Annotated in this window: 52 protein-coding genes (1 of these 52 cut by a window edge); 34 read left to right on the forward strand and 18 right to left on the reverse strand. The window is 45.9% G+C overall.

The genetic code is table 11. The annotated features are described in order from the left end of the window. Window positions 1–573 precede the first annotated feature (573 nt). Together edd and R7F07_RS13290 are read right to left on the reverse strand one after the other, a co-directional pair. Window positions 574–2,370 (reverse strand): phosphogluconate dehydratase, encoded by a 1,797-nt coding sequence (edd, locus tag R7F07_RS13285; RefSeq protein ID WP_171343023.1) that lies wholly within the window; start codon window positions 2,368–2,370, stop codon window positions 574–576. Next, window positions 2,370–2,894, reverse strand: coding sequence for a gluconokinase (locus R7F07_RS13290; RefSeq protein ID WP_005379140.1), 525 nt, complete (start codon window positions 2,892–2,894; stop codon window positions 2,370–2,372). Before R7F07_RS13290 ends, edd begins: the two co-directional genes overlap by 1 nt. Before the next feature lie 153 nt (window positions 2,895–3,047). Between R7F07_RS13290 and R7F07_RS13295 the strand changes: the two genes are divergently transcribed. Beyond that, on the forward strand, window positions 3,048–4,424 hold the full coding sequence (locus R7F07_RS13295) for a GntP family permease (protein ID WP_012841240.1): 1,377 nt from the start codon (window positions 3,048–3,050) through the stop codon (window positions 4,422–4,424). Window positions 4,425–4,433: 9 nt separating this feature from the next. Then, entirely contained in the window at window positions 4,434–5,045 is a 612-nt protein-coding gene (locus R7F07_RS13300) for a bifunctional 4-hydroxy-2-oxoglutarate aldolase/2-dehydro-3-deoxy-phosphogluconate aldolase (protein WP_005394384.1), read from the forward strand. Between the two features lie 104 nt (window positions 5,046–5,149). On the opposite strand, the gene xapA is transcribed toward R7F07_RS13300, so the two are convergent. Further along, the gene (gene xapA / locus R7F07_RS13305) at window positions 5,150–5,974 is read right to left on the reverse strand and encodes a xanthosine phosphorylase (RefSeq protein ID WP_005394385.1); all 825 of its coding nucleotides are present in this window, start codon (window positions 5,972–5,974) and stop codon (window positions 5,150–5,152) included. 121 nt (window positions 5,975–6,095) lie between these two features. Between xapA and R7F07_RS13310 the strand changes: the two genes are divergently transcribed. Further along, entirely contained in the window at window positions 6,096–7,001 is a 906-nt protein-coding gene (locus R7F07_RS13310) for a LysR family transcriptional regulator (protein WP_165439092.1), read from the forward strand. Window positions 7,002–7,082: 81 nt separating this feature from the next. On the opposite strand, the gene gorA is transcribed toward R7F07_RS13310, so the two are convergent. Both gorA and R7F07_RS13320 read right to left on the reverse strand, forming a co-directional pair. Further along, window positions 7,083–8,438 (reverse strand): glutathione-disulfide reductase, encoded by a 1,356-nt coding sequence (gene gorA, locus R7F07_RS13315; RefSeq protein WP_005379157.1) that lies wholly within the window; start codon window positions 8,436–8,438, stop codon window positions 7,083–7,085. A gap of 259 nt (window positions 8,439–8,697) precedes the next feature. Continuing rightward, a complete protein-coding gene (locus tag R7F07_RS13320) occupies window positions 8,698–9,537 on the reverse strand; it encodes a 23S rRNA (adenine(2030)-N(6))-methyltransferase RlmJ (protein WP_005379158.1) in 840 nt (279 codons plus the stop codon). A 399-nt stretch (window positions 9,538–9,936) separates the two neighbouring features. Between R7F07_RS13320 and prlC the strand changes: the two genes are divergently transcribed. Further along, on the forward strand, window positions 9,937–11,979 hold the full coding sequence (prlC, locus tag R7F07_RS13325; protein WP_017635033.1) for an oligopeptidase A: 2,043 nt from the start codon (window positions 9,937–9,939) through the stop codon (window positions 11,977–11,979). Between the two features lie 66 nt (window positions 11,980–12,045). Here the strand turns inward: prlC and asnC are convergent, their stop codons facing one another. Further along, window positions 12,046–12,510: a transcriptional regulator AsnC gene (gene asnC / locus R7F07_RS13330; protein WP_005389595.1), complete on the reverse strand. Its 465-nt coding sequence runs from the start codon at window positions 12,508–12,510 to the stop codon at window positions 12,046–12,048. 113 nt (window positions 12,511–12,623) lie between these two features. On the opposite strand from asnC, the gene R7F07_RS13335 reads away from it, so the two are divergent. The 3 genes from R7F07_RS13335 (at window position 12,624) to R7F07_RS13345 (ending at window position 17,377) form a co-directional block, all read left to right on the forward strand. Further along, window positions 12,624–15,749, forward strand: coding sequence for an EAL domain-containing protein (locus tag R7F07_RS13335; RefSeq protein ID WP_064353510.1), 3,126 nt, complete (start codon window positions 12,624–12,626; stop codon window positions 15,747–15,749). Window positions 15,750–15,838: 89 nt separating this feature from the next. Next, the gene (locus tag R7F07_RS13340; protein ID WP_005379162.1) at window positions 15,839–16,618 is read left to right on the forward strand and encodes a class I SAM-dependent methyltransferase; all 780 of its coding nucleotides are present in this window, start codon (window positions 15,839–15,841) and stop codon (window positions 16,616–16,618) included. A gap of 186 nt (window positions 16,619–16,804) precedes the next feature. Continuing rightward, window positions 16,805–17,377 (forward strand): hypothetical protein, encoded by a 573-nt coding sequence (locus tag R7F07_RS13345; protein WP_318110521.1) that lies wholly within the window; start codon window positions 16,805–16,807, stop codon window positions 17,375–17,377. Window positions 17,378–17,446: 69 nt separating this feature from the next. Here R7F07_RS13345 and R7F07_RS13350 read toward each other — a convergent pair whose 3' ends face one another. After that, window positions 17,447–18,325: a carboxylate/amino acid/amine transporter gene (locus R7F07_RS13350; protein WP_017635030.1), complete on the reverse strand. Its 879-nt coding sequence runs from the start codon at window positions 18,323–18,325 to the stop codon at window positions 17,447–17,449. Window positions 18,326–18,389: 64 nt separating this feature from the next. Next, complete coding sequence (gene uspA / locus R7F07_RS13355; RefSeq protein WP_005379165.1) at window positions 18,390–18,815, reverse strand: universal stress protein UspA; 426 nt, start codon at window positions 18,813–18,815, stop codon at window positions 18,390–18,392. Between the two features lie 282 nt (window positions 18,816–19,097). Between uspA and ftnA the strand changes: the two genes are divergently transcribed. From ftnA to R7F07_RS13370, 3 genes are all read left to right on the forward strand, one after another. Then, complete coding sequence (ftnA, locus tag R7F07_RS13360; RefSeq protein ID WP_005379167.1) at window positions 19,098–19,625, forward strand: non-heme ferritin; 528 nt, start codon at window positions 19,098–19,100, stop codon at window positions 19,623–19,625. A gap of 91 nt (window positions 19,626–19,716) precedes the next feature. Continuing rightward, window positions 19,717–20,040 carry a universal stress protein UspB gene (uspB, locus tag R7F07_RS13365; protein WP_005379169.1) on the forward strand — a complete coding sequence of 108 codons (324 nt, stop codon included), beginning with the start codon at window positions 19,717–19,719 and terminating at the stop codon, window positions 20,038–20,040. 179 nt (window positions 20,041–20,219) lie between these two features. After that, a complete protein-coding gene (locus R7F07_RS13370; RefSeq protein WP_318110522.1) occupies window positions 20,220–21,413 on the forward strand; it encodes an NAD(P)/FAD-dependent oxidoreductase in 1,194 nt (397 codons plus the stop codon). Window positions 21,414–21,506: 93 nt separating this feature from the next. Here the strand turns inward: R7F07_RS13370 and R7F07_RS13375 are convergent, their stop codons facing one another. Continuing rightward, entirely contained in the window at window positions 21,507–22,850 is a 1,344-nt protein-coding gene (locus R7F07_RS13375; protein WP_005382945.1) for a sigma-54 interaction domain-containing protein, read from the reverse strand. Between the two features lie 436 nt (window positions 22,851–23,286). Between R7F07_RS13375 and R7F07_RS13380 the strand changes: the two genes are divergently transcribed. The 5 genes from R7F07_RS13380 (at window position 23,287) to R7F07_RS13400 (ending at window position 26,612) form a co-directional block, all read left to right on the forward strand. Further along, a complete protein-coding gene (locus tag R7F07_RS13380; RefSeq protein ID WP_047103707.1) occupies window positions 23,287–23,838 on the forward strand; it encodes a BON domain-containing protein in 552 nt (183 codons plus the stop codon). 45 nt (window positions 23,839–23,883) lie between these two features. Beyond that, a complete protein-coding gene (locus R7F07_RS13385) occupies window positions 23,884–24,057 on the forward strand; it encodes a DUF1328 family protein (RefSeq protein ID WP_213877217.1) in 174 nt (57 codons plus the stop codon). A 12-nt stretch (window positions 24,058–24,069) separates the two neighbouring features. Continuing rightward, entirely contained in the window at window positions 24,070–24,267 is a 198-nt protein-coding gene (locus tag R7F07_RS13390) for a hypothetical protein (protein ID WP_005379178.1), read from the forward strand. Window positions 24,268–24,371: 104 nt separating this feature from the next. Further along, the gene (locus R7F07_RS13395) at window positions 24,372–24,803 is read left to right on the forward strand and encodes a hemerythrin domain-containing protein (protein WP_005379185.1); all 432 of its coding nucleotides are present in this window, start codon (window positions 24,372–24,374) and stop codon (window positions 24,801–24,803) included. A gap of 144 nt (window positions 24,804–24,947) precedes the next feature. Next, window positions 24,948–26,612, forward strand: a complete 1,665-nt coding sequence (locus R7F07_RS13400; RefSeq protein WP_042522591.1) for a diacylglycerol kinase family protein — start codon at window positions 24,948–24,950, stop codon at window positions 26,610–26,612. Window positions 26,613–26,817: 205 nt separating this feature from the next. On the opposite strand, the gene R7F07_RS13405 is transcribed toward R7F07_RS13400, so the two are convergent. Both R7F07_RS13405 and R7F07_RS13410 read right to left on the reverse strand, forming a co-directional pair. Next, on the reverse strand, window positions 26,818–27,216 hold the full coding sequence (locus R7F07_RS13405; RefSeq protein WP_005379193.1) for a hypothetical protein: 399 nt from the start codon (window positions 27,214–27,216) through the stop codon (window positions 26,818–26,820). A 148-nt stretch (window positions 27,217–27,364) separates the two neighbouring features. Then, entirely contained in the window at window positions 27,365–27,802 is a 438-nt protein-coding gene (locus tag R7F07_RS13410) for a DUF2383 domain-containing protein (protein ID WP_005379194.1), read from the reverse strand. Window positions 27,803–28,162: 360 nt separating this feature from the next. On the opposite strand from R7F07_RS13410, the gene R7F07_RS13415 reads away from it, so the two are divergent. Genes R7F07_RS13415 through R7F07_RS13430 form a run of 4 tightly spaced genes read left to right on the forward strand, consistent with a single transcriptional unit; the run spans window position 28,163 to window position 30,404 of the window. Next, window positions 28,163–28,411: a hypothetical protein gene (locus R7F07_RS13415; RefSeq protein ID WP_005379196.1), complete on the forward strand. Its 249-nt coding sequence runs from the start codon at window positions 28,163–28,165 to the stop codon at window positions 28,409–28,411. 48 nt (window positions 28,412–28,459) lie between these two features. Next, a complete protein-coding gene (locus R7F07_RS13420; RefSeq protein ID WP_047103713.1) occupies window positions 28,460–28,972 on the forward strand; it encodes a phage holin family protein in 513 nt (170 codons plus the stop codon). Continuing rightward, window positions 28,962–29,288, forward strand: a complete 327-nt coding sequence (locus R7F07_RS13425) for a hypothetical protein (protein ID WP_005379200.1) — start codon at window positions 28,962–28,964, stop codon at window positions 29,286–29,288. Before R7F07_RS13420 ends, R7F07_RS13425 begins: the two co-directional genes overlap by 11 nt. 45 nt (window positions 29,289–29,333) lie before the next feature. Next, on the forward strand, window positions 29,334–30,404 hold the full coding sequence (locus tag R7F07_RS13430) for an AI-2E family transporter (protein ID WP_054576814.1): 1,071 nt from the start codon (window positions 29,334–29,336) through the stop codon (window positions 30,402–30,404). 18 nt (window positions 30,405–30,422) lie between these two features. Here the strand turns inward: R7F07_RS13430 and R7F07_RS13435 are convergent, their stop codons facing one another. Together R7F07_RS13435 and R7F07_RS13440 are read right to left on the reverse strand one after the other, a co-directional pair. Continuing rightward, window positions 30,423–32,870, reverse strand: a complete 2,448-nt coding sequence (locus tag R7F07_RS13435; RefSeq protein WP_171343026.1) for an EAL domain-containing protein — start codon at window positions 32,868–32,870, stop codon at window positions 30,423–30,425. A gap of 194 nt (window positions 32,871–33,064) precedes the next feature. Then, a complete protein-coding gene (locus R7F07_RS13440) occupies window positions 33,065–33,970 on the reverse strand; it encodes a DMT family transporter (RefSeq protein ID WP_064368891.1) in 906 nt (301 codons plus the stop codon). Between the two features lie 168 nt (window positions 33,971–34,138). On the opposite strand from R7F07_RS13440, the gene rmuC reads away from it, so the two are divergent. The 7 genes from rmuC to tatC all read left to right on the forward strand — a co-directional run bounded on the left by rmuC (window position 34,139) and on the right by tatC (window position 40,326). After that, on the forward strand, window positions 34,139–35,671 hold the full coding sequence (gene rmuC, locus R7F07_RS13445; protein ID WP_171343027.1) for a DNA recombination protein RmuC: 1,533 nt from the start codon (window positions 34,139–34,141) through the stop codon (window positions 35,669–35,671). A gap of 76 nt (window positions 35,672–35,747) precedes the next feature. Then, window positions 35,748–36,527 (forward strand): bifunctional demethylmenaquinone methyltransferase/2-methoxy-6-polyprenyl-1,4-benzoquinol methylase UbiE, encoded by a 780-nt coding sequence (ubiE, locus tag R7F07_RS13450; RefSeq protein ID WP_171343028.1) that lies wholly within the window; start codon window positions 35,748–35,750, stop codon window positions 36,525–36,527. 11 nt (window positions 36,528–36,538) lie between these two features. Beyond that, a complete protein-coding gene (locus R7F07_RS13455; RefSeq protein ID WP_005379213.1) occupies window positions 36,539–37,174 on the forward strand; it encodes an SCP2 domain-containing protein in 636 nt (211 codons plus the stop codon). Beyond that, entirely contained in the window at window positions 37,171–38,805 is a 1,635-nt protein-coding gene (gene ubiB / locus R7F07_RS13460; protein WP_005379226.1) for a ubiquinone biosynthesis regulatory protein kinase UbiB, read from the forward strand. The genes R7F07_RS13455 and ubiB overlap by 4 nt, the downstream gene beginning before the upstream one ends. A gap of 52 nt (window positions 38,806–38,857) precedes the next feature. Next, window positions 38,858–39,103: a Sec-independent protein translocase subunit TatA gene (gene tatA / locus R7F07_RS13465; protein WP_005382958.1), complete on the forward strand. Its 246-nt coding sequence runs from the start codon at window positions 38,858–38,860 to the stop codon at window positions 39,101–39,103. A 3-nt stretch (window positions 39,104–39,106) separates the two neighbouring features. Further along, the gene (gene tatB / locus R7F07_RS13470) at window positions 39,107–39,505 is read left to right on the forward strand and encodes a Sec-independent protein translocase protein TatB (protein ID WP_017635021.1); all 399 of its coding nucleotides are present in this window, start codon (window positions 39,107–39,109) and stop codon (window positions 39,503–39,505) included. 68 nt (window positions 39,506–39,573) lie between these two features. Next, window positions 39,574–40,326, forward strand: coding sequence for a twin-arginine translocase subunit TatC (tatC, locus tag R7F07_RS13475; protein WP_171343029.1), 753 nt, complete (start codon window positions 39,574–39,576; stop codon window positions 40,324–40,326). A gap of 460 nt (window positions 40,327–40,786) precedes the next feature. On the opposite strand, the gene R7F07_RS13480 is transcribed toward tatC, so the two are convergent. Beyond that, the gene (locus R7F07_RS13480; RefSeq protein WP_318110524.1) at window positions 40,787–41,548 is read right to left on the reverse strand and encodes a TatD family hydrolase; all 762 of its coding nucleotides are present in this window, start codon (window positions 41,546–41,548) and stop codon (window positions 40,787–40,789) included. Between the two features lie 184 nt (window positions 41,549–41,732). On the opposite strand from R7F07_RS13480, the gene hemB reads away from it, so the two are divergent. The 3 genes from hemB to polA all read left to right on the forward strand — a co-directional run bounded on the left by hemB (window position 41,733) and on the right by polA (window position 46,762). Then, the gene (gene hemB / locus R7F07_RS13485) at window positions 41,733–42,794 is read left to right on the forward strand and encodes a porphobilinogen synthase (protein WP_031777176.1); all 1,062 of its coding nucleotides are present in this window, start codon (window positions 41,733–41,735) and stop codon (window positions 42,792–42,794) included. Between the two features lie 127 nt (window positions 42,795–42,921). Continuing rightward, on the forward strand, window positions 42,922–43,356 hold the full coding sequence (locus R7F07_RS13490; protein ID WP_005379245.1) for a GNAT family N-acetyltransferase: 435 nt from the start codon (window positions 42,922–42,924) through the stop codon (window positions 43,354–43,356). 619 nt (window positions 43,357–43,975) lie between these two features. Next, the gene (polA, locus tag R7F07_RS13495) at window positions 43,976–46,762 is read left to right on the forward strand and encodes a DNA polymerase I (RefSeq protein WP_005379246.1); all 2,787 of its coding nucleotides are present in this window, start codon (window positions 43,976–43,978) and stop codon (window positions 46,760–46,762) included. A gap of 747 nt (window positions 46,763–47,509) precedes the next feature. On the opposite strand, the gene yihA is transcribed toward polA, so the two are convergent. Beyond that, window positions 47,510–48,169: a ribosome biogenesis GTP-binding protein YihA/YsxC gene (gene yihA, locus R7F07_RS13500; protein ID WP_064353516.1), complete on the reverse strand. Its 660-nt coding sequence runs from the start codon at window positions 48,167–48,169 to the stop codon at window positions 47,510–47,512. A gap of 159 nt (window positions 48,170–48,328) precedes the next feature. Here yihA and R7F07_RS13505 point away from each other — a divergent pair, with 159 nt between their 5' ends. The 5 genes from R7F07_RS13505 (at window position 48,329) to hemN (ending at window position 53,037) form a co-directional block, all read left to right on the forward strand. Beyond that, a complete protein-coding gene (locus R7F07_RS13505; protein ID WP_005379248.1) occupies window positions 48,329–48,946 on the forward strand; it encodes a c-type cytochrome in 618 nt (205 codons plus the stop codon). Between the two features lie 838 nt (window positions 48,947–49,784). Then, window positions 49,785–50,423 (forward strand): class I SAM-dependent methyltransferase, encoded by a 639-nt coding sequence (locus tag R7F07_RS13510; RefSeq protein WP_005379250.1) that lies wholly within the window; start codon window positions 49,785–49,787, stop codon window positions 50,421–50,423. Continuing rightward, window positions 50,423–50,965, forward strand: a complete 543-nt coding sequence (yihI, locus tag R7F07_RS13515; RefSeq protein ID WP_005379252.1) for a Der GTPase-activating protein YihI — start codon at window positions 50,423–50,425, stop codon at window positions 50,963–50,965. Before R7F07_RS13510 ends, yihI begins: the two co-directional genes overlap by 1 nt. A gap of 7 nt (window positions 50,966–50,972) precedes the next feature. Next, window positions 50,973–51,461 carry a DUF2489 domain-containing protein gene (locus R7F07_RS13520; RefSeq protein ID WP_005379254.1) on the forward strand — a complete coding sequence of 163 codons (489 nt, stop codon included), beginning with the start codon at window positions 50,973–50,975 and terminating at the stop codon, window positions 51,459–51,461. Window positions 51,462–51,645: 184 nt separating this feature from the next. Then, the gene (hemN, locus tag R7F07_RS13525) at window positions 51,646–53,037 is read left to right on the forward strand and encodes an oxygen-independent coproporphyrinogen III oxidase (RefSeq protein WP_017635016.1); all 1,392 of its coding nucleotides are present in this window, start codon (window positions 51,646–51,648) and stop codon (window positions 53,035–53,037) included. Window positions 53,038–53,106: 69 nt separating this feature from the next. Here the strand turns inward: hemN and add are convergent, their stop codons facing one another. The 3 genes from add to glnG form a co-directional block, all read right to left on the reverse strand. Beyond that, window positions 53,107–54,111 carry an adenosine deaminase gene (add, locus tag R7F07_RS13530; RefSeq protein ID WP_005382965.1) on the reverse strand — a complete coding sequence of 335 codons (1,005 nt, stop codon included), beginning with the start codon at window positions 54,109–54,111 and terminating at the stop codon, window positions 53,107–53,109. 147 nt (window positions 54,112–54,258) lie between these two features. Then, the gene (locus tag R7F07_RS13535; RefSeq protein WP_171343031.1) at window positions 54,259–56,805 is read right to left on the reverse strand and encodes an EAL domain-containing protein; all 2,547 of its coding nucleotides are present in this window, start codon (window positions 56,803–56,805) and stop codon (window positions 54,259–54,261) included. A gap of 102 nt (window positions 56,806–56,907) precedes the next feature. After that, window positions 56,908–57,671, reverse strand: the 3' portion of a protein-coding gene (gene glnG, locus R7F07_RS13540; RefSeq protein WP_171343032.1) for a nitrogen regulation protein NR(I). It continues 640 nt past the right edge of the window; 764 of the gene's 1,404 nt are visible here — the last part of the coding sequence; its start codon lies off the right edge, out of view; the stop codon is at window positions 56,908–56,910.

A 57,671-nucleotide genomic window follows, 5' to 3' on the forward strand; every position in this document is an offset into this window, starting at 1 on the left:
CCTAGGCTCGTCGGAATGACGGATTCATTCGTTTTTAGAAATAGCGGTGGCCAATCCCAAAGCTCGTCATTCTGAACTGCGAGGGACGGCGTGATTCAGAATCTACCAACAAAAAGTGCAGTGGCAGAGGAGTTTTCTCTGACGTCATAGCATGTCGATATTAGATTCCTGATCTCGCCTAGGCTCGTCGGAATGACGGATTCATTCGTTTTTAGAAATAGCGGTGGCCAATCCCAAAGCTCGTCATTCTGAACAGCGAGGGACGAGCGTGATTCAGAATCTACCAACAAAAAGTGCAGTGGCAGAGGGGATTTTCTCTGGCTTCACAGCACGTTGAGAGTAGATTCCTGATCTCGCTTAGGCTCGTCGGAATGACAGATTCATTCGTTTTTTAGAAAGAACCGAGGCCAATCCCAACGCTCGTCATTCTGAACTGCGAGGGACGGTCGTGATTCAGAATCTACCAACAAAAAGTGCTGTAGCAGAGGGGTTTTCTCTGGCTTCACAGCACGTTGATATTAGATTCCTGATCTCGCCTAGGCTCGTCGGAATGACGAGGTCTTTCTTCTCGCCTTAAACAATAAAGCTTGCGCCTTCTTCTGCACTCGATACGTTTTGGCGGATCACGCTAAACAAGCCTCGTCCCCAAGTTTGTTGGGTCAATTCGGTATCGAAATGAATCAACTCGCGACCAGTGGTATCGCTTAAGTTGTTCAGTTCGCCCGTTTGGCAATCAAGGCGAATCAAATCACCGTTGCGCACTAAACCAATCGCGCCACCACGAATGGCTTCTGGAGAAACGTGAATCGCAGACGGAATTTTACCGGATGCACCAGATAAACGACCGTCCGTCACTAGCGCGACTTTAAAGCCCGCTTTTTGCACGTTCCCTAAAATTGGCATCAGCTTGTGCAGTTCAGGCATGCCATTTGCCGCTGGGCCGTTGTGTGTGACCACAACGATGCAGTCTTTGTTCAGCTCGCCACGTTTGTACGCGGCCTCCACTTCGTGTTGGCATTGGAATACGGTCGCTGGTGCCACAATCACGCGTTGCTCTTCTTTCACCGCAGACACTTTCACCACGGCTTTGCCCAAGTTACCGTGAAGTACGCGAGTGCCGCCGGTGTTTTGGAAAGTGGCGTCTGGTTTGGCGATCACGTCACCGTCTTGGCTGCCTTGGCACGGCGTCCAAGTCAGTTGGCCATCGACAAGGCTCGGCAGCGTCATTTGGTCTTCAAATTCACCAAACACGGGTTTCACATCGCGATGCAAAAGCTCGGATTGGTTCAAGCGGTGCAATAACGCGGGCACGCCCCCCGCGTCTTGGAACGCGTTCATATCGGCTGGGCCGTTCGGGTAAACGCGAGCTAACAAAGGAACCACATCCGACAGATCGCTGATGTCTTGCCAGGTGAGCAAGATGCCAGCAGCACGCGCCACGGCGATCATATGAATGGTGTGATTGGTGCTGCCGCCAGATGCAAGTAGAGCGATGATGCCGTTGACCAAGCTCTTTTCTGTGACCACCTCGGCCAGCGGACGGAAGTGTGCAGAACCCGCCGTCATTGAGGCGATTTTCAGAGCCGAGTGATTGGTTAACGCTTTACGCAGTTGGGTATGGGGATGAATGAATGCTGAACCTGGCAGCATCAAGCCCATGGCTTCGAACACCAACTGGTTGGTATTGGCGGTGCCGTAAAATGTACACGTACCCGCAGAGTGGTAAGCGCGACACTCCATATCCAGCAGAGCGTCTTTGCCGACTTCTCCCGCTGCGTATTTTTGGCGCACGTCGACTTTCTCTTCGTTGCTGATGCCTGTTGCCATCAGACCCGCTGGCACAAACGCCGTTGGTAGGTGTGCGTAAGACAGCGCGCCCATCAGTTGCCCCGGTGCGATTTTGTCACAGATGCCAAGCAGTAATGTGGCATCAAAGACATTGTGACTCAAAGACAACGCCGTTGATTGCGCAATTAAGTCACGCGAAAACAGTGACATATCCATGCCGGCTTGACCTTGAGTCACCCCATCGCACATCGCTGGCACACAACCTGCGACTTGCGCTGTATGGCCGTAGTCCGCCAGCACTTTTTTGATTTGTGCTGGGTAGTCTTGGTACGGCTGGTGGGCGCTCAACATGTCGTTGTAGGCGCTGATCAGCGCGACATTGGCATGAGTAAAATCGAGAATATTTTTCTTTTCAGAAGAGCAAGAAGCGGCGACTGCATGGGCTAAGTTACCACAAGATAAACCAACGCGGCCTTTGCCCGCTTCGGCTTGCACTTCGGTGCGAGCAAGAAACGCAGCGCGCGCTTCACGGCTGCGCTCGGTCAAACGCTGTGTGACCTCAAGAACAACAGAGTGAGTCATTACGCCACCTCGATCGCTTGCATTTTGATTAGCTCAGCGGCAGAGCGTTCCACCACGTCGCTGATGTCTCCGTCGATACTGACGATCAGAGTTTGAGGCTCGTTGTCTGGGCGCTCTAGCGTCTCGAATTGGCTCTTCACCATGTTTTCTTTCATGAAGTGGCCTTTGCGCATACGCATGCGATTAAGGATCAACTCCCTATCGCCATCAAGGAACAGGAAGGTCACGTTGTTGTTGCCTTCGCGGATCTGATCGCGGTAAATCTTTTTCAGTGCTGAACAGACAATAATGCCGTGTTCGTTTTTGCTTTCTAGGCTGTACGCCGCATCACGAATGCGTTCTAGCCATGGCTTGCGATCATCATCGTTCAGAGGCTGGCCCGATGCCATTTTCTGAATGTTCGCTCGTGGATGAAGATCATCACCATCAATGAATTTACGCCCTAGCTTTTTCGCTAGATGCTCACCAATTGTGCTTTTACCACTAGCACAAACGCCCATAACGATGACACTACTACCAGCCATAACTTATCCTCATAACCAAATTTGCGCGTGATCTCAATTTTTGAATTCACTTTAAAATATGGGTTTATCTTATTCATGTTATCGGTAACATGTTACCGGTAACTGAAATAAATGTGAACCATAACACAAACAATAATTCTTAAAGGTGAACCTATGGAGCAATTAACCCAAGCCCCAGATCCTACGTTCCTACTGACGATTGCAGGCCTTGCCATTGCAGCGTTACTCGTTCTTATCATTAAACTGAAAGTCCATGCTTTTGCTTCCCTTACTATGGTGAGTTTAGGTACGGCAATCGCCACTGGCGTTCCTTCAGAGAAAGTCGTATCGACCATGATGGGTGGGTTCGGCGGTACTCTGGCTTCCGTGGCATTGCTGGTTGGTCTTGGTGCGATGATCGGTAAAATTCTTGAAGTGACTGGCGGTGCGAAAGTGCTGGCAGACACTTTGATTGGTCGCTTTGGTAAAGAGCGCGCACCATTTGCTTTGGGCGTCGCTTCATTACTGTTTGGCTTCCCAATCTTCTTCGATGCTGGCCTTGTAGTGATGATGCCTATCATCCTAAGTGTGGCGGCTCGTTTTGGTGGCTCACCAATTAAATACGCGTTGCCAGCAGCCGGTGCTTTTGCGGTTATGCACGCGTTTGTTCCACCACATCCAGGTCCGGTTGCAGCGGCAGAATTCCTTGGCGCAAATATCGGTCTGTTATTGGTGGTGGGTATTCTGGTGGCTATTCCAACTTGGTACCTTGGCGCTTACCTATTTGGTTTGTACGCGGGCAAAAAATTCGATATCCCACTATCTAAAGCCTTCTTTAATGGCGAAGCGATGGTGGATGAGCGCAACGCACCAAAATTTGGCACGGTTATGACCATCCTTGTGCTGCCAGTCCTGCTAATCTGTTTGGATACGGTATTGAACACACTGGCGGTTGCGGGTGTGATTGATGGCAAAACGGCACTGGTTGAGTTCCTACGCATGCTAGGTAAAACACCAGTTGCGTTGCTGATCACTTTGATTGTCTGTCTGGCTGTGTTTGCCAAAGACTACGGCATGGCAAAACTAGAAAAATTATGTGGTGAGTCATTGGCTCCTATCTGTGGTGTTATCCTAGTAACGGGTGCAGGTGGCATGTTTGGCGGCGTACTGCGCTCAAGCGGTATTGGTGATGCACTGGCTGACGTTCTTACAGACACAGGTATGCCTGTGATTGTGGCGGCGTTTGTGATTTCAACCTGTCTGCGTGTTGCTCAAGGCTCGGCAACCGTAGCGCTAACCACCACGGCGGCTCTTATCGCGCCGGTTGTGGCAGCATCAACAGGTTTGAGTGAACTCGACCTTTGCTTTATCGTAATCGCGATTGCGGGTGGTGCAACGGTACTGTCTCACTTCAATGACTCTGGTTTCTGGTTGGTATCTCGTCTCCTTGAGATGGATGAGAAAACCACATTAAAAACTTGGACGGTAATGGAAACGTTACTTGGCGGTATCGCGTTTATTATCGTCGCAACATTAAGCTTTATTCTTTAGAGGTTCCCCATGACAACACTTGAACAACGATTAAGAGAAATCAAAATCGTCCCAGTTATCGCAATCAACGACGTAGCACACGCTCTGCCACTGGCAAAAGTGTTGGTAGAAAACGGTTTACCATGTGCGGAAGTGACATTCCGCACCGAAGCGGCGGCGGAGTCGATTCGCATCATGCGTGAAGCGTACCCAGAACTGTTGATTGGCGCGGGCACCGTTCTGACCACAGAACAAGTGGATATCGCCATCGAAGCGGGCGTGGACTTTATCGTTAGCCCAGGCTTCAACCCAACCACAGTGAAATACTGTCAGCAACGTGGCGTGACTATCGTACCGGGTGTAAACAACCCAAGCTTGGTTGAGCAAGCGATGGAAATGGGTCTGCGTACGTTGAAGTTCTTCCCTGCTGAGCCATCAGGCGGCGTAAACATGCTGAAAGCGCTCACGGCGGTTTACCCAGTGGAATTCATGCCAACAGGTGGCGTAAGCCCATCCAACGTGGAAGATTACCTAGCGCTGAAATCGGTTGTAGCTTGTGGCGGTACTTGGATGGTGCCAACCGCAATGATGGACAACGGCGATTGGGAAGGCATTGCTGAATTGGTTCGCGCAGTTAAGTAAAACGCACAAACGGCTCCGAAATACCCCGAACGTTAGAAAAAGTGATACGAAAAAGGGTCATCAAGTTACTTGATGACCCTTTTGCTTTTTGGAATGAAACGGCTTTAGAAGTGATGCTTCATAAAGCGCTTAATAAAGTGAATGAAATCTGCTTCGGCTAGCTTCGCGCACTTCAATGTTTGGGCGTGAGACAATTCTACATCTCCCAAGCCTTCTGCCATGTTGGTGATCGCACATACTGCCAATACGGGTAAGCCGCAATGCGCCGCAGAAATCACTTCTGGCACGACCGACATACCCACCACATCACCACCGATGATTTGCATCATGCGGATTTCGGCTGCGGTCTCAAAGTTGGGGCCTGTGTAAGAGACAAACACGCCTTCATTGAGGTGAATACCATTGGCTTTGCCAACTTCAAACGCTTCTGCGCGCAGGTCTTTGTCGTACGCATTGGCGAGGCTGAAGAACCTCGGGCCGTACTCTTCATCATTCGGACCGATCATTGGCGATTCAGGCATGGTGTTGATGTGGTCATGAAATACCACCAGAGAGCCGACATCAATACGCTCAGGGCGAAGTGAGCCTGCCGCGTTGGTGACGAGCAGAAACTCACAGCCCAGCTTTTTAAAGGTTCGTACGGGTGTTGTCATGACCTTCATTGAGCCGTGTTCGTAGTAGTGACCGCGACCTTTCATGCACACTACGTCTACGCCGCCCATGGTGCCAAGTACCAACTCACCAGAGTGGCCTTGCACGGTGCTAACCGGAAAGCCTTCGAGCTCTTCGTATGGAATGACCACTTTGTCTTGTAGCTCGTCTGCCAATACGCCTAAGCCTGAGCCTAAAATAAACGCCGCTTTAGGTTGGAAGTTTGGTTTGCGTTCGCGAATGGTTTGTAGCGCGCCGATTACTGGATCGTGATTCATGTTAGTCACCTTCTGGTTGTGTGTTGATTCCATTGTGTGACTTTCTGCGCTGGTTATCTTTGCTTTATTCGCTACTATCATCCTTAAAAAGAGGATGATGAAATTCGCTAGGACTCAATGCATGAAGTCAGAACCATTTGAGCGCGTGACGCTGAAGATGCTGCGTTACTTTTACGAGGTCGCACAAACCAAGCATTTCACTAAGGCGGCCGAGAACCTTAATATCACCAATTCGCCGTTGAGCAATCGCATCAAAGAGTTGGAAGAGGTGCTTAACGTCAAACTGTTTGAGCGTGATTCAAGAAACGTCATGCTAACGGAGGCCGGACGATTGTTGGAGTCCAAATGCCAACTGATTTTTCAGACCTTGGATGTCTCACTCAATCAAGTGCAGCAAGTGGGTTTGAACCAGAGAAATATCTTGCGAGTTGGTGTGGTAAGTAGTGCATTTTGGGGCGGATTTGATCGTTTGTTACAGCGCTTCCATGCTGAGCATAGCACTTATCACGCCGACATTTTTGACCTTAACCCAGAGACGCAAAAGAAGCATCTGAGTGAGAAGAAAATCGACGTGGGCATTGTACGTTTTGCCGATGCACTCAACATTTATCCGTATCAGTCGGTGTCTTTGGGCAAAGATGTGTTTGTGGTGGCGGTGTCGGAGCAACATGAGTTAGTCAGCAAATCTTTGCTGCGGCTCCAAGATTTAAAGGCGTGTGAGTTTGCGTTTATGAGTTTGGCGAATTCTGCCTCGGCAAACTTCATCATCAATGCCTGTCTGCAAGAAGGCTTTTCCCCCCATATTGGCAAACAAGTGGTGGAGCCAAGCACCTTGATGGCGTATGTGGCAAACAGCAATACCGTGACGTTGGTGCCGTCGACGTTTTCTCAGCATCATTGGCATGGGATTCGTTTTATCAAGCTGAAAGAGTCACTGCGTGCAGACTTGTGTCTGATTCATGATGGTAAGCAGGAGAGTGCTATTAAAGCCGAGTTTATTCGCACGTTATTGGAAAATGCGAGTTAAGCATGGGATAACAAAAAAAGGTCACCCTAAGGTGACCTTTTCAAATGATTCGCTGAAATCAGCAATGCGATTAGCGCGTAATTAACGCATCGTTACGAACTCTTCAGAGCCCGTTGGGTGGATAGCCACAACAGAGTCGAAGTCTGCTTTGGTTGCGCCCATCTTCATTGCTACGCCGAAGCCTTGGATCATTTCATCTACCGTGAAACCGATGCCGTGTAGGCCAACAACCGTTTCTTCTTCGCCCGCACATACAAGCTTCATCTTACATGGTTGACGGTGCTTAGTAACAGCGGTGTACATCGCAGTAAAGCCAGATGTGTAGACTTTGATGTTGTCTTTGCCGTACTTCTCTTCTGCTTCTTGCGTTGTTAGACCGATAGTGCCGATTGGTGGGTGGCTAAATACCACAGTTGGTACCAAATCGTAGTCCATCTTCGCGTTTGGTTTGTTGTTGAAAAGACGCTCAGAAAGTTGACGACCCGCTTTCACTGCTACTGGTGTTAGTTCGATACCGCCTTCCATGATGTCACCCACACAGTAGATGCCTTTCACGTTAGTTTCTTGGTATTCGTCTACCTTGATGTAGCCTTTTTCGTTCGTTGCCACGCCGGTTGACGCTAGGTTGATTGCGTCTGTCGCTGGGTGACGACCGATTGCCCAAATCAATTGGTCAACGTTTTGGCTTTCACCGTTTTCTAGGTGCAGAGTTAGGCTGCCATCGGCTTCTTTTACCACTTCTTTTGGTACAGAGTGGGTGTGCAGTTTTGGACCTTCTGCGTCCATCACTTCAACCAACGTATCGATGATCATTGGATCGAAGCTACGTAGTGGTGACTCTTTACGTACGAACAGGTGCGTTTCTGTACCTAGCGCGTGCAGTACGCCAGCAATTTCAACTGCGATGTAGCCTGCGCCCACAACCGCAACGCGTTTTGGTTGCTCTGCTAGGTCGAAGAAGCCGTTTGAATCGATGCCGTATTCAGCGCCTGGAATGTTTGGAATAGTAGGACGACCACCAACCGCGATCAGGATGTGATCTGCTGTGTAGTGTTCACCGTTTACTTCGACAGTTTTTTCGTCAACAAACTTAGCAAAGCCTTTAATCACGTTTACTTTATTGTTGCCAAGAACGCGATCGTAAGATTGGTGAATACGACCAATGTACGCCTGACGGCTCTCAACCAGTTTGCTCCAGTCGAAACCTTTCACGTCGACATCAAAACCGTAATCTTCTGCGTACAGGTTCATTGCTTCTGCGATTTGCGCGCCATGCCACATTACTTTTTTCGGTACACAACCTACGTTGACACAGGTACCGCCAAGGTCTTGAGCTTCGATTAGCGCAACTTTCGCGCCGTACATCGCCGCACGGTTTGCAGATGCGATGCCGCCACTGCCGCCACCGATACAGATATAGTCAAAATGAGTCGCCATTACTTTCTCCAAGAGCTTATAAATTTTATCTGGTACATAGATAGATTGGGATGACCTTGTCCGAACTCAATGCCACCGTTATCCCACTATCATAAATCGAATTCGACTAATTCCTAAATGGGAAAAAGCGACAATACTTATGACAAATAGCGATGAGAGGCACAAAAAGAAGAATAAGCACGACTGGAGGGAGAAGGTGAGAGCATAAAAAAGCGCAACGAGAATATCGTTGCGCTTGAAGATATCGGTACTGAAGTGCTTACTCTGGCACAATCCAGTCCACTTTCCAGTGGCCAGTTGCTGGTGCGATCGCGTCTTGCAGGAATGGCAGAATCTCTTTCATCTGGCTTTCCAGTTTCCACGGTGGGTTAATCACAATCATGCCGGATGCCGTCATGCCGCGCTCGTTGGTATCTGGTGCAACACCTAACTCGATTTGCAGAATTTTACGAATGCCCAGTGCTTCCAAGCCTTCGATCATATCTTCGATGTCGTGGCGGTTTACCACTGGGTACCAAATCGCGTAGATACCGGTTGCCCAACGTTTATGGCTCTGATGAATCGCTCGCACCACATCGCGGTACTCTTTCGCGAGTTCGTATGGTGGGTCAATCAGCACCAAACCACGACGCTCTTGTGGCGGTAAGCTTGCTTTGAGGCGTTGGAATCCGTCTTCTTTGAAGATGCTCACTTGGCGATCACGATGGAATTCTTGCTCTAACAATGGGTGATCGGCCGGGTGCAACTCGGTCAGCACCATGCGATCTTGTGGGCGGATTTGCGCGCGCGCCACACGTGGTGAGCCTGGGTAGTAACGCAGCTTCTCGCCATTGTTGAGCACTTTAATGGCATCGATGTAGCTTTTGATGTCTTCAGGAATGCTTGGGTTATCCCAAATACGTGCGATGCCTTGTTTGTATTCGCCCGTTTTTTCAGACCATTCGTGAGTCAGATCGTAACGGCCCACACCCGAGTGGGTATCGTGATAAACGAATGGTTTATCTTTTTGTTTCAGCGCATCAAGAATGAGGCTTTGAACGATGTGTTTGACCACGTCGGCATGGTTGCCAGCGTGGAAGCTGTGGCGGTAACTTAACAAATTAAACTCTCGAAACACTCTTTGGCTGAGTGTGGTCTGTGATTTTCACTCTATGGCGGTATTATACTCAAGTAACTTAAAGATGTAGAACTTCCAATCAAATCTGTTCCTCTGATAAGGGGACGCTATTGAAATTTCTTTAAGTCACCCACACTTACTATTGGTAATCGAATTGAACTAGGTGAGTTTCTCGCACTCAAAAGGGTGTGAAATTTCATTTAGGTATAACAAGACTCAAGGACAGAGTAGCGCTGGTTGACTATATGATGGTCATCGCGGCATAGAGAAAGGGAACGGAGCTCCCCCAATCCATGTTGCTGGCTCGTCTGTACATTGAGTTGGCCTATCTACACAAAATAGACAGGCAATCACAGAGTCAAAACACAAAAGGAATTATTCATGTCTAATCCTCTTCTGACGTTTACGGACCTACCTCCGTTTTCTCAAATTAAACCAGAACACATCAAGCCTGCCGTTGAGCAAGCGATTGCTGACTGCCGAGCAAAAATCGATGAAGTTCTACAAGACAACGCTCACCCAACTTGGGACAGTGTGATTGCGCCAATTGAAGAAGCGGATGATCGCTTAAGCCGCATCTGGTCGCCAGTGGGTCACATGAACTCGGTAGTGAACAGCGAAGAGCTACGTGAAGCTTACGAAAGTTGCCTACCAATTTTGTCAGAGTACGGCACTTGGGTTGGTCAGCACAAAGGGTTGTACGAAGCGTACAAAACCATCAAAGCGAGCGAAGAATTTGCAACGTTAACTCGTGCCCAGCAGAAAACCATCACTGATGCACTGCGTGATTTCGAGTTATCAGGCATTGGTTTGCCATCCGATGAGCAGCACCGTTACGGCGAGATCAGCAAACGTATGTCTGAGCTGAGCTCTAAATTCTCTAACAATGTGCTGGATGCCACCATGGGTTGGACCAAGCACATCACAGACGAGAAAGACCTAGCAGGTATGCCAGAATCGGCGCTGGCAGCAGCGAAAGCTGCCGCAGAAGCAAAAGAGTTAGATGGTTACCTCATTACGCTAGATATCCCATCTTACCTACCTGTCATGACGTACTGCGATAACCAAGAGTTGCGTAAAGAAGTGTACGAAGCGTACGTGACGCGCGCTTCTGATCGAGGTCCAAACGCAGGCAAATGGGATAACTCAGAAATCATTACTGAGCAGCTAAAACTGCGCCATGAAATTTCACGTATGCTAGGTTTCAATACTTACAGTGAAAAGTCGTTAGCAACAAAGATGGCTGAAACGCCGGATCAAGTGCTGGGCTTCCTGAATGACCTAGCGACACGAGCGAAACCGCAAGGTGAACGTGAAGTCGAAGAGTTACGTCAGTTTGCGAAAAGTGAGTTTGGTGTTGAAGAGCTGAACGTTTGGGATATCGCTTACTACAGCGAGAAACAAAAGCAGCACCTGTTCCAAATTTCGGATGAAGAACTGCGCCCATACTTCCCAGAGTCAAAAGTCGTGAGCGGTCTGTTTGAAGTGCTAAACCGCGTGTTTGGCATGACCGTTACTGAGCGCGAAGGCGTAGACACTTGGCATGAGTCCGTGCGCTTTTTCGATATCTTTGATGCTGAAGGCACACTCCGTGGCAGCTTCTACCTAGATCTCTACGCTCGTGAACACAAACGTGGCGGCGCGTGGATGGATGATTGTCGTGGTCGTCGCGTTACGCTATCTGGCGAGCTGCAAACGCCGGTTGCGTATTTAACGTGTAACTTCAACCGTCCTGTAGGCGACAAACCAGCACTGTTCACGCACGATGAAGTCGTGACGCTATTCCATGAGTTTGGTCATGGAATCCACCACATGTTGACGCAAGTTGATACAGGTGCTGTTTCAGGTATTAATGGCGTGCCTTGGGATGCGGTTGAGCTACCAAGTCAGTTCCTAGAAAACTGGTGTTGGGAAGAGGATGCGCTGGCGTTCATTTCTGGTCACTATGAGACAGGTGAGCCGCTACCGAAAGCGATGCTAGATAAAATGCTCGCAGCGAAAAACTTCCAATCTGCGATGGGTATTTTGCGTCAGCTAGAATTCGGCTTGTTCGACTTCACGCTTCACACTGAATATGACCCAGAAGTGGGTGCGCGTGTACTGGAAACTTTGGCGAAAGTGAAAGAGAAAGTCGCGGTAGTTCCTGCGGTTGAGTGGGCGCGTTTCTCACACAGCTTCGGCCATATTTTTGCTGGTGGCTACAGTGCGGGTTACTACAGCTACCTATGGGCTGAAGTGCTGTCGTCAGACGCGTATTCTCGCTTTGAAGAAGAAGGCATCTTCAACAAAGAGACGGGTCTAAGCTTCCTGAACAACATCCTAGAAATGGGGGGCAGTGAAGAGCCAATGGAGCTGTTCAAGCGCTTCCGCGGCCGCGAGCCACAAATCGATGCACTGTTGCGCCATTCGGGTATTGCGGCGTAAATTGAGCAAAAAACATCAAGGCCAACCGAACGGTTGGCCTTTTTTGTACATTTTTTATAAAAAATTTTACGGATTTACGTTTCGGTTGATCGGGTTCTGCAACGATATCAATGTCTCCGTGGACTGAACCTCATCAATGGCTTGCAGCTTGTCGATCAGTACAAATTGCAGCTCTTCAATCGATTTGCACATCAATTTGACGAATATGTTATACGCGCCCGTGGTGTAGTAAGCTTCAACGACTTCGTCGAGCGCGTTGAGTTTTTCTAACGCGGAGTGGTAATCACGAGCTGCATTGAGGTTAATACCAATAAAGCAGCACACATCGTAGCCAAGCTTTTTAGTATTGATGATCACCTCCGTTCCTTCGATGATGTCCGCCGACTTCATCTTCTCGATACGCACATGGATAGTGGCAGGGCTGACATCGAACTGCTTTGCCATTTCTGCGTAGGGCGTTCTGGCGTCAGCCATCAGTGTTTTTAATATTGCGCGGTCAAGGTCGTCGAGTTTCGGCAGGCTCGCATTCATACTATGATTTCCGTTAGGGATAGAGTTTTACCTCCCTTTTATACTCATAGCGGATAGGATTCACAAGGTTTGGCAGGAGTAACTGCGGGTTAACTCCGAGCTATGGAGATAATGTGCAGCGTTTTCTGGTTATTGCCGCGCTATGTTGGAGCGCGTTTGCTACGGCCTCAGATCCGAAGGTGTTGGTCGTGCACTCCTATCATCAGGGTTTTTTCTGGACGGACTCCATACAGCGAGGCATCGAGCAACAGCTGGGCGATCGAGCGCTGGACATGCGTGTGCTCTATCTAGACTCGAAACGTAACCAGAGTGAGCAGTTTTTTGCACAACTAAAATCCTTATATCTTACGAAGTTACGCAAAGAGCGATTCGATGCCATTTTAGTGAGCGATAACAATGCGCTTGAACTCATGCAGCGTTTAGCCCCAATCATCAAAGACACCCCAGTTATATTTAACGGCATTAATAACTACCATCCTTCTTTACATCGTTCTCTGAATGCAACCGGAGTCATGGAAGATGTCGATTTGGAAGCGAATCTCGCTCTTATTGAGCGCTTACATCCGAACTACACACAAGTTCTCATCGTCAGTGACCACTCGGTGACCGGTGAGGTGTTGCGTTATCAAATCGACAATTTTGTCCTCAAGTTCCCGCAATATCGAGACAAAATCGTACAAGTTGTCCCAGACAGTATCATCGATCTAAAACAACAAGTCGCAAAACTGAGTTCCGATAAAGTCGTCTTGTTCTGGACCTATTACCGAGATAAACAAGGTATGGTTGGCAGCGAGCGTGACTGGGTTGGTGTCAACAAAGTCTCAAACGCGCCGCTGTTTATGGTGCATGACATTGGTTTGGGTCATGGCGCAGTTGGAGGGGTTATTCAAAGTGGTTATCGGCATGGTATTGAGAGCGCAGAGATGCTTGAGTTCGTTTTGGATAACCCTGATCAGCCTCTGCCTGCCGTGAAAAAAAGTGATTCTGAAATAAAGCTCGATTACCAAGCGGTAGCGCGTTGGGGATTGGGGGCTGAACAAGAGGTTTCTGCGGTATTTTTTAATAAGCCAATGAAGCTTTCTGAACGTTTTGCCAAGGAAATTCGCCTGTTTGGTAGCCTGTTTGTGGTGATGTCGGTGGTCATTTTGCTGATGGGTTATTATTTACAGCGGATGCGTCGAAGTGAGAGCGCTGCGCGAGAAAGCCAGGCTATTCTAGAATCGATTTTCGATCAGAGCATGCAGTATATGGGCATTTTGGATGCCAACGGTGTGCTTAAATCGGGCAACGATCACCTTCAATCCTTACTTTATCACCAAGGACTGCGTTTAGACCGACCACTTTGGTTTCACCCCAACTGGAGTGAAAAAGCACAAGCGTTGCTTGAGGAGTATTTCCACGCGCCTCACCATCAAGTGTCGACGTTTGAAGCTGAAATTTGGAGTAAAGAACACGGCGCATTGGTGTTAGAAGTTTCGCTCAAGCCTTTTTCTCAGCAAGTAGGGAATCATAAGCAATACTTGTTTGAAGCGCGCGATATTACCAGTCGTAAATTGATGGAGGACAAGCTCTACCAACGTGAGTCAACCCTACGCAACTATTATGAGCAGCAGCCCGTGATGATGGTGACGCTTGATAGTAATAACCGAATTCAAGAAGTGAATCGATTTGCTCAACTACTTCTTGGCTACAAACCGATGGACATGCTCGGACATCGCCTGAGGGAGTTCTATTTTGATGACAAAGTGCTGTTCCCTCGCCAAGTGTTATTGCAACCCAACCAGCAAGTGCATGGTGTTTGGCGACGTGAAGTCGAGTATCGTCATGCAAATGGTCATCGTGTTTGGGTGCGCGAGAATATTCGTCCGCTGAGTGAATCTGAGCAACTGCTGATTGTGGGCGAAGATATTACCGAAACCAAACTGCTTTCCGAGAAATTGGAATACCAAGCTCGCTATGACTTACTGACGGGGACTTACAACAGAAACCACTTTGAACTAGAGCTTAAGACCGCACTGTGCGAAGTGGACAGCCATCGTCGAGTCCACGCCATGTTGTACCTCGACTTAGATCAACTAAAAGTCCTCAATGATACGGTTGGGCATGATGCAGGTGATGCGGCGATTCAATTCTGCGCAAGTATGCTGGAAGGCGTTCTGCCGTACAATTCCATCTTGGCTCGAATGGGAGGCGATGAGTTTGCGGTGTTACTCAAAGACTGTGACGAATATGGCGCCATCAATATTGCCAAACTGATCATCTCGACACTAAGCGAACACCTCTTTATTTGGGAAGACACACGCCTGTTCATCAGTTGCTCAATTGGTATCCGTATCATCGATCATACCGCTGATACGCCACAAATGGTGCACGCTCAAGCAGACTCTGCTTGTCACGCCGCTAAAGAGCAAGGCCGTAACCGCTATAATCTATTCAGCTTAGATAACGAAGAGTTGCAGCGTCGTCAGATGGAAATGCAGAGCGTCAATTTGGTGCATGAGGCATTGTCGAATCAACGTTTAGAACTGTTTGCTCAACCGATAAAAAGCTTACAAAAGCACGAGACTCAAATGTATTTTGAGATTTTGGTGCGTATTCGCAATGGGTACGGTGATTATGTTTCTCCTGCGCTGTTTATCCCTGCTTCCGAGCGCTACAACATTGCCCATTGGATTGATAAGCAGGTTATTACTCAAACGCTAGAGTGGTTTGAACAGCGTCCTGAGGTGGTTGAACAGCTTGGTCGCTGTTCGATAAACCTTTCAGGCCAATCTATGGGGAATCAAGAGTTTATTGACTTCTTATTGGATCGATTGGAAAGTTCGACTCTGCCGTGTGAAAAAATCTGCTTAGAAATCACCGAGACAGCAGCGATGAGTAATCTGGATCAAGCCATTGAGCTGTTTACCAAGCTAAAGGCTTTGGGTTGCATGATTGCATTGGATGATTTCGGGTCTGGATTGTCTTCATTTGGTTACTTAAAGAAACTTCCTGTCGATATCGTGAAAATTGATGGTCTTTTCGTGCAAGATATCAACGTAAATGAAATGGACCGCGTGATGGTTCGTTCAATCAATGACTTGGCGAAACAGCTCGGCAAAGTGACGGTGGCGGAGTTTGTCGAAAATGACCAGGTCATGCAGCATTTGATAGACCTCGGTGTGGACTACGGCCAAGGCTACGGTATTGGCCATCCTAAGCCGCTTTCTGAGCTAGTGGAGCAACTGATGGCTGTATAACCTCTGCGTAGCAAGCTCAACCTAGCATTAATAGGTAACTTAGGTATACACTCAGCGCCAGTTACCTCGATTTTTATTGGAGCCTCCTTTTGCAACTGCAATTGATCTGTGAAAACCCGTCTCAACAATCTCATCTTGATGAACTCGCTGCGCGTTGGCAGCTCTCACACACTGACGATAGCGATTTTGCTTTGGTGCTAACCACCGAGCGTTTGGAGCTACGTAAAGTGGATGAGCCAAAGCTGGGTGCAATCTTTGTGGATTTGATTGGTGGTGCGGTAGGTCATCGTCGCAAGTTCGGTGGTGGTAAAGGCCAAGCAATTGCGAAAGCGGCGGGGTTGAACAAAGGGGCAACGCCAACCGTGTTAGACGGCACGGCAGGTCTTGGTCGTGATGCGTTTGTGCTCGCCTCGCTAGGTTGTAAAGTGCAGATGGTCGAGCGTCATCCAGTCGTAGCGGCTTTGTTAGATGATGGCTTGGATCGAGCGAAACAAGACCCAGAAATCGGCACCTGGGTATCTGAGCGCATGTCGCTAATCCATGCCTCTAGCCATGATGCGCTGGAACAATTGGCGCAAGATAAAGACTTTGTCCAGCCAGATGTGGTGTATCTTGACCCGATGTATCCGCACCCAGAAAATAAAAAGAAGTCGGCGCTCGTGAAAAAAGAAATGCGCGTTTTCCAATCGTTGGTTGGCGCCGATTTGGACGCCGATGGCTTACTAGAACCAGCCATGGCGTTAGCCACAAAGCGTGTAGTAGTTAAACGCCCAGATTATGCTAACTGGCTGAACGAGAAAAAACCGACCATGGCGATTGAAACGAAAAAAAATCGCTTCGATGTCTATGTTAAAGCATCGATGGCATAACTTCCTGACGGCTCAACTTTTCTTGTCACAGTACGGTGTGTCGTGCTGTGACTCAGCCTCTCTTTCCTCGTCTCTATTGATAGTTTTCTCTTGCTAATTCCCTTCCCTGACTGTATATCTAACTAAGAATTATTATTATTTCACTTGTTGTGATGCGGTCGATAACTGGGAAGCTGGAGTAGTAGAATGGCTAAACGTTTATGTAAAATGAGTCGCAAACAGATCGCGGCAGAACTTGGTGATATCCATCGTTTAGTTGTCGCACCAAAATTCGTTTGTCGTTCTTGCGCACGCTCTTCATCGGCCAAAGATACCCTTTGTAAGCCAGCCGCAATTCCTCCACAAAAATGCCAAGACAAGCCATTGAGTGAGCAACAAGCATGTGGCTTATTGGTTGAAGCTCTGCCAGCACAAGCGATTCCAGTGATCACTAAACAAAGCAACGAAAAAGCCGCGATTGTGAGGCGTGTTGTTGAGCGTGTGAAAGAGAAAAAACAAGCCGAAAAATCTCCGGAGCCAGTAAGAGCCGACGCACCAGTATGGTTTGATTTAGCGGATAAAAAATCGCTCAAGAAAGCGAAAAAAGCACTGAAAAAGCACTATAAGCAGCAAAAGAAGTTGCTAAAAGTGGCGAAAAAACAACAAAAGTTACTTAAGCGTCAGCGTAAACTGGAAGCGCGTAATGCGAAACTAGAAGTGTTGCTGCCAACGCCACCTAATGCTTTGATGAACGCAATCTCACAAGCCAAAGTGCATTAATCAAATAAAAAAACGCTCTCCAGTCGGAGAGCGTTTTTTATTGTCGAAATGTTTATAGGATTAGCTGCGTTACTTATTGGCGTAGCTCATCTCTACGCGCTTTTTCACCCAGGTTTCGTTAATCCATAGGGATAGCATGATGATCGCACCGCCAATGGCGAGTCGCATGACATCAACATCGCGGTTCCAAATCACAATGTTTACAATCAAGCCCGCCGGAACCAATGCATTGTTCATTACTGCCAGTGCACCTGCGTTCACCATAGTCGCGCCTTTGTTCCAAGCAAAGTAACCAAAACCAGAAGCAATCAACCCAAGGTATGTCAGAATGCCCCATTGTGTTGCAGTGGTAGGTAGTTTGTCGAGGTTACCCATGAGCGCGAAAGCCACGGTTGCTACACAAAGTGCACCTAAGTAGAAGTAGCCAAACACGGTGTGTTGTGGCAAATCGACGGGTTCACTCTCCATGATATATTTGTAGCCCACCTGACCGATGGCAAAGCAGAGGTTTGCTCCTTGTACGACCAAAAAGCCCAGTAGGAAATCTTCATTAATGCCTGCAAATTTAATCCAGGCGGCACCAAATACGGCTATTGCAGCGGTAACTAAGTACCAAGGTGAAAAGCGACCTTTCAAGAAGTCATAGATTAGCGTGACGTAAATGGGTGTGAATACGGTGAACAGCAATACTTCTGGCACGGAAAGGAGCAAAAAAGATTGGTAGTAGAAGCAATACATCAAGCCGAGCTGGAAGCCACCGACGGTCATCAGTTTCGCGATCAGGGGTTTGCTAACGCCACGGAATTTCAAAAAGGGAATGAAAACCAGGCTCGCCAGTGCCACGCGCATGAACACCGAGAACCAAGAATCAACCTGACCGGCGAGGTAAACGCCGATCAGGCTAAATGAGAATGCCCAAAGTAGGGTAACTGCGGATAGATAAGCCATGGATGAGAATCTTTATCAACAACAAATGTGCCCGCAGTCTAACCAAGTTTTATCGCTGCGCCAATCAGTCTTTTAGCGGTACGACCAGCATATCGACTGGTGAGCAGTTAATCAGCTGTCGAGTCGAAGATAGAATCTTGCTCCAGAAATCTTGGTGATGACCACAAACCACCAAATCAATACTGTAATCTTGAATGGTATCGCACAGCTCATTACTCAAATCGCCACTACCGACTAAAGTATGGGCAATTGGGTATTGCGCATATTCAGCGAAGTTTGCCAATTGTGTGCGCGATGCTTCCATTGCTTGATGTTGCGCTTCTGCCATATTGATATCGATAAGCCCGGTGTAGAGTTCTGCGTAGTTCACGTCGATGTGAATAAAAGAGACTTTCGCATCCAGAGGTTTAGCCAGTGATACGGCTTTCTTAATCAACACTTTACTGTCGTCTGAAAGGTCGACTGCCACAAGTATGTGTTTGTAACTCATATTGCTATCTCCTTGTAAGGTCATAGTTTTAGATTAGCACCAACCCCAAAAAAAATTTGCTGAAGTGATCTCATATCGGTGCCGTAGGTACAAAGTCTTGTCTCAGTAATCATGTTATAGTGGCGTTATACCCAAGTGACTTTGATATGCTGAAATAAGCGTAGTGTTATTGACTAGAATTGAAGTGAAACTTCGCCGTGTCTGCCAGACCAAGCTATTCTCGCAGCGTCACTTATTTCGAGGTTACTTGGGTATATTGCATGCACAATAATAGGAGTTAACATGCTGTCTCAAACTATGGTCGAACAATTGAATGAGCAAATTAACCTAGAATTTTTCTCATCCAATCTATACTTACAAATGAGTGCTTGGTGTGAAGACAAAGGTTTTGAAGGTGCGGCTGAATTTTTACGCGCTCACGCCGTAGAAGAAATGGAGCACATGCAACGCCTATTCACTTACGTGAGTGAAACTGGCTCAATGCCAATCTTAGGCGCTATTGATGCGCCAAAGCATGACTTTGCGAGCCTAGGTGACGTTTTCCGCGAGACATTTGAACATGAGCAAATGATCACGGAAAAAATCAACAAACTGGCGCACGTTGCATTTACTAGCCAAGACTACTCAACGTTTAACTTCCTACAGTGGTACGTGTCAGAACAGCACGAAGAAGAGAAGTTGTTTAAAGGGATTTTAGATAAGATCGAACTGGTAGGTGAAGACGGTAAAGCGTTGTTCTTCATCGACAAAGATCTAGCACAAATGGCGAAAGAAGGTTCATCTTCAATCATGGATGCTCCAGCTGCGTAAACGCGTTTTGGGACGTTGTAAGTAGCGGGTAAAGACGAAGTCTTGGTCGTCTTTTTCTCTTGAGCATTGTTGAAGATGTAGGGAGGAAAAGATGATCAGTGGAGACACAATCTTATTTGCGCTAATGGTGGTAACTGGAGTTAATATGGTCCGGTATCTCACCGCTCTTCGTTCTCTAATTTATATCATGCGTGAAGCGCATCCGCTGTTATATCAGCAAGTTGATGGTAATGGTTTTTTTACCACTCATGGAAATGTCACCAAGCAGGTGAGGTTGTATCACTACATTAAAAGTAAAGAATATCATCATCACCACGATGAAATTTTTACTGGTAAGTGTGAAAGAGTGCGTGAATTGTTTGTTCTATCGACCGCGTTGCTCGGCGTGACGCTACTTGCGGCCTTCATTCTCTAAGAGTCAATAATCCAGAAGTTGTTCTGTCTGAGATTTTGCGGACATACAGAGCGCTTAGAGTTTAAGCGCTTTTCCCTTTCGGTATTTGTCGGTAGAATGTCGCGCCTAGAAAGCAAGGATGTGCAATGTGCACATCCTTTTTTATTTTGATTCGATACCAATCAGTCTAAGAGCTACCGATGAGTAAGAAATTTGATGTTGTTGTAATTGGCGCAGGCGCAGCAGGTTTAATGTGTGCTGCAGAAGCAGGCAAGCGAGGCCGCCGTGTTTTGGTGCTCGATCATGCTAAAAAGCCAGGACGTAAAATCCTTATCTCGGGCGGTGGTCGTTGTAACTTCACTAACTACGACGTTTCAGCTAATCACTATTTGTGTCAAAACCCGCACTTTGTTAAGTCGGCGCTCTCCCAATACACTAACTGGGATTTTATCTCGATGGTGTGTAAACATGGCATTGAGTTCGAAGAGCGTGATCACGGCCAGTTGTTTTGTGTCGATGCATTTACGGCCAAAGATATCGTGAAGATGTTGTTAGCTGAGTGTGACATGCCGAACATCGAGCAGCGTTACCAATGCGATGTTCATTCGATTGAAAAAATTGATGAAGGCTTTCGTTTGCATGCTGGCACTGAGATTGTCGAATGTGAGTCTTTAGTTATCGCAACAGGTGGCTTGTCGATGCCAAAACTGGGAGCGACACCATTTGGTTATAAAGTCGCGGAACAATTTGGTCTTCGAGTTATCCCAACCACGGCAGGTCTTGTACCATTTACTCTGCATAAAGAAGACAAAGAAGACTTTGCTGAGTTATCTGGTATCGCGGTACCTGCGGAAATTACGGCTGAAGATGGCACCATGTTCAAAGAAGCCCTGTTGTTCACACATCGTGGGTTATCTGGTCCAGCAGTGTTACAGATTTCTTCATTCTGGCGGGCCGGACAAAAGGTGTTGATCAATCTTGTGCCAAACGATGATGTTGCTGAGTTATTAGAACGCAGTCGTGAGAAGCATCCAAATCAGTCACTCAAGAATACGCTTGCCAAAGTGCTGCCTAAGCGTCTGGTTGAAGTCTTAATTGAACATAAAGAGCTAGTCGATAAACCGCTAAAACAGTTCAATCAAAAGGAGCTTGCGGCGATTGTGGAGCGTCTAGAGCATTGGGATATCGCCCCGAATGGCACTGAAGGCTACCGAACCGCGGAAGTGACACTCGGCGGTGTCGATACTGATCACTTATCCTCGAAAACCATGGAATGCAAAGACATTAAAGGGCTTTATTTTATTGGTGAAGTGATGGATGTGACTGGTTGGCTAGGGGGCTACAATTTTCAGTGGTGCTGGTCGAGCGGCTTTGTTGCGGGGCAGTGGGTTTAATCAAACACCAAACGCAGCCTAACTGCATAAAAGATAAGATACAAAAAGAGCACTGAATAAAAGTCAGTGCTCTTTTTGTATTCCCATAGCGAGTTACTCGTCTTGATACTTTTCGAGTTTGTTATAGAGCGTTTTCACGCTAATGCCTAACTCCTGCGCTGATTCCGTTTTATTGCCTTGATTCTCTTCAAGGGTATTGAGAATGGCGGCTTTTTCTAGCTCTTCTAGCGAAACGCCCGCCGGAACAAGGTCTTCGATGCTGGTGCCTGTTTCCAATGGTGGTGTGTCGAAGATCAGGTGTTCATCTCGGATGGTGTCATCAGCCAAAATAAATGCACGCTCGATCGTGTGTTTGAGCTCACGGACATTACCTGGCCAGTCGTGTGCAGCGATTTTTTGGATCGCAGAGTCAAGAATCGTTTTGGTTTTTGCCTCATTGGCGTTGCGGTGCGCAATAAAGTGCTTGGCCAGACCGACGATATCACCGCCTCGCTCTCGCAGTGGCGGTATCGTTAATGGGAAATGCGATAACCGGAAAAACAGATCTTCACGCAGGAACTGCTCCTCAATGGCGATTTTAGGATCACGGTTTGTAGCAGCAATGATGCGAGTATTAGCGATATGAACTGTATTACTGCCAACTGGGCGATACTCTCCGGTTTCTAGCACCCGCAATAGCTTCACTTGATGCTCGATAGGCATCTCGGTGATTTCATCTAAAAATAGGGTGCCGCCCTCTGCCTGCTTAAATACACCTTGGTGAGTTTTATTTGCTCCGGTAAAAGCGCCTTTCTCATGGCCAAACAGTTCACTATCAACCAATTCAGGGCTAATGGCACCACAGTTAATCGCTATAAAGGGCTGTTGTTTACGCTCACTCGCTAAGTGGATGGTCTGCGCCACCAGTTCTTTGCCTGATCCACTTTCACCGACAATAAGGACGTTGGCTTCTGTTTTAGCAACGCGCCTGATCATACGATAGAGCTGATGCATCGGAGAGGAAGAGCCGACCAAAAGACCAAATTGGTCAAGATCGCTGGTGGACACTTTACGCCCTTGATCTTGTTTGTGTTGATAGTATTGGCTGACTTCGCTCAGGGTGTCCGTCAGAATGGCAATATCAACGGGCTTTCTGTAATGAAAAATAGCACCCAAGTTCATCAGCTTATCCAAGTTCTCGTTTGGAGCGCCTGAGCTAATGATGATCAAGTCCATATCGTAGATGTCTTCGATATTAGAAAGACGTTGATAATCTGCACTAGTAAAGTGGGCGACTTCAACAATCGCAACTTCCGGTTTGAGTTGTAGGAAATCTTCAATCCATTGGTCTGCGGCATCGATGTCATGCAGACGAAATTTGTTCAGTTCCTGGCAAGAAGCGATGGCATTTTTAAGTGATGGATCTTGTATTCTTAGAAACAGGCTTGGCATCGACATAGAAATGTCCTCTTTACTATGACAGAAACAATGTACGTGGATTATTCTCACTTCACAAGACAAAATATTGTCAGCATAGATTTAAGGATTTGTTCGGTATTTTTATGTTGTTAGCCCCTTTTTGATATATATCGGTGAGAGCCATCAGTAGATATTTCCTTTTGTTCAGATTTTTATTTTTTAAATAATAATTTTGCTATTAATTGATTCTGGAGAAATAGCCTTTCTGTTTTATCAGGTTATTTCGGCACAAGTGACGGAGGCTTTATCACCGATTAAAAATTACATTTTTTACGTGTAAATAATTCATGCTTATACTTTATTGCTCATCTCATTTTTACCTCTTTTCTTTATTAGTTAATTAAAAACAATAAGTTATAAAGTTGGCACATGGTTTGCTCCTAGGGAAGTGCAACGTCAATAAAGGAGAATTACCATGAATAACATCGCAGCTAAAATTGTACTTACGTCAGTTCTTGCTACTTCATCTACAGCAGTCTTAGCGAGTGATAAATGGGAAAAAGAATCCATGGACGCTTGGCTAGATGGTAAAGCTGAAACCACGCTACTGCTAAACAGCAATCTCAACTCTTTTGATATCAATACCGATGTTGAGAATCAGGTCGTTACCCTTTCTGGTTCGGTAAACAATGATCTTGAAAAATCACTTGCCGAAGAGCTTGTTACTGGTCTTGATGGTGTGAAAAAAGTAAACAACGAATTGTCAGTAGTGAATGAAGGCAAGAAAGAAACTGATTCAGAAGCTTTAGCTACACTGACCGATTCTAAAATCACGACTATAGTTAAAACGCGCCTACTAATGGATACCAATGTGAGTGGCACGGATATTGATGTAACGACAGAACACAAAACGGTAACGTTGGCAGGTAAAGTTAATTCAGATGCGGAGCATGATCTTGCAATTTCAATTGCAAATAACACCAATGACGTAAATAAGGTGATTGATAAGCTAGAAGTGGTTCAATAATAGCGAGCCGAGTGATTTAACCCACTTTTATTAGGAGGTAACACTATGGTTCGTTGGATGTTTATTTTTCTGGCACTGGCACTAATTTCTGCACTATTAGGCTTTACCGGTATTGCAGGAGCTGCTGCCTCTATCGCGCAAGTGATATTTTACCTATTCCTATTGTCATTAATTGTATCAATAGTGATTGTTCTGCTGGGAAGAAAAAAACGTAAATAGATAGGAGATTCCATGCGACTTACGTCATTTATTTACCGTATCGCCGCAGTATTCGGTTTGGTGTTTGCGTTGGCAGCTTGTAGTGAAGAAGGGCCAATGGAACAGGCCGGCAAAAAGATAGATGAAGCCGCCGAAGAAACCCAAAATGCGATTGAAGATGAATGTGAAAACATTAAAGAAAATCTAAACGCTGAAGACCAAGACTGTTAGCCGAATCAGGTTAGGTTTTTTACGCATAGCTATGTAAGAGAGGGGCGGTCAATCACCGCCCTTCCTTTTGTCCCAATTGTTTACAATCAGATAAGGAGTCAAAGATGAAAAACATATTTGATGTACTGAAAGAGAGTCATGAAAAGCAGCGCCTTTTACTCGATGCTCTGATGGAAACGTCTGGAGATTCCCCCGCTCGTGAAGAGTTTTACCACAACCTTAAAGAGGAACTCGAACAGCACGCAGCGGCAGAAGAGCGATTTTTCTACGCGCCTTTAATAGATAGCGATAAGACCATTGATCTCACTCGCCATGGCATCGCAGAGCATCATGAAATTGATAAAGTGATTGCACAGCTTGATGCAACCGATATGAGCTCGCCAGCGTGGCTCAACCTAATGAAAACCTTGCGTCACAAAGTGTTGCACCATCTTGAGGAAGAAGAGCAGCGTTTCTTCCAGTTAGCCGGTAAGGTAATGACCGATAAGCAGAAAATGAAACTAGCGGATGGTTATGTTGAAGAGATGGCAAGCTAGGTAGAGTGTTGGACCTTTTCGTGCCATTTCGGCACGGGAAGGCACTCAATCAAGGCGTTTACTCAAGTTCATGTATCCAAGCTCAATCCCCCGCGTATTCTAACTTCCACTAAAAAGTGCACTCGCTGAAGGCAAGGAGAGCGAATGTTTATCATCAAATATTATATTCTTGGCGCTCTGATCAGTTTATTGGCCGCTATCTATACGCCTCAAATTATCGTTAGTCTGCTGTTCTTGTGGATATCTCTTTCTTTAGCGTTGGTCAGCGTAGCCTACGTATTCGACATTCCCTCTATTTTTAGAAAAAACCAAGATGGCAAGATTGTCAGGTGGATTCGCTGGGCATTCATCCCATTTTTATTGGGGGCTAGAGCGTATAACGCCTGGGAAAGACGGCGTGATACTGTACCTCCAATCCAAAAAGTCAGCGACAATTTATACCTATCTCGCCGTTTGTTTCAGAGTGACTTAGATTTTCTCGAATCCAATGAGATCTCTTGTATTGTCGATGTCACCGCAGAATTTGCAGGCCTTGAAAGCGCGATGACCGACAAGCAGTTTCATTACCTTTCGATTCCGGTACTCGACCACAAAGCCCCAACGCTAGAGCGCCTGCGCCATGCGATTAACTGGATTGATACTCAAATCTCGTGCTCGCGGGCAGTGGTTGTGCATTGTGCGTTAGGGCGTGGTCGTTCAGTGTTTGTTGTGGCGGCGTATTTATTAAGCAAAGACCCGTCACTGACGGTTGAATCCGTGATGAAAAAAATCAATGACGTACGCAGTACCGCGAGATTGAATAAATTACAGATTAGAACGTTACGAGCGATCAGTGAAAAAGGCGTGCTAGGGCTGGATCAATCCACTTGGATGGTGGTTAACCCTGTTGCAGGTGGCGGAAAATGGGAGGAAAACGAACAGCACTTGATTCGTGAACTAACCAAAAAATATCGCTTGAGTATTCATCAAACCACCACAAACCTCAGCGCCGAGCAGCTAACACAACAGGCAAAAGAAAATGGAGCTAAGCAAATCATCGTAGCTGGTGGCGATGGCACAGTAACAGAGGTGGCGAGCCAATTGGTGGATACCGACCTAAAACTCGGTATTGTTCCGCTCGGAACTGCCAATGCGTTATGTCATGTGCTCTATGGCGTTGGCGCAAAATTCTCACCGGTCGAAAAAGCGTGTGAAGCGTTGCTTGGCGGACACTGCCAACGTATTGATACTGCGGAATGTAATCAGCGGCTTATTTTATTGGTCTTAGGCATTGGGCTAGAACAGAAAATGATCGAGCACGCTCAGCGAGAAGAGAAAAATGTTTTTGGACAACTCGCTTACCTCACCGGCTTTTTTAATGCTGTAGTGGCGGAAGAAACGCAAGCTTTAACCGTTTCGTTAGACGATCCAACTGAAGATGGAAACCACGACAATAATACACAAACGCTTGAAGTCCATAGTTTTGTCGTTGCGAATATCGCTCCATTTAGTACGTTGCTTGCCCAAGGTGGTGATGCGCCGCAGCCTGATGATGGCAAGCTGCATATCACATATTTAGATAACACCGAGTCTTTAGGCGGACGTCTTATCGCATTGTCGGATCTGACATTAACGAGCGTAGGCGCACAGGAAGAATCGACACATTTTCAATACGCGACGGCTCAGAGCGTCACTATTTCTGCGAATAAACCGATTGAGTATGTGATTGATGGTGAACTGTATTCTGATGAGCAACTGGCAATCAAGCTGCGTCCAAAGTCATTGAACGTATTTGTTCCAAGCCAGAGACGTAAATCAGCTTCGCTTTAACACAGATAATCCGCGGATAACGCGCCATTTGCTTCGTATTCTACATGGCGCTTTTTCTGTGTTGTTTGATGATTTGGTGTGCGTCGTAAAAAGGCTATCAAGGTCGCTGCGTAGTAGATGCAGCGGCTTTTTTCTATCTGCACCTTTTACTAGGTTGATTGGGGATGAGGGTTAAACAAAGTGAAAGAAAGAAGGGCGAGTATAATTACTCACCCTGAGGTAAGTGCTTTTCAATTTCATCGTTTTCAACTTGTAAAGCAGCTAACCAATAAGAAACAAGTGCGGTTAAGTTGGTGTCGTCAATGGCTCTAAGCAGGGCTTTTAAATCATCTAACAGTAATTTATTCATAAAATGCATTTCTTTGTAATTGCCTAACTCGGCAACGCCGTATTCGGTGGCATTTTCTGCAATGAATTGTTCACCATCTTGATCGAAGAACAGCTTCGCCATCTTTTTGATCATCACTTTTTCTATTTTCACGAATCGATATGCCGCTCTTGCGAGTGTCATATGTGATTGCGGGTTAACGAGAGGCAAACACGTTTGGCGATGGTGTGTCATTTTTACGAGTAGCTCCCTTACTCGATTGTTATCCAATGTCATAGTGACCTCTTTATTTATGACTATTGTCGTGGGACATTTCTCGTGATGGTTATGTTAATGCGCCTGTGGGCTTGTCAGAAATGGCCAAAGCAAGTTGGCCATTTCTTTGATCAATACCGAGCTTTATTGCAAAGGCGACCACCAAGTTTTAGCTAATAAGGCTGATGCTGCTGAGTTTTTCTTTGCAGCTTTTTATATCGCTACGAACTTTCAGCAGAACCGAGTTATCCGCCTGCTCTGGGTGGGAAGTAATCAAATTCTCAATCTCTTTGAGTACCTTGCTTTCGACACCTTCAAGCTGTTCTAAATACATAGACTCTTTGTCAGAGGACACTTCCTTCATCACGTCGCTGTAGACCTCACGCGCCTTGATGGTGTAGGAAACCGGAGTGTCGTCGGCAGATTCTTCATTGTTACTTGCTAGAGAGTAGGGAGTGAGCTCAATGACTGCACGCTCACGTACTCTGAGCAGTTCTACCAACACATTATTCAAAGAAGTGTTGTCGATGTTCTCGATGGCCTTGTTGTAAATTTCATTTCCGCTTTCGATAAGCTCAATGATTGAGGCGATGTTTTCATTTTTCATATGCCACTCCTTATTTACTGGTGATAGGGGTGTTTGAGCGTATGGAATACAAACACGATGTTCATCTTCAATTGCAGGTTGTATGCCAATGAGTTTTAAGTCTTATTAATCAGTGACTTAATGTCTTGTTTTGCAATAAATTGCTAACAGTCGGTAAGGCGCTAAGAAAAAATTACAAGAATGGCGGGGAAAGCCTGGAAAGAATTACACGTACAGATACGGCTTTTTATCGAAATAAAAATAAAATCAATAAAAAACAACAACTTAAAATTCTGGCATGGATATGGCTTTGTAGGGAGTAAGTGAGGTCAAACATTGTTTCACTTGATTCACTATTCAACTCATTAATGGAGGCTAGTTATGGCTACTACAAAAGAAAGCACAGTAAAACCTCAAGAGCAGTTAGAAGAAGCATATCACTTAGCGGAACAAGCCACGACGGAAGCCGTTGGCGCGATGAAAGACCAAGCCAAAGAGAAGCTGGATGTCGGTGCGCAGCAAGTTCAGCAGGCGACTAAGTCGGCAGAAAATGTAATCAAGGAGCGCCCATTGCTGAGCATAGGCTGCGCCTTCCTTGCTGGTTGGGCGGTTTCGAAGCTGATCAAATAATAGTGGTCACCAAGGATTAAGCCACACAACAGAAAGGCGAGGCTTCACATGAATAACTCAGGGCAAGTTACCAATCAGCAATCAGGCTCGGCGGCTTCAGACAGCGGCCGAGCCCCTGATGGGGCAGAAGAACAGGATATCCAACAAACCATTAATGGTTTGAGCAGCATTCTTGCGCAATTGGACCAACTGACGACATCGCTAAAAGCATGGTCAGGTTCAACGTTGGATTTGTTCCTCTTGGAGATGAAAGTTAACGTGTCCGCAGTGCGTCAGATTTTGCTGTGTACCGTTGTTTTTACCCTATTGTCGGTATTGTTCGTATTCAGTTTGTGCCTTGCCTCTGGGGTGGTGGCTTATCAGTTAACTGCCAACGTGTATGTTGCCGTGGGTGTATTTATCACATCATTAGGCTTGGCATTATTTGCTTTAGCCTGGTGGCAGAAGCGTTTAGTTGGATTTCTTGGATTCAAAAATACGACAGAACAATTACAGGAGGGGTGGGATGCGCTCGCTACAAAAGCTCAATCGAGCCATGCGGATCAAGCGGATGGAAGGTAAAGCGTCTCTAGAGCAATGCTGTTTGTCGATGGAAATGTTCACGTTTACCACCAAGAAGTTTGTGAGAGAAAACCCTTGGACGACATTAGGCATTAGTGCTGTCGTTGCCGTTACCGCAGCAAAAGCAGGTCGATTGTCTCGACTGACTTCTTCTATTTCGTCAATGGGGCTATTGGTTAGCAGCGTGTCTGATATTACCGATTCGCTCACAAAGCCGGTCGCGGCAGCTTCTCTGGATGAGTCAGATGCGGAGCAAAATGGAAATGCAGCAACACAAGTAAGCAACGCTGCGACGACAGAGGGCGAACCACTCTAATAGCGGATTTCACCGCAAAATTTTCTTACCGATTCTGAGCTTATTATGACAGCGAAATTGAACATTCCTGCCAACACTGCGATTGGTGCAACGCTTCTCGTCCTGTTACTCGTCCCAGGGCTGTATTTTGCCAAGCCAATATTGTTACCTATTGTGCTTAGCACCTTTATTTCTCTGCTGTGCAGTCCTTTCATTAATTATCTTGAAGACAAAGGCTTACCACGTGCTATTACCGTCGTGTTGACGCTGTCATTCCTCGTTGGCGCTTCAATTATTGGTCTTGCCGCCATGTCGGAGCCCGCCAAGCAATGGTGGTCTGAGCTGCCCAGTATCGTGAAAAATGTGTCGCAAGAAGTAAGCGAAGTTACTAAAGCTTCGGCTGATCACCTTAATACTCCATTGAATATCGCCAACGATATGAGTATGGATGAGGTCGGGAACAACACCGTATTTTCTTTGGTAAAAACGCTCGCGACCACTACGCCGACGATTTTGACACAAGCGATGATCGTGCTGTTTATGGTTTACTTTATGCTCAATCATGGACGAAGCTTATTTCGAAAGTCAGTGTCTTACTTACATGGGTTCGCCAAACAGCGCCAAGCGATTGAGTTGGTCAAAGCGCTACAGAAAGACCTATCTCGATACATTGGCACCATCACTTTAGTGAATGCTGGGCTGGGGTTGAGTGTCGGGGCCGTGTTTTTTGTTCTAGGCCTTGAAGATCCATTTCTATGGGGCGCATTTGCAGGCGTGATGAATTTTGCGCCGTACCTCGGCCCTGTCATATCCATGATGAGCTTTGGCTTTGTTGCTTATCTTCAGTTGGAGTCGGTCAGTTTTATGCTGACGGTTGTGTCTATCTATTTACTGCTCAATTTGATTGAAAGTCAGTTTGTTACACCAACACTATTGGGGAAAAGGTTTAATTTAAACCCATTAGTGATTTTTGTTTGGCTTGTTTTTTGGGGCTGGCTTTGGGGCGGAATGGGACTATTGATCGGTGTGCCGTTGCTGGTTTGTATCAATATTTTGGTTGATCGCCTAGAGCTGTGCCAATCAGCCCAAAATCAAGCAAAGCAAATCACCTCCGCGGACGTGGCACCGCGAGAGTGACTTGAGGAGCAAGCTGGTTCAATGAAACAGTTTTTCAGCGCTCACTGGCTGACTAAATAAATATCCCTGACCATAAATACAGCCTTTTTCGAATAAATAATCGGCTTGTTCCCGAGTTTCTATCCCTTCCGCGACGACTTTCAACGACAGCGTTTTTCCCATGGCAATAATGGCATTCACAATCGCGTTGCTGTCGCTATTACTTGGGACATCACTGACAAATGAGCGGTCAATTTTCAGTTTGTTGATTGGCAAACCTTTCAAGTAAGACAAAGACGAATAGCCAGTTCCAAAGTCATCCAGAGAAATCTCAATACCCAGCTCTCGTAATTGATTTAACGATGCAATGGCTTGTTGAGGGTCGATCAGTAAAAAGCTCTCTGTGATCTCCAAATCTAACCGTTGGGCAGGGTATCCGGTGTTATCGAGGATAGTACTTAATCGCTGAATGAAATTTGACTGCTGAAGCTGCAACGCAGAAACATTGACGGCGATTTTGCCAAACTCGATGCCTTGGTCCAGCCAAGCATTACCTTGCAAACAAGCTTGTTGTAACACCCACTCACCAATACTTTGAATCAGCCCTGTTTTTTCTGCAATTGGAATAAAGTCTGCTGGTGGTACAAGGCCAAACTCTGGATGCTGCCAGCGTAATAAAGCTTCCACGCCGACAATCGTATTTTGTTCCAAGTTGTATTGCGGTTGGAACTCTAACCGGAGTTGTTGTTTTTCTATTGCTTGATGTAAAGCGGATTGAATGCGTACATGGGATACGGATTTATCGGTCAAATCCGGTGAGTAAAACGCGTAGCCGTTGCGTCCATTTTTCTTCGCTAAGTACATCGCAGTGTCTGCGTTTTTCAGTAAGGTTTCACTGTCTTGACCGTCTCTTGGGTACAAGGCAATACCAATACTGGTTGAGACACGAAGTGAGTCGTGATTTGCTAAGTCGAATGGTTGCTGGAATACGCTTAGAATATCGCCGACGGTTTCCAGTAAGGCAACATCACTATGGATGTCTGGCAAAATAATCACAAATTCATCGCCGCCAATACGAGCCACATGCGCATTGAGGTGAAGCACATCTTGCAGACGAATCGCTAACTTAGACAGCAATTGGTCACCACAGAAGTGGCCCATACTATCGTTGATGTGTTTGAAATGGTCGATATCTAAGAATAGGGTGGCAAACGTCTGCTGGTTTTTGTGTCCGGTTTCGATGTGTTGTTCGAGTAAGCTGAGTAAATGGGTGCGATTAGGTAGATTGGTTAATGGATCGTAAAAAGCCATGCGCTGCAGCTTTTCTTCGTGTGCCTTACGCACAGAGATATCTTCAAACACACAAATGTAGTTAATAAGGTGGTTTTTATCGTCCATTACGGCGCTAATGGTCGCTAATTGCGGATAAATGCTGCCATCTTTCTTTCTGTTGATGAATTCGCCTTTCCATTGGCCTTTGTTTTCGAGTTGATGCCACAACTGTTGATAGAAACCTTGATCATGATGGCCTGAGCGCAGAATTCGTGGGTTTTTTCCTATCACCTCTTCAGAGCGGTAACCTGTAATTTGGGTAAAAGCCGTGTTTACATCAATGATGTTGGCATTGCGGTCTGTAATGACCATGCCTTCTTGCGAATTGTTGAAAATTTGGGACGCTAAGGAGAGCTGCGTTTCTACCATTTTTCGGCGGGTGATGTTACGTGTCATCCCCAGAATGCCGATTAAGTTTCCCGCATGATCACGGACAGGAGACTTAATGGTTTCTAGCCAAGTGGGGTTATTGTTTTCATCAATTTGACGGCATTCTTCAACAATATTTTGCGTGCCCGTGGCTACCACCAATTTATCGGCATCAATGAATTTTTCCGCACGTTCATGGCTAAACAGAGCAAAATCGTCTTTTCCAATGATTTCACTGTTGGTTTTTTGCCACGCGTTTTCTACGCTTCGGTTGGTCATCGAATAAAGACCATCCATGCCTTTTATCCATACGTGGTCTTCAAGGCAGTCGATAAACTCTTGTAGTGTTGGTGTTGGCTTTATTTCCGCGCTTTGATGTCGCGTTTGTTCTTGCTGACAGTGCAAGTTGATATCAAAGCTGATCCGCCCCGCCATTGCGCTTAGCCATGCCGAAACAACCGTTGATTGATCATTAGGGTGAGTCAGTGTCAGTACGGCAAGCAATTCGCCATTAGGTAGCCAAATCGGTCCAATGCTCAAGGTTTGCTCTTCAAAGGGGGTATGGCTAACTGTAAAATCTGTCGGCGTAAAGTGATCGACAACTTGCGTTATCACATCGACGATAGCACGATGATTTTGGGTTGAGGTGGACACCTCAGTCGATAGCCACTGCTGAGTATCGCTCAGAGTATAAAGCTGTCCCTGAGCTTGAGTTACATTACAGCATTGTCGCAGAACGTGTTGCCAGTCTGCCATCAAAGGCGAAGGAATAGCGAAGCGAAACATAATTAATAACGAGTCCTAAATCGCCCAAAGGTAATTATATTAGAATCTAGCGTAAGCTATTGGGCTTTGTGAGTATCGTATCCAACGCGTAGCTAAATCTTAGCAGCGTAAAGTGCTTTCTATCATTAAAATGTTATCTATATCTCTTTTTTATCCAACTTATTGCATCGTTTTTTAGGGCTTTTGATAGGTGATTAAGAAGCGTTTACCGCTTTGGTTTTCTTGCCCCATGAGACTTGCTGAATGACTAAGCCACTGATGATCAATACCAGGCCAATCAAGGTTGAAGGGTGAATTTCTTCGCCGATGATGGTAGCTAACAACATGAGTGAGATAAATGGAGAAGCAAAGATCAGATTACTGATACGCGCGGTGTTTTGCGTTGATTTGAGTGCGCTCAGCCACAAAACGAAAGTGATCCCCATTTCAAACAGTCCGACATACGTCACCGCTGCCCAGCCTTTAGCTGAGATTGCCTGCCAGTCAGCACCTTCATAAAGACTTAAACCAATGGCGAATGGAATAGCGACCAAAAAGCCGAGCAGAACGCCAACCACAGGGTCGGCCTTATTTTTGGTATTTAAAATCCAGTAACCGGCCCACAGCAGCGTTGATAGCAGCGCAAGACCAACACCCAACGGGCTCTCAAATTCCATGCCTAAAAGATTGCCTTGTGTGGCAATCACTATCACGCCGACATAACTAAAACCGCAAGCCAGCCAGTCCTTACCACGGATCTTTTGTCCTAAGAAAACAGCAGCCATTAGCGTTAAGGTGATGGCCCAGCTGTAGTTGATCGCTTGAGCCTGAGATGCGGGCAGCAAGTCATATGCTTTGAACAGAATAACGTAATACGCCAAAGGGTTAATCAACCCAAGCAGTAGGTAATACCAAGGGTTTGAGAAAAATGTAGCGCTTAACTGGCCCAATTTACCTTGTACACCACAGATTACTGTTAGTGCAATCGCAGAGACGATGCTGGCAATGCATAGCATTTGAATCGGCGTAAATTCTGCCAGCGTGAGTTTAAATGCGGTTGCAACGGTAGACCAAAGTAATACTGCTGAGAGCCCAAATCCTAGGGCGCGACGCTCGTTCATGATGCCTCTGCGTGATGATGTGCCGCTCGGTTTGGATAATTTGAGCGGAAGAAAGAATATTATAGGAAGGCCTAGTGTATGCGAGGATTTTTCATCCAACAAACTGGACATTTATCCAGTGTCTAAATACCATTGTTATAGATACAAAACACAGGCTAACTCGCTATTATGCAATGGATTCTTGAGTACCAATCTCTCATTCTCTCTTCTCTTTGTGCTGCCACGCTTAGTGGTGTCGCTGCCGGTTGGTGGGTGAAACAGCGTTTTATCACCCAAACTCAGCTTCTCGAGCAACAACTTGTTTCAGAAAAACAGCTTCATCAACAGCAACTTGAACAGGTCAAGCAAAGCCTTGCCGATGCTCAGCAAGAGTTGGATGAGTTAGATGATGAGCGCGATAAAGCCGCGTTTGAAGTGCGTCAAACGCACGGAAAGCTGATGGCAGCTATGGAAAAACTGCGTTACTTCGAGGCTGTAAAGCAAGAGCGCCAGCAATACTTTGATGAGCTTGGTCAAATGCGTGAACACAAATCACGTCTAGAAACGCAGCTGCGTGAACAGCAAGCTCGCCATGAGCAAATTAACCAAGCTAATGCCGAAAAACTGCAAATTTTAGAACAAGCGGAAGCACGCTTGAAACAACAATTTGAGCACTTGGCCAACCAATTGTTTGAAGAAAAAACCGCGAAGGTCGATTTGCAAAACCGTCAGAGTTTAGAAGGCTTGTTGTCACCGCTTAGAGAACAGTTAGAAGGGTTCAAAAAGCACGTTAATGACAGCTTTAGCCAAGAAGCTAAAGAGCGCCATACCTTAGTGCATGAGCTGAAAAACCTGCAACGTTTGAACGAGCAAATGACGCGCGAAGCGGTTAATTTGACCCAAGCGTTGAAAGGGGACAACAAACAGCAAGGTAACTGGGGCGAAGTGGTGCTCGCTAGGGTACTTGCCGAATCTGGCTTGCGTGAAGGGCACGAATATCAGACTCAGGTGAACTTACAAAATGAAGCAGGCAAGCGTTACCAACCTGATGTCATTGTGCATCTCCCACAAAACAAACAAGTGGTTGTGGATTCTAAAATGGCGCTGGTTGCCTATGAGCGCTACTTCAACGCCGAAACTGATGCTGAGCGCGATCAGGCTTTGAATGCGCACTTAGCTGCTCTACGTGCACATATCAAAGGGTTAAGCATGAAGGACTACCACAAACTCAAAGGTATTCAGAGTTTGGACTATGTTCTGATGTTTATCCCGGTTGAGCCGGCGTTCCAAGTCGCGATTCAAGCCGATCCGAGCTTGATTAAAGAGGCGATGGAGCAAAACATCATTTTGGTGAGCCCAACAACGTTGCTGGTGGCATTGCGCACCATTGATAATCTATGGCGCAATGAACGCCAAAATGAAAACGCCAAAATGATTGCGCAGCGTGCGACAAAACTCTACGACAAATTACGATTGTTTGTAGACGACATGGAGGGGCTCGGCGGTGCGCTGGATAAGGCGAATCAAAGCTATCAAGGTGCGATGAACAAGCTTGCCACAGGGCGCGGAAATGTGATTCGCCAAGCCGAAAGCTTTAAACACTTGGGAGTTGAAATTAAACGACCGATTTCTTCCGACCTCGCGCAGTTAGCGCAGAGTGATGCATTTTCAGAAAATGACCCGTTAGTAGAAAGACATCCGGCTGAGGATAAAGTAAACTAATCGCCCGCAGTGCAGTGGGCGATTTATTTGTCAACAAACGCCCCGTAGAGGAAAGCGCTGCCTAAGAGGAATTAGAATGACGGACACAAGCTTGCAATCCAATACAGCGTTAGAGAATGAAACCACTCACTTTGGTTTCTCTACAGTGGCAAAAGACGAAAAAGTGACTAAGGTTGCCGAAGTATTCCACTCCGTGGCAACAAAATACGACATCATGAATGACCTGATGTCTGGTGGTATTCACCGCCTTTGGAAGCGCTTCACTATCGATTGTAGTGGTGCTCGCCCTGGCCAACGTATTCTTGACCTAGGTGGTGGTACGGGTGATTTGACGGCGAAATTCTCGCGCATTGTTGGCGATGAAGGCCATGTCATCCTTGCCGATATCAATAACTCAATGCTTAACGTTGGTCGCGATAAACTGCGTGATAACGGTATTGTGGGTAACGTGCACTACGTTCAAGCCAACGCAGAAGAACTGCCGTTCCCAGATGATTATTTTGATGTCATCACCATCAGTTTTTGTTTGCGTAATGTGACTGACAAAGACAAAGCGCTTCGTTCAATGTTCCGCGTACTGAAGCCAGGCGGCCGTCTATTGGTGTTGGAATTTTCAAAACCAGTGCTAGAGCCGTTATCGAAAGTATACGACGCATATTCATTCCACTTGTTGCCGAGAATCGGTGAGCTAGTTGCGAGTGACTCAGAGAGTTACCGCTACCTAGCGGAGTCAATCCGTATGCATCCAGACCAAGAAACGCTGGAAGGCATGATGCAAGACGCAGGTTTTGAAAACACCAAATACTACAACTTAACTGGTGGTATTGTGGCTTTGCATCGCGGTTATAAATTCTAAGGGTTAACGGCATGCCATTTGAACCACTTATCACCGCTGTGATTGAAACGTCACTGAATACACTGATCAAAGACGACCCAGCATTGGGCCGTCGTTTAGCGCGTCTAAAAGGTCAAGTTATTCAAGTTCACCTGAAAGAGATCAATAAAACACTGACATTCGTTTTTAGTCAGCAAATTGATGTGCTCGGTCATTACGAAGGGCAGCCTAACTGCTATCTATCGCTCAACTTGAGTGTGTTACCAGAGCTGCGCGATCAGGCCAACATCACTCGTCTTATTAAACAAGATAAACTTGAACTCGAAGGCGATATTCAATTGGCGCAGAAATTCTCTCAGTTGATGGTGGATTGCAAACCAGATGTTGAAGAGTGGTTGTCTCGCGTGACTGGCGATGTCGCCGCACATACCTTTGTGCAAGGTTCAAAAAACATCGGCAACTTTCTTGCGTCTCAAGCAGAAAAACACCAGCGTCATCTTGCGCAAGTAGTGACTGAAGAATGGAAACTGGCTCCCGCTCCGTTAGAAGTGGCCTATTTCTGCGACCAAGTTGATGAGGTTCGCAGCCAGGCTTCTCGCATTGAAGCTCGTTTAACGGCTTTGCTGAATAAGCTGGATGCAGATAAGCCTGCATTGGAGAAACCATGACGCCAGCAGAACTAAAGCGCTTATACCACATCGCCAAAGTACAACTGGAATACGGCTTAGATGAGCTGCTTCCCGATCACCAACTGACCAAAGCGCCGCTTTTACTGCGCAAAAGCTTGTTTTGGATTAAGAACAAGCACCCAGAAAAACCACTCGGTGAACGTCTGCGTTTAGCACTGCAAGAGCTGGGGCCGGTTTGGATTAAGTTCGGTCAGATGATGTCGACGCGCCGTGACTTATTTCCTCCGCATATCGCTGATCCCCTAGCTTTACTTCAAGACCAAGTCGCGCCTTTTGATGGCGAGTTGGCAAAAAAGCAGATGGAGCAAGCATTAGGTGGTCCGTTAGAAAAATGGTTTACCGAGTTTGATATCAAACCACTGGCGTCTGCGTCGATTGCTCAGGTACATACTGCGCGCATAAAAGACACTAACCAAGAAGTGGTATTAAAGGTTATCCGCCCAGATATTCGCCCAGTCATTGATTCAGATCTAAAACTGATGCACCGAATGGCGCGTATAGTCGCCGGAGCGATGCCTGAAGCACGTCGTTTAAAACCAGTTGAAGTCGTGCGTGAATACGAGAAAACCCTGCTTGATGAACTCGACTTGCGACGTGAGGCGGCGAATGCCATTCAGTTGCGCCGCAACTTTGAAGGCAGCGAAGAATTGTATGTTCCTGAAGTTTTTCCCGACTTCAGTAATGAAACTGTCATGGTTTCTGAGCGAATATATGGCATTCAAGTCTCTGATATTGAAGGCTTGAAAGCAAATGGCACCAATATGAAATTGCTCGCGGAACGCGGTGTGAGTGTGTTCTTCACTCAGGTGTTCCGAGACAGCTTTTTCCATGCTGATATGCATCCGGGTAATGTGTTCGTCAAACCCGAACATCCAGAGAACCCAATGTGGATAGGGCTAGATTGCGGAATCGTTGGTACACTTAATAGCGAAGACAAGCGTTATCTGGCGGAAAACTTCCTGGCGTTTTTCAATCGTGACTACCGCCGAGTGGCGGAGTTACATGTGGATTCAGGGTGGGTGCCTGCGGATACCAATGTCGATGAGTTTGAGTTCGCGATTCGCATTGTGTGTGAGCCTATTTTTGCTAAGCCATTGTGCGAAATCTCCTTTGGTCATGTGTTGTTGAATTTGTTCAACACGGCACGTCGATTCAATATGGAGGTTCAGCCACAACTTGTACTGTTGCAAAAAACGCTGTTGTACGTGGAAGGGCTTGGTAGGCAGCTATATCCTCAACTTGATTTGTGGGAGACCGCAAAACCATTCCTGGAAGAATGGATGATGAATCAAGTTGGGCCGCAAGCTCTAGTGAATGCGATTAAAGACCGCGCACCATTTTGGGCAGAGAAATTACCTGAACTGCCAGAGCTACTTTACGATAGCCTGAAACAAGGTAAAGCGATGAATCAACGTATGGATCAGCTTTATCAAGGGTATCGCCAGAGCAAGCGCCAGCAGGCGACAGGAAAGTTTTTGTTTGGCGTTGGCGCGACTTTAGTCGTATGCTCGGCAATATTGGTGAACGATGCTTTTGAGCAGCTTTCGTTGGCCTGCGGTATCGCAGGTGTCACATTTTGGCTGCTTAGTTGGCGAGCTTATCGTCAATAGACGTTAAACTCTTGAAATATTTTTGTTTGTTTAAAGACCCGAGGTAAAGAGAATGGGTGGTATCAGTGTTTGGCAACTTCTAATCATTGCTGTAATTGTTGTATTGCTATTCGGAACAAAGAAACTACGCGGTATCGGTGGCGATCTGGGTGGTGCCGTTAAGGGCTTCAAAAAAGCGATGAGCGAAGATGAACCTGCGAAAAATGACAAAGACGCAGACTTCGAACCAAAAAGTCTAGAAGAGCAGCAGAAAAAAGAAGCTGCTCCTGAAACGAAAAAAGACAAAGAGCAGGCGTAAAACGTGTTTGATATCGGTTTTTGGGAACTGGTATTAATATCTGTTGTTGGTCTGGTCGTTCTTGGGCCGGAGCGTTTGCCTCATGCTATTCGCAGCGTGTCTCGCTTTATCGGTGCCGCTAAGAGTATGGCAAATAGCGTCAAAGACGAATTGTCACACGAGCTGAAAGTCCAAGAGCTGCAAGAAAACTTGCGCAAAGCAGAACAAATGGGGATGGATGATTTGTCCCCTGAGTTGAAATCTTCAGTTGAAGAGTTGAAGAAGGCAGCGCAATCTGTAAATCGTCCTTACGCAAAGAACACCGATTCAGAGGCTGAGCCTGTAAAAACAGAGCCAGCAGTCGAAGAGGCCGTGAAAGCGCAAGAGAGCAAGGTTACAGCGGCAGATAAGAAAGCCGAATAGTCTCATTAGGAGGAGCTACTAGTGATTGGTAGCTCCTTTTTGATCTGGTTTTTAATAAGAGGTTTGCCATGTCTACCGTCGAGCAGACACAACCTTTAATTAGTCATTTGTTGGAGCTTCGCAACCGACTACTGCGTTCAATCCTCGCAGTGTTGGTCGTGTTTGTTGGACTAATTTATTTCTCTAACCACATTTACGAGTTTGTTTCCGCACCTTTAGTAGAGCGTCTACCTGAAGGCGCGACCATGATTGCTACGGATGTAGCGTCACCTTTTTTTACGCCACTTAAGCTGACGTTAATTGCTTCGGTATTTATTGCGGTGCCTTTTATCTTGTATCAAGTGTGGGCATTTGTAGCGCCAGGTTTGTACAAGCATGAACGTCGATTGATCATGCCACTGCTGTTTTCGAGTTCGCTATTGTTCTACTGTGGAGTGGCATTTGCCTACTTCGTGGTATTTCCATTGGTGTTTGGCTTCTTTACCGCCATCTCTCTTGGTGGAGTAGAGTTTGCAACTGATATCTCGAGTTATCTCGACTTTGTGCTGGCGCTATTTATGGCGTTTGGTATCGCATTCGAGGTGCCTGTTGCGATTATTTTGTTGTGTTGGACTGGGGCCACTACACCAGAAGATTTAAGACAGAAACGTCCTTATATTATAGTGGCTGCGTTTGTCGTAGGTATGGTGTTAACGCCACCAGACATGATCTCGCAAACCTTACTCGCTATTCCGATGTGTTTACTGTTTGAAGTCGGTTTGTTCTTCGCGCGTTTTTATACTCGTCGAAGCGAAGAAGTAGAAGCGGAAACCAAAGAATAAGGCTAATCTAGATGTGAAAAGCGGCTCAATTGAGCCGCTTTTTTTTGCGGTTGGTTTTTTCTTGGGCTAATTACTTAACTTTCATGACGTAACCACATTTTGTGCATACGTATACTTCCTTGATGCCCAGCAGCTTTTGAAAAAAACTGCGCGGTACGCGTTGTAAGTAAGCACCATGTGTACACACTTCAACTTCCATATTCATGCTGTTTTACATTTGTGCTAATTAATGGGCGTAAATCAGTATAGGAAAATAATGTGTCGAGTTGTCGACAGTTTTGCAAAGCGGACGAAGTAAAGTGACGATATGAGAGGTAAGTAGAGTTGCTAGTTAATTATTATGTTTATCAATAATTTTGTATGGATTGTTCTACTATTTCAACGGGTTGAATCGTTCATTCAATAGTTTAGGTGATAAAAAAGCGACGTTGATTTCGTCGCTTTTTTCAATTCTCGTGAATTAAATATTAAACAGCCTTTTGGCATTCTCAGTCGTTATGGCATCGATGGTTGCGATGTCGACATCACGCAAGTCGGCAACACGTTGTGCAACGAGATAAGTGTAGGCTGGTTCATTACGTTTACCACGGTGTGGCACCGGCGCTAAATATGGACAGTCGGTTTCTAAAATGACCCACTGCATATCCAAATGTGGAATGACTTTATCCATCCCGCCATTCTTAAAGGTTGATACGCCACCTAAGCCTAAGTGAAAGCCTAGCTCATTGATTGCTTGTGCTTCTTCTAAGCTGCCTCCAAAACAGTGGAATACACCACGCAGACGACCATCTTGCTCTTGTCGCAGCAAAGTGAGTGTTTCTTCAATCGAATCACGAGTGTGGATAACGACCGGTAAATCCATCTCTTTTGCCCAGTTAAGTTGAGCTACGAACGCCATTTCTTGCTCAGCACGATAGGTTTTATCCCAATATAGGTCGATACCGATTTCGCCCACCGCAATAAACTTGTGTTTCTCAAACCAACCGCGGATGATCTCCAACGTTTGTTCAACATTGCTGTCCACATAACAAGGGTGCAGCCCCATCATTGAGTGGCATACGTCAGGATATGCCGCTTCGGTTTGTAGCATGGGCTCAATAGAGTCCAGATCGATGTTTGGCAACAGGATTTTATTAATGCCTTGCGTTAAGGCGCGTTGTACTACTTCATCGCGGTCGTTATCAAATTCGCTAGCATAGATGTGCGCGTGGGTATCGATCATCGTTACTCTCTGTGCTTCATGGTTGGTTTCGTATTCGAAGTATACTTGAGTGTGAGTGCTGGGTCATTTTCAGTTTTTTTCATTACCTTTTTCCAGATTGTCACTCGCAACATGCATCAAGAGTGATATGATTTTGTTCACCAGATGATTTGATCATCATAACCGTCCAGACAAGGAGAAAATGGTGTCTGTATCAATTCAAGGTCCATTCCCTGCACGCCGTATGCGTCGTTTACGTAAGCACGATTTTAGTCGTCGTTTGATGGCTGAGAACCAACTTTCTGTTAATGATCTGATTTACCCAATGTTCATTCTTATGGGTAAAGATCGTCGTGAGAGCGTGGAGTCCATGCCGGGTGTAGAGCGTTTGTCGATTGATTTAATGCTAGAAGAAGCACAATACCTTGCAAATCTAGGCGTTCCAGCAATCGCGCTTTTCCCTGTCGTAAACCAAGACGCTAAAAGCTTATGTGCTACTGAAGCCTACAACCCAGAAGGTTTGGTTCAGCGAGCAGTACGAGCGCTTAAAGAACACATTCCTCAAATTGGTGTAATCACAGACGTGGCACTCGACCCATTCACGACACATGGCCAAGACGGCATCATCGATGAAGATGGCTACGTAATGAATGATGAAACCACAGAAGTATTGGTTAAGCAGGCTTTGTCTCATGCAGAAGCGGGTGCTGACGTAGTCGCGCCTTCAGACATGATGGATGGCCGAATTGGTAAGATCCGCGAAGCATTAGAAAACGCGGGCTACATTCATACTCAAATCATGGCTTACTCGGCTAAGTACGCATCGAACTACTACGGACCATTCCGTGATGCGGTTGGCTCTTCTTCAAATCTAAAAGGCGGCAACAAGAAAAACTACCAAATGGACCCAGCAAACATTGATGAAGCGATTCACGAAGTGGCGCTAGACATCAATGAAGGTGCGGACATGGTGATGGTTAAACCTGGTATGCCATACTTAGATGTAGTTCGCCGAGTAAAAACTGAACTTCAAGTACCGACATTTGCTTATCAAGTCTCTGGCGAGTACGCGATGCATAAAGCGGCGATCATGAATGGCTGGCTCAAAGAGCGTGAAATTGTGATGGAATCACTATTGTGCTTCAAACGTGCAGGTGCAGATGGCATCTTAACGTACTTTGCGAAAGACGTTGCTGAGTGGTTGGCAGAAGAGAATGCACAAACTGCTCAACACCTAAATCGTACTCCGGAAGCGACAGAAGAGTAATTATCGCTCAGTGAGAAATACCAGACCAACAAGAGTTGTTCGTCTGTATATACCCAAGTAACCTCAGGCGGATTACAACAGTAACAATCCAAGGTGCTTGGGTATTTTTATTTTGGAGAAGAGAACAATGACAATGCTGATTCGTGAAGGCACATTGGAAGAAGCACTTCAAGTTGTGGCGCGTGTTACCGAGTTTTCGAAAGGAGAAACGGTAGACTCCATGACTCAACGTTTAGAAGAGAAAAACAGTTTAATCCTCGTTGCAGAAAAAAATGGCACGATTGTCGGCTTCAAAATAGGTTACGAATTAGAGGATGGTGTTTTCTATAGCTGGTTAGGTGGTGTTGTCCCTGAAGCTCGAAATGAAGGCGTGGCACAACTGCTTTTGGAAGCTCAAGAGGATTGGGTGGCAGAACAAGGCTACAACACATTAAAAGTGAAATCTCGAAACCAGTTTCCGGCTATGCTTCGCTTGTTATTGAGAAATGGCTATATAATTGAAAAGTTTGAAGAAAAAGTAAATCTTCGAGAATCTCGAGTGCATTTCATTAAAGCAATGTGAAAATAAATGAGATTTTTTCTCATTTAACTGTTGACTACGAAATGAGAATCATTATTATTAAACCTGTCTTAGGGAATGAGGAAAGTTCACAAGGACGTTGAGTGACTTATTAACAGAAGTTAATTAACTGAAAGTTGAGAAGTGATGAAACATTTTTCCGAGAACTTGCACGAATTCTTTTTGACACGACATTGCTCACATTGCTTCCAGTGTAATTTATAGCTTCTTGGTTAAGCTGCTCTATTTACAGAATTTGCTTTACCACTTCTGCTAGGCGACCCCATTCGGGTCGCTTTTTTCTTTTCTACGATTTCTATTTGACGTCACTATTAATATCTTTTCCACATGCGATGATCATTTTAGGATCGTTGATCTTCTCGCCGTTATGCGGATTTATTATTATAAATCAATGATTTGAGTTGGTGTTTTCTTGTGTTTTTTGTTATTGGATAACCAGTGGATAATTTCTATAAACAGAGTTATCCACAGGAGTTGGTGTTTTCGTGAATAAAGTCGGAAAAATTTACGCGACCTAGATCGAGCGAACAAGATAGATTCGGATCAGCAGTCATGGCATCCTAGGCAGATCTCTCAAGTACTGAATTGGATACAGACAATTATGGCAAGTATTCCTGAAAATCCGTTGATCCTTATCGACGGCTCTTCTTACCTATATCGCGCTTTTCACGCCTACCCGGGCACCATGAGCAATGGTGAAATTCCAACTAATGCCGTTTACGGCGTCGTGAACATGTTACGCAGCATGATGCGTCAGTTTGCGTCTGAGCGCATCGCGGTGGTTTTCGATGCAAAGGGAAAAACCTTTCGTGATGATATGTATGCAGAATACAAAGCGAATCGTCCGCCAATGCCGGATGACCTGCGTTGTCAAATTGAACCATTACACAATGTTATTCGTGCAATGGGTTTGCCGCTGATCTGTGTTCCTGGCGTCGAGGCGGATGACGTCATCGGTACGTTAGCATACCAAGCATCACAAAAGGGCATGCCTGTATTGATCAGTACTGGTGATAAAGACATGGCGCAGCTAGTGGATGATAACATTACCTTGATCAACACCATGACGAACGTCGTAATGGATCGTGAAGGTGTGGTTGAAAAGTTTGGCATTCCACCTGAGTTGATCATCGACTACTTAGCACTGATGGGCGATAAAGTAGATAACATTCCTGGTGTACCGGGTGTCGGTGATAAAACCGCGACCGCACTACTGCAAGGTATTGGTGGTCTGACGAAGTTGTATGAAAACCTCGATGATATTGCAGGGCTTGGTTTCCGTGGTTCTAAAACCATGGCGAAAAAGCTCATCGACAACAAAGAAAATGCCATGCTTTCGTATGAGCTCGCGACCATCAAATTGGATGTTGAGCTTGAGGAAACGCCAGAATCATTGCTGAAAGCGGAACCAAATAAAGACGAATTAGTGAAGCTGTATGGCCAACTGACGTTTAAATCTTGGTTGAATGAACTACTTGAAGGCGGTTCTGGATCTGTGGAGGCCGTAGAGCTTGCAGGATCTTCACAAGCTTCTTCTTCTCAAGCCGAGATGGAAACTTCTGCGGTAACAATCGATCGCAGCCAATATGAAACAATTCTGGATAAAGAAACCTTCAATGCTTGGCTAGATAAACTTCAAACGGCTGAGCTGTTTGCATTTGATACGGAGACCGATAACCTAGATTACATGCTAGCGAATCTAGTTGGTTTGTCATTCGCTGTCGATGAAGGTATTGCGGCTTATGTGCCAGTTGCACATGACTATTTAGATGCGCCTGAACAGCTTGATCGTGATTGGGTACTAGAACAGCTGAAGCCAATTCTTGAAGATGCAGCGAAAGCAAAAGTCGGTCAAAACTTAAAGTATGATGCGTCTGTACTCGCTCGTTACGACATTGAGCTAAAAGGTATCAAGCACGACACGATGTTGGAATCGTATATCTACAACAGTGTCGGCGGTAAACACGATATGGACAGCTTGGCGCTTCGCTTCCTACAGCACAGCTGCATTTCTTTTGAGCAAATTGCAGGTAAAGGCAAAAATCAGCTTACGTTTAACCAAATCGAACTGGAACAAGCATCGCCATACGCGGCAGAAGATGCGGATGTGACCCTTCGTCTGCACAATCGCTTGTTTGCTAATATCGAGCAGGATGAAAGCCTGAAGACAGTTTACGAAGAGATTGAAATGCCGTTGGTGCCAGTTCTTTCGCGCATTGAACGCACTGGGGTCTTTATCGATGAAATGAAGCTGAGTGCGCAGTCGGTCGAGATTACCGCTCGCCTTGATGAGCTTGAAAAGAAAGCGTACGAAATTGCAGAGCAAGAGTTTAACATGAACTCGCCAAAGCAATTACAAGCCATCCTATTTGAAAAAATGGGTTTACCGGTTGTGAAGAAAACGCCATCAGGCACACCATCGACGAATGAAGAAGTTCTGCAAGAACTCGCGCTAGACTACCCACTACCAAAACTGATTTTGGAATACCGTGGTCTGGCGAAGCTAAAATCAACTTACACCGACAAACTGCCGAAGATGATCAACCCATCAACGGGTCGTGTGCATACTTCTTACCACCAAGCAGTGACCGCAACGGGTCGTCTATCTTCTACTGATCCGAACTTACAGAATATTCCAATTCGTAACGAAGCCGGCCGTCGTATTCGTCAAGCGTTTGTCGCGCCATCTGGGCATAAAATCTTAGCGGTCGACTACTCGCAAATCGAACTACGCATCATGGCGCACCTTTCTGGCGACCAAGCGTTGTTGGATGCATTCCGTGATGGCAAAGATATCCACGCGGCAACCGCAGCAGAAATCATGGGTGTTTCTATTGAAGACGTTTCAAGTGAGCAACGTCGTCGTGCGAAAGCGGTTAATTTCGGTCTTATTTACGGCATGAGTGCGTTTGGTTTGGCGAAGCAATTAGGCATTCCTCGTGGTGAGGCTCAAGCGTACATGGATACATACTTTGAACGTTACCCAGGCGTGATGCAGTACATGGAAGACACACGCAGCACGGCAGCAGATAAAGGGTATGTTGAAACGATTTTTGGTCGACGTTTGCATTTACCAGAAATCAAATCGCGCAACGGGATGCGTCGTAAAGCTGCTGAACGTGCGGCAATCAACGCACCAATGCAAGGTACGGCTGCGGACATCATTAAGAAAGCGATGCTGTTGGTTGATCAGTGGATTCAGGAAGAAGGCAATGGTCGTGTGAAGTTATTAATGCAAGTACACGATGAATTGGTCTTTGAAGTTGAAGAGTCATCATTGTCCGAAATTGAAAGTAAAGTACAGAAATTGATGGAATCTGCAGCAGAGCTAAAAGTACCGTTGGTTGCAGAAGCAGGTCACGGTGATAACTGGGATCAAGCTCATTAGTCATTTTTAGACCAAAATAACCAATTAATTATGAGCCAGCGCACAAACGCTGGCTTTTTTTTGAGATTAAAAAAGCTAGCGCAAAGTTAACTTTGATGTTGCTTAATAAAAATTTCATGAAAAAAAACTACAAAAATTCTTTGCAATTCTGACCAATTGTTGTACATTAATACTCGTAGGGTACAGAGGTAAGATGTTCTATCTTTCAGACCTTTTGTTTCACGTTATTGGATTAGGCTGATTCAGCCGCCCCAGTCAGTTTTTGACTGGGGCGTTTTTTATTGGGCGAAAGAAAATTATTCTTTTGGATCAGCAGCTTAAAGTTAGCCTTCAAAAGCCTTCTTTTTTGACCTTTCTAAGTCACTGCAAAATCTCGATTTTTCCTTCAAATTTATTGCGTTATTCATCCTGTAAATTTACGCCAGTCACACTATTATTTTTTCTTGAAAGAAACTAAGTTACATCTTTTTGAAGCCTTGCTTGGCTTAACTGTCTGAATTGTAACGCTATTGGGTGTTTTTGGAGTGAATGTTTGGTGATACACAGGAAACAAGAGCGCTTTTTGACCTATTGAAATCGAATCTCAGTTCAGCAATGCTTCGTCACATAACAATAATTACCAATTTTTCTCTCCCGTTATCCCTGCCAGGAAGGCGGGGATTTTTATTGCCTGTTATTTAGTTCAGATAAACAAAAGCCCCACCAAATGGCAGGGCCGTGTCGAAGAAATTTAACAAATATTGTTAATTATTCTTCATCGCTCGCTGGTGTCTCTTGTTCGTCTTCCTCTATCAGGTGCGCTAGTGCTGGTGCAAACCAGGTATCCAGTTTTGCACGTAGCTGATCGACACCTAATCCTTTAAGTGAAGAGAACACATCAACAGAAACGTCACCACCGAAAGTTTCTACTTGCTTACGAACTTTCAGTAGAGTTTGTTTGCGTGCACCACTTTTTAGTTTATCTGCTTTGGTTAGCAAAACTTGCACAGGAATGTGGCTATCGATGGCCCAGAAAATCATTTGTTGGTCGAGATCTTTCATTGGATGACGAATGTCCATTAGAACCACTAAGCCTTTTAGGCACTCGCGTTTCTGTAGGTATTCACCCAAAGATTTCTGCCATTTGTTTTTCATTTCTACCGGTACTTGAGCAAAACCGTATCCAGGTAGATCGACAATGTGACAACCTTCTTCTACTTTGAAAAGGTTGATTAATTGCGTACGACCAGGTGTCTTTGATGTCTTGGCTAAGCTTTTTTGATTAGTTAGACGGTTAAGTGCACTCGATTTACCAGCGTTTGAGCGTCCTGCAAACGCAATTTCGACACCTTCGTCTTCCGGCAGGTGACGAATATCGGGTGCGCTGGTGATGAAATGCGTATTTTGGTAATGAATTTTTACGCTCACTGTTAACTCCATCTCGACTTTGTGTAGTCGATTGATTACTTTTTTGTGAAAATGTGTAAAATAACCGTGCTCGGCATAAGGTCGCCTATTGTACCATGAGTGTACGCGGTATGTTCACATTCCGTGGTACTGGAAGCTTGATAATTATAATGGAATGTCATGAAGAAATTAGCGCTAATTTTGAGTCTTTTAGCCAGTTGCTCAGTATGGGCCCAAGGTAATATTGAGGCTGGTAAAGCAAAATCACAAACCTGTGTCGCCTGTCACGGAGCAGATGGCAACAGTGCAATAACAACGTACCCGAAACTCGCAGGCCAACACGCTAAGTATCTTGAGAAGCAGTTAAAAGAACTTAAGCTAGGCATGACAAGTGGTGGTAAACAAGGTCGTTACGATCCTGTAATGAGTGGTATGGCAATGCCACTGAGCGATGAAGATATCGCAGACCTATCTGCTTACTACGCTTCGCTACCAGTTTCAGAAAACTCAACACCTGAAGATGTAGTAGCAAAAGGCAAAACGCTTTATACCGCTGGTGATGCCGAGCGTGGCCTAACCGCATGTATTGCATGTCATGGTCCTCGTGGCAATGGTACTGAGCTTTCAGGTTTCCCGAAAATTTCTGGTCAGCATGCTGACTACATCAAAGCTCAGCTAGAAAAATTCCGTGATGGCGACCGTGGTAATGATATGAATGCCATGATGCGCGACATCGCGAAGAAAATGACAGACGAAGATATCGAAGTGCTGTCTAAATACGTTGGCGGTCTGCACTAATATACCTAAATCGCTCAAGATCCTGCATCTTGAGCTGGTTGGGTAGATGTCCCTACATCGTTCGAGCAACTTGTACAAAAATGCCCTAGTGAATCCACTAGGGCATTTTTGTTCGTGACAGATATCACAGTCGAGTTTGGATACGAAAGCGATAGTTGGCTCGGCAGTTTGTGAGACATTTGCCATACTTGATGTTGGCTTTTTCTTGTTAGTGTTTTTAAGTTTTTGATTAAATGATAATTTTGATTTTTTAGAAAAATAGGCGGATTATTTTTTCAACCCATTACTTGTGAGCATAACGGGATGGCGTAAAGTAGAAGTCGTTCACAGGGAGTGAATGTAAGGATTTAAGACCACGGTTTAGGTCTCCAAGGATGTAGCTCGGATGCTTGGTGATTTAGAAAGGGATTTAGATAGGTAGGGAGCCTATCAGATAAGGATGGTCATCTCGTCTGACGGTTAAGACAGTGAAACGGATCAGGCACAGGAAGTTGCTCAGTAGACAGGAAGTAAACGGATAGCCAAAACTCATCAGGAAGATGAAAAACAACTCTTTTTGGCAGGGAAAGCTCTAAAAACAAAGGGATCATTGGTGCACCAAATGTGTGCAACACAGTTTCGCCAATTGATGGCACTTAGAAAGCGACAGTCTGACTGTCGCTTTTTTTATATCCGTTGACTTGCTCAGTCGTAACTTGAATTGAGATTACTGCACTTATTTAGCTTTATAGGTTGTAAACAAAGTTTTTTAACAAAAATTGCTGAAAAAATACTCAACAACACTCCAATCCGAGTTCACTTTCTGGTATGTTTCGCATCCCTGTTTGAGGAAGTCAGCATGCATACCTGTCCTTTATGCCAAAATCAGCGCACTCACCATTATTTTGAAGATAAGCGTCGTGAATATCTTCAATGTGAGCAGTGCAGCTTGGTATTCGTAAATCCAGACCAACGTTTGGATGCGGAAAGCGAAAAAGCTCACTATGATTTGCATGAGAACAACCCCGATGATTTGGGTTACCGACGCTTTTTGTCGCGTATTGCTGACCCGATCACAGAGCGAATTTCTCCACAATCAAATGGTATCGACTTTGGTTGTGGTCCTGGCCCAACGCTCTCCTTGATGCTGGAAGAGGCGGGGCACAACATGGCGTTGTACGATCTCTATTACCACCCTGATACGTCGGTTTTAGAAAAAACGTACGACTTCATGACAGCAACAGAGGTGATAGAGCACCTCTACCACCCAGATTTGGTGTGGAAGCAATGGTTGAATTTAGTTAAGCCAGGGGGCTGGATAGGCCTGATGACGAAAATGGTCATCGACGTGGAGGCTTTCAAATCATGGCATTATAAGAACGATCTCACTCACGTAGTGTTCTTTAGTCGTGACACGTTCCAGTTCCTAGCAGAGCGGGATAAGCTCGAACTCGAATTTATTGGTAATGATGTAATTTTACTGAGGAAACCCCAGTAATGAGCCGTAGTAAAAAATCTAGAAAACCGGGTGCCGCTGGTGCACCTGAGTTTGTTGTAACTCGTAACCGTACAGAATCTGATGTGGAAGGCCGCTTACGCAAGCGTGCTAAAAAGCGTAAGGGTCTGAAAACGGGTAACCGTAACTCAGAAGTTAACGAGCAGAAAAAGCAAGCTGCTGCACAAAATCGCGACCCGCGCTTAGGCAGCAAAAAGAAAATACCTCTGATTGTTGAACCTGCGAAGAAAATGACGAAGCAAGAGCGTCGTTTGTCGGCAGAGCAAGAACTAGAGATGCTAGAAAATGACGCGCAATTGAACGTGTTGCTAGACCGTATTGAAGCGGGTGAAAACCTGGGCACAGGTCTACAGAAATTCGTCGATGAGAAACTCGATCGCATTGAGAAGCTAATGGACCAACTAGGTTTGTTGGAACCTGAAGAAGAGGAAGACTTCACTGCACCTGCTGAGAAAAGCACGCGCAACGATGATGACTTGCTGGCAGATTTCGACGACATTAACTTCGACGACTATAAAGGATAATTAAGCTATGAATGTAACCTTATTAGCTATTGCTGGTGTTGTGATTATCATCGCACTCGCTTCTTATGCAGGTTACCTTCTGCTTCAATTGAAAAAGCAAAAGGAATTGCAGCTGAAGCATCAAAAATTGGCGATAGACAAACGTAACGCCAACATTTTTGAGAATGTGCATACCTTGTGTCAGGCGGGCATTCAAGGCCAGTGCGATTTATCTGAAATCAGTATCCGTGTGTATAACATCATGGATTATGTACAAGGTGAAGACCGCGTTGATTTCGATAAAACGTACCCTGCGATTTCTGAGCTTTACCACATCGTGAAAGATATGGCGCGTGGCGAAGAACGCCAACAACTTGCCAAGAAAGAGCGTATGCAACAGAACTTGACGCGTCATAAAGCGGAAAGCCGCCTCACTGATGCGATTATTGAGGAGCTCAAAGTGTTGCAGAAAAACGTCCAGCCACTGAATAATCAAATCAATATTCAGATGATTTAAGCGCGACCCCCAATAGTCTCCTTATGGCTAATGGGGGTATCGTGATCACGCTAGCACTTCTTTAGTTTTATACTTAAAAAGCCAGTCGGCGTTGCCACGCTTGTCATCGTCGTATGGCAAAATAGCGGCTCTGAATATCGGGTGACGGCTTTCGTTGCCCTAGCATTTAACGGAAAGTACCACCATGTCGAATCAACACACTGAATCGAAACAGCAAATCGTCTGGGATCAAGCGGTATTGGATAAGTACAACTATTCCGGGCCTCGTTATACGTCGTACCCAACGGCGCTGGAGTTTCATGAAGCGTTCACCATTTCTGATTATGATATGGCATGCACTCAATACCCAGAACGCCCATTATCGCTGTACGTACACATTCCGTTCTGTCACAAGCTTTGTTACTACTGTGGATGTAATAAAGTCATTACACGCCACTCGCACAAAGCGGATGAATACCTCGACGTGCTTGAACACGAAATTCGTCAACGTGCTGCATTACTTGTTGGTCGCACCGTGACGCAATTGCATTTTGGTGGTGGTACACCGACGTTTCTCTCTGAAAAGCAAATCACGCGTGTAATGAGCCTGCTACGCCAAGAGTTTACTTTTAGTAGCGATGCTGAAATCAGTATCGAGGTTGACCCGCGTGAAATCGAGCTGACCATGCTGGATCATCTGCGTAGTGAAGGCTTCAATCGCTTGAGCATCGGTGTTCAGGACTTCAATAAAGAAGTGCAAAAACTGGTGAATCGTGAGCAAGATGAAGAGTTCATCGTTGCGATGGTTGCGCGCGCAAAAGAGTTAGGCTTTCGTTCGACGAACCTAGATTTGATTTACGGTTTACCGAAGCAGACCAAAGAATCTTTTGCCAAGACTCTAGAACAAGTGCTAGAGATGCAGCCGGGCCGTCTATCCGTGTTTAACTACGCGCACATGCCACAGCTATTTGCAGCGCAGCGTAAGATTAAAGACGAAGATCTGCCAAAGGCAGAAGAGAAGATGGCAATTCTGCAAGACACCATCGCGACACTGACTGGTGCTGGCTACCAATTTATCGGTATGGACCATTTTGCTTTGCCGGACGATGAACTTGCTGTTGCCCAGCGCGAAGGTATTTTGCATCGCAATTTCCAAGGCTACACCACACAAGGTGAATGTGACTTGGTTGGCTTTGGTGTTTCTGCAATCTCGATGATCGGCGATGCGTACGCGCAAAACCAGAAAGAGCTGAAGAAATACTACGCTCAAGTCAACGAACTTCGTCACGCTCTATGGAAAGGGGTCTCTTTGGACTCCGATGATTTGCTCCGTCGTGAAGTGATTAAGCAGCTGATTTGTAACTTCAAGTTAGACAAGAAAGCCATTGAGTCTGAGTTTAAAGTGAAGTTTGATCAGTACTTTAAAGAAGACTTACAGCTACTTCAGACCTTCATCAACGATGAGCTGGTGGAAGTGGATGACAATGAAATTCGTGTGACGCTGCGAGGTCGTTTGTTGATCCGTAATATTTGTATGAGCTTCGATAAATACCTACGAGCAAAGGCGCGTCAGCAACAGTTCTCTCGTGTTATTTAATCAGAGATACAGATTCAAGATATAAAAAATGCCAGCAGATGCTGGCATTTTTTAATGTTTTCGCTGGATTTAAGCGCGATCTTTTACTTTTTCTCTCAGTTCCGATTTTTCTGCTTCTGAAAGGAACGCAATCTCAAGGCCATTGATTTGCGCTTGGCGAATCTGGTCTTGGCTCAGGCCAGCGGCTGGTGCCGCTACTTCGTATTCGTATGGCAGTTCGATGCCTTCAACCGCTGGATCGTCAGTGTTCAAACACGCAAGAACGCCATGCTCTAGGAACTGCTTGAGAGGGTGGTTTTCTAGCGTTTCTACCGTACTTGTTTGGTAGTTTGACGTCAGGCAAGATTCAATACCAATGCGGTTTTCTGCTAGGTAATCCATCAGTTTTGGATCGTGAATCGCTTTTACGCCGTGACCGATACGAGTTGCGCCCAGCTCATTGATTGCTTGCCACATGCTCTCTGCACCTGCTGCTTCACCAGCATGGACCGTTACCCCGAGGCCAGCATCGCGTACTTGCTTGAAGTGAGACACAAAGCGATCACCCGGTTGGCCTAGCTCGTCACCCGCAAGGTCGACGGCAACGATGTGATCTTTCTGGCTCAGAATGCCGTCCAGTTCTTGTTGACATGCGTCAGTGCCAAATGTGCGACTCATGATACCGATCAGGTTGGCTTTCACGCCAAAATCGCGCATACCTGCTTGCACACCGTCCACGACGGCTTCAACAACCCCCGCTACTGGTAGCTTGTGTTTCATCGCCATGTAGTAAGGAGAGAAACGCAGCTCAGCGTAATCGATTTGCGCGTTTAGCGCGTCTTCTACGTTTTCGTACGCGACACGACGACACGCATCTAAATCGCCCAGTACAGCAACACCCCAGTCGAGCTTAGAAAGGAAAGCAACAAGAGAGGGTTCCGCTTCGACAATTTGAACGTGAGGAGTGAGAGACTCAATATCGTACGCTGGTAGGGCAATGCCAAACTTTTGGCCTAGCTCAAGAATCGTTTTAGTACGAATGTTACCGTCGAGGTGACGGTGCAAATCAGTAAGAGGAAGGTTCTTCGTTATCATTTTGTCGATCCGGATAGTTATGAACTGGAACAGGGCCCAAACATCATCTGTGACAATACATGGGTAAGATTTGCAGTTAAGTATAAATAACAGTTGGGTAGATTGTCAGTAGAGGATGACTAGGAAATCAACGATTCTGGCTCTTTTCTACTTCATGTTCACCAAATGTGTTGGCCATTCTTCTAGTGGCATAGGGCGGCTGTAATAGAAGCCTTGCACCTGATTACAGCCTAAAGAGCGTAGTAATTGTGCTTGATTGCTATCCTCGACACCTTCCGCGACGACATTAGTTTTGAGACCTGCTGTGATATTGATGACGGCAGCGACGACTGAACTGTTTAAGTTTTCTTGTGTGAGTTGATTGATGAAGGTGCGATCAATCTTCAAGCAGGTAAACGGCAGAGAGTGGAGGTAACCCAGTGATGAGTAGCCGGTGCCAAAGTCATCTATCGCGATACCAATACCCATTTCACGCAGTTTAGTCATATTTTCTAGTGTGGTCGGTGCGCTATCAATGATACGTGATTCTGTGATCTCTAGTGTGAGGTTACTTGCTGGTAATTTCGTGATATCCAATACGCTTGTCACCGTATCAACAAAACTTGGGCAGGATAGTTGATTAACGGAGATATTCACATGCAGTTGGAAGTCCGACGGCCACTGTTTGCTTTCGATCGCTTGGTAAGTGTCGCGACAAGCTTGTAACAGAATCTGTTGGCCGATGGCTTTGATCATGCCGCTTTCTTCCGCGATTGGGATAAAATCTAATGGTGACACCATACCTGAGTCGCTATGCCAACGCGCCAATGCTTCGGCGCCACACACTGTGCCACTGACGAGATCCACAATCGGTTGGTAATGAGGAATAAACTCTCGGTTTTCAATGCCAGTTTGGATCTTGGTCAGCATTTGTGTACGAAACTTTGAAGCGCTCGCTAGTTCTGGGCTGTAGTGACAAACACCAGTCAGTGAGTCTTGTTTGGCGTAACTTAATGCGATGCTGGCGTTGCGTAACCATAAAGGCATGGTTTCGTTTGGCTGGGTTTGTACAATACCAAGTGAAATCTTCATCACTACATTCTCGCCTTCCACCATAAATGGGGTGGAAAAGAGTTGCTGTAATCGACGCTCGGTTTGTTTAATTTTGGTTTCAGTGTCGACATTTGAGAGAAACACCGCGAATTCGTCACCACCAATCCGAGCCAATAATGCGTTGTCACGAAACTGCTGTTTTAGCCTTTCAGCGATGCTGACCAACAGCTGGTCGCCGTTGTGATGACCCACACTGTCGTTGATATCTCTAAATTTGTTGATACCAAGTAAAAATAAACTGCCGTGACAAAGATCAGACTGATTTTCACAGATTTCGACCAAACCCTGACGGCTATATAAGCGTGTTAGAGAGTCATAAACCAACTGTTCACGCAATGCTTTGAATGAAGCTCTTAGATTGTTCGCCATTTCATTAAAAGCATGAACCAGTACGGTTGTCTCATACACATAACCAGGCTTTGGCATGCCGCTATCCCAATCCCCATTTGCCAGGTGCTGAGCGGCGGCGGCCGTCGCGTTAATTGGTCTGGTAACTCGGTTGAAAATGATCCAACTGATGGCGATCCCAAATAGGCTTACAATAATGCCAACGAGCCAGCTCTCTTGCTGGCTTTTCGGTAACAGGCCGAGAAGCTCGGACTCCGAAATGGAGGTGCCAATAAACCATGTTAAGCCATCTTGGTCTCGATACGGGGTTAGCCGACTGAAAATACGTTGGCCGTCATGTTCAAATGAAAAAGTATAAGGTTGCTTGGTGTTGTTGAGATCGAAAGACCGGACGCGGCTCGCACTGATTTTGATGATCGGGTCTGCGTTTTCAGCGGCAAGCAAACGCTGCCCTTTATCCGAAAATTTTGTGCCCCATGAGATGACGCTTCCCGGGCCTGAGTGAGCGATTAAACGATGATCTGGGTCCATGATGTAGACCGACGCTTTAGTGTTGTATTTTAACTCGCGCAGGAACTCGTTGAATGTATTGATACGAATGTCTGTCACCAAAACACCAGTAAATTGGTCGTGTTTGTACACCGGCGTCATGGCTGATAGCGTAATATCCTGGCGTTCATCAGCGTTGGTATAAATTTCAGACCAAGTGGCGTTTTGACTCTCTGCAACGGGCTTATACCATGGGCGAGTGCGAGGATCGTATTGGGAGATAACCGTTCGAATGTTGTTACTCACATGGTTGGTTCCATAAATAACCAGATCACCATCGGTGTAGCGATCTTGCACCATTAAGGTGTAATCGTCGGAAAGCTCGCGGCGAAAGCCTGCAAAGTCGCCGTTTTCTGAACCAAATGCGATTACATCCAACTGCGGTATCGATTGGTAAAGATTTTTGAATGCACTCAGCAGGTAGTTTTGAATGTCTGAGGTATCGTGAGGGCGATAAAGGTTGTGATAGCTGACGTTGTGCGCGAGAGCCATAACCGCAGTAAAAGGCTTACGTAGATAGCTATTGAGGTGGTCGTGGACGCTTTCGGTTAACACGGAAAGTTGCTTGTCACTGATATCCGTGACCACTTCTTCGTAACTTTGTTTTTGGACGTAGACAATGACACCGATCGCCAGTAAGAAGATCATGACAAATGGAATCAGAACAGCAGTACGCAGTGTAATTTGAGTCGTAGCAGTAGACATCGCCTAATCACATAGATGGTGGTGCGCCACAATTGTACTGATGTTTTTATTAATATCGAGTGACAAACGACGCTCGTTGTTAACGCACCACGTAAGTGATTGTCAGTACAATTCTTTTAATTTTCTGGTGAGTGTATTTCGCCCCCAGCCTAATACTTTAGCGGCATCTTGCTTATGACCTTTAGTGTGCTCTAAGGCTGCTTCTAATAAAATGCGTTCAAATTCTGGTAAAGCGTAAGAAAGTAGTTCTTTATCTCCTGCTGCGAGTGAATGCCGCGCCCAATCCGCCAATTGTTCTTGCCAACTACCATGTGCAGCGTCTGAAATGGATTTTTTCTCTTCGAGTAGTTCGCTTGGCAAGTCATTTGGTAACACTTCGCTACCACTGGCCATAACGGTTAGCCAACGGCAAATATTCTCTAATTGACGAACGTTGCCAGGCCAATCAAGGCGGTTAAGAATCTCCACGGTCGATGGGTGGAGAGTCTTTGTTTCCACACCAAGCTCATCAGCCGCACGGATAAGAAAATGCTGTGTAAGCTTTTCAATGTCTTGCTTACGCTCACGCAGTGCCGGGATCTGCACGCGAATCACGTTTAAGCGATGAAAGAGGTCCTCACGGAAGTCACCTTCGTGCACCAGCTTTTCTAAGTTCTGGTGTGTTGCCGCGACAATTCGTACATCGACACTGATCGGAGAGTGACCGCCCACTCGATAAAACTGCCCGTCAGCTAGAACGCGTAGTAAACGAGTTTGAATGTCCAATGGCATGTCGCCGATTTCGTCTAAAAATAGAGTGCCGCCATTGGCTTGTTCGAATCGTCCTTGACGAACATTGTTTGCTCCCGTAAACGCGCCTTTTTCGT

It is taken from the genome of Vibrio sp. YT-16, from assembly GCF_033337405.1.
In the GTDB taxonomy this organism is placed as follows: Bacteria; Pseudomonadota; Gammaproteobacteria; order Enterobacterales; family Vibrionaceae; genus Vibrio; species Vibrio alginolyticus.

What these genes read in the sequence shown, in the direction of transcription:
- edd (WP_171343023.1), bottom strand. Translation starts at nt 2,370, where the DNA reads ATGACTCACTCTGTTGTTCTTGAGGTCACACAGCGTTTGACCGAGCGC.
- R7F07_RS13290 (WP_005379140.1), bottom strand. Translation starts at nt 2,894, where the DNA reads ATGGCTGGTAGTAGTGTCATCGTTATGGGCGTTTGTGCTAGTGGTAAA.
- R7F07_RS13295 (WP_012841240.1), top strand. Translation starts at nt 3,048, where the DNA reads ATGGAGCAATTAACCCAAGCCCCAGATCCTACGTTCCTACTGACGATT.
- R7F07_RS13300 (WP_005394384.1), top strand. Translation starts at nt 4,434, where the DNA reads ATGACAACACTTGAACAACGATTAAGAGAAATCAAAATCGTCCCAGTT.
- xapA (WP_005394385.1), bottom strand. Translation starts at nt 5,974, where the DNA reads ATGAATCACGATCCAGTAATCGGCGCGCTACAAACCATTCGCGAACGC.
- R7F07_RS13310 (WP_165439092.1), top strand. Translation starts at nt 6,096, where the DNA reads ATGAAGTCAGAACCATTTGAGCGCGTGACGCTGAAGATGCTGCGTTAC.
- gorA (WP_005379157.1), bottom strand. Translation starts at nt 8,438, where the DNA reads ATGGCGACTCATTTTGACTATATCTGTATCGGTGGCGGCAGTGGCGGC.
- prlC (WP_017635033.1), top strand. Translation starts at nt 9,937, where the DNA reads ATGTCTAATCCTCTTCTGACGTTTACGGACCTACCTCCGTTTTCTCAA.
- asnC (WP_005389595.1), bottom strand. Translation starts at nt 12,510, where the DNA reads ATGAATGCGAGCCTGCCGAAACTCGACGACCTTGACCGCGCAATATTA.
- R7F07_RS13345 (WP_318110521.1), top strand. Translation starts at nt 16,805, where the DNA reads ATGGCTAAACGTTTATGTAAAATGAGTCGCAAACAGATCGCGGCAGAA.
- R7F07_RS13350 (WP_017635030.1), bottom strand. Translation starts at nt 18,325, where the DNA reads ATGGCTTATCTATCCGCAGTTACCCTACTTTGGGCATTCTCATTTAGC.
- uspA (WP_005379165.1), bottom strand. Translation starts at nt 18,815, where the DNA reads ATGAGTTACAAACACATACTTGTGGCAGTCGACCTTTCAGACGACAGT.
- ftnA (WP_005379167.1), top strand. Translation starts at nt 19,098, where the DNA reads ATGCTGTCTCAAACTATGGTCGAACAATTGAATGAGCAAATTAACCTA.
- uspB (WP_005379169.1), top strand. Translation starts at nt 19,717, where the DNA reads ATGATCAGTGGAGACACAATCTTATTTGCGCTAATGGTGGTAACTGGA.
- R7F07_RS13370 (WP_318110522.1), top strand. Translation starts at nt 20,220, where the DNA reads ATGAGTAAGAAATTTGATGTTGTTGTAATTGGCGCAGGCGCAGCAGGT.
- R7F07_RS13375 (WP_005382945.1), bottom strand. Translation starts at nt 22,850, where the DNA reads ATGTCGATGCCAAGCCTGTTTCTAAGAATACAAGATCCATCACTTAAA.
- R7F07_RS13380 (WP_047103707.1), top strand. Translation starts at nt 23,287, where the DNA reads ATGAATAACATCGCAGCTAAAATTGTACTTACGTCAGTTCTTGCTACT.
- R7F07_RS13385 (WP_213877217.1), top strand. Translation starts at nt 23,884, where the DNA reads ATGGTTCGTTGGATGTTTATTTTTCTGGCACTGGCACTAATTTCTGCA.
- R7F07_RS13390 (WP_005379178.1), top strand. Translation starts at nt 24,070, where the DNA reads ATGCGACTTACGTCATTTATTTACCGTATCGCCGCAGTATTCGGTTTG.
- R7F07_RS13395 (WP_005379185.1), top strand. Translation starts at nt 24,372, where the DNA reads ATGAAAAACATATTTGATGTACTGAAAGAGAGTCATGAAAAGCAGCGC.
- R7F07_RS13400 (WP_042522591.1), top strand. Translation starts at nt 24,948, where the DNA reads ATGTTTATCATCAAATATTATATTCTTGGCGCTCTGATCAGTTTATTG.
- R7F07_RS13405 (WP_005379193.1), bottom strand. Translation starts at nt 27,216, where the DNA reads ATGACATTGGATAACAATCGAGTAAGGGAGCTACTCGTAAAAATGACA.
- R7F07_RS13410 (WP_005379194.1), bottom strand. Translation starts at nt 27,802, where the DNA reads ATGAAAAATGAAAACATCGCCTCAATCATTGAGCTTATCGAAAGCGGA.
- R7F07_RS13415 (WP_005379196.1), top strand. Translation starts at nt 28,163, where the DNA reads ATGGCTACTACAAAAGAAAGCACAGTAAAACCTCAAGAGCAGTTAGAA.
- R7F07_RS13420 (WP_047103713.1), top strand. Translation starts at nt 28,460, where the DNA reads ATGAATAACTCAGGGCAAGTTACCAATCAGCAATCAGGCTCGGCGGCT.
- R7F07_RS13425 (WP_005379200.1), top strand. Translation starts at nt 28,962, where the DNA reads ATGGAAGGTAAAGCGTCTCTAGAGCAATGCTGTTTGTCGATGGAAATG.
- R7F07_RS13430 (WP_054576814.1), top strand. Translation starts at nt 29,334, where the DNA reads ATGACAGCGAAATTGAACATTCCTGCCAACACTGCGATTGGTGCAACG.
- R7F07_RS13435 (WP_171343026.1), bottom strand. Translation starts at nt 32,870, where the DNA reads ATGTTTCGCTTCGCTATTCCTTCGCCTTTGATGGCAGACTGGCAACAC.
- R7F07_RS13440 (WP_064368891.1), bottom strand. Translation starts at nt 33,970, where the DNA reads ATGAACGAGCGTCGCGCCCTAGGATTTGGGCTCTCAGCAGTATTACTT.
- rmuC (WP_171343027.1), top strand. Translation starts at nt 34,139, where the DNA reads ATGCAATGGATTCTTGAGTACCAATCTCTCATTCTCTCTTCTCTTTGT.
- ubiE (WP_171343028.1), top strand. Translation starts at nt 35,748, where the DNA reads ATGACGGACACAAGCTTGCAATCCAATACAGCGTTAGAGAATGAAACC.
- R7F07_RS13455 (WP_005379213.1), top strand. Translation starts at nt 36,539, where the DNA reads ATGCCATTTGAACCACTTATCACCGCTGTGATTGAAACGTCACTGAAT.
- ubiB (WP_005379226.1), top strand. Translation starts at nt 37,171, where the DNA reads ATGACGCCAGCAGAACTAAAGCGCTTATACCACATCGCCAAAGTACAA.
- tatA (WP_005382958.1), top strand. Translation starts at nt 38,858, where the DNA reads ATGGGTGGTATCAGTGTTTGGCAACTTCTAATCATTGCTGTAATTGTT.
- tatC (WP_171343029.1), top strand. Translation starts at nt 39,574, where the DNA reads ATGTCTACCGTCGAGCAGACACAACCTTTAATTAGTCATTTGTTGGAG.
- R7F07_RS13480 (WP_318110524.1), bottom strand. Translation starts at nt 41,548, where the DNA reads ATGATCGATACCCACGCGCACATCTATGCTAGCGAATTTGATAACGAC.
- R7F07_RS13490 (WP_005379245.1), top strand. Translation starts at nt 42,922, where the DNA reads ATGACAATGCTGATTCGTGAAGGCACATTGGAAGAAGCACTTCAAGTT.
- polA (WP_005379246.1), top strand. Translation starts at nt 43,976, where the DNA reads ATGGCAAGTATTCCTGAAAATCCGTTGATCCTTATCGACGGCTCTTCT.
- R7F07_RS13505 (WP_005379248.1), top strand. Translation starts at nt 48,329, where the DNA reads ATGAAGAAATTAGCGCTAATTTTGAGTCTTTTAGCCAGTTGCTCAGTA.
- R7F07_RS13510 (WP_005379250.1), top strand. Translation starts at nt 49,785, where the DNA reads ATGCATACCTGTCCTTTATGCCAAAATCAGCGCACTCACCATTATTTT.
- yihI (WP_005379252.1), top strand. Translation starts at nt 50,423, where the DNA reads ATGAGCCGTAGTAAAAAATCTAGAAAACCGGGTGCCGCTGGTGCACCT.
- R7F07_RS13520 (WP_005379254.1), top strand. Translation starts at nt 50,973, where the DNA reads ATGAATGTAACCTTATTAGCTATTGCTGGTGTTGTGATTATCATCGCA.
- hemN (WP_017635016.1), top strand. Translation starts at nt 51,646, where the DNA reads ATGTCGAATCAACACACTGAATCGAAACAGCAAATCGTCTGGGATCAA.
- add (WP_005382965.1), bottom strand. Translation starts at nt 54,111, where the DNA reads ATGATAACGAAGAACCTTCCTCTTACTGATTTGCACCGTCACCTCGAC.
- R7F07_RS13535 (WP_171343031.1), bottom strand. Translation starts at nt 56,805, where the DNA reads ATGTCTACTGCTACGACTCAAATTACACTGCGTACTGCTGTTCTGATT.